Origin of the sequence: Bacillus sp. FJAT-42315 (genome assembly GCF_002797375.1) — a bacterium.
Lineage (GTDB): Bacteria > Bacillota > Bacilli > Bacillales > Domibacillaceae > Bacillus_CE.
Genome location: NZ_KZ454941.1, coordinates 1,113,470 through 1,171,140, shown reverse-complemented (window position 1 = coordinate 1,171,140; position 57,671 = coordinate 1,113,470). Strand labels below are relative to the sequence as shown.

The window sequence follows — 57,671 nt, the reverse complement described above, 5'->3', positions numbered from 1 at the left end:
TAGCATCGAGCGCAAAGAAAATATCCGGTTGGATCATTTCCGCCGCGGTCTGGGCTCCTCTAAGGCCCACTTCTTCCTGAACAGTCGCTCCTGAATAGAGCATATTTGGCAGCTTCTCATCCTTTAATTCTTTTAACAATTCAATCGCCAATCCGCAACCGTAGCGATTATCCCATGCTTTAGCGAGAATTTTCTTCTCATTTGCCATCGGGGTAAAAGCAGAAACAGGCACAATTTGCTGACCAGGTTTAATGCCAATTTTCTTCGCATCTTCACGATTATCTGCCCCGATATCAATCAGCATATTTTTAATTGCCATTGGCTTTTGGCGTAATGCCTCGCTTAATAAATGCGGCGGAATCGAGCCAACAACACCAATCACTGGACCATGATCCGTAATAATTTCCACACGTTGAGCAAGCAATACTTGACTCCACCAGCCTCCGAGCGTTTGAAAACGAATCATCCCATTCTCAGTAATATCAGTGACCATGAAGCCAACTTCGTCCATATGTCCCGCAACCATCACGGTTGGACCGGCTTCATTCCCTTTTCTCAATCCAAAAATACTTCCAAGACCATCTTGAATGATTTCATCCGCATAAGGCGTTAACATTTTTCGCATAAACGCTCGTACTTGATGCTCATTTCCAGAAGCACCAGGTAGCTCTGTTAAAGTTTTAAACAGCTCCATCGTTTCTTGATTCATCATTGACTCCCCTTTGAAATAAAGTGAACCTTCAATCATTGGGGGGCTTCATCCCCCAATGATTGTTAGTTGAACGGATCGGGCATTTATGGGCTGTTGATCCCCACCTACATGTCTGCGCTTCTTCTACCATGTTGAAGGTGGGGGTCTTACAGCCCGTTAATGCGGGATAGATTCCCCAGTAAAAAGAGGCTTATCCTTTTATCTTACAGAAAAATTCCCTTTCCCGCTACTTAATGGATAGAAGCATCGCTCTGTAATTATTTCTTTTTTCAAAAAAAACAGTATTTTCATTGCAGAAATTTCAATTAATTTGCGATTTGCTGTATAATAATTAGTAATCTATTAAAATAGGAGTGAAATTGATGAAGTTTAGTTGGAGCACATTCATTTTAGGAGCGGCGGCTGGAGCAGCTGGCGCACTTCTTGTACAACAAAATGTAACAAACACAGCTTCTGCTTCTGCAGAAAAAGCATTGAAAGAAGTAAAGGAAGCATTTAAAGGCGAAGGTACAATTGACGGCTCTTGGGTGAAAATGAAGCCTGAGCCAATGAGAAAAGCAGGTATGGACAAAATGGTCTATAAAGGCGGCGTTTCCCGTACCATTGACCAAAATCGTGAGCAATTTGAGTTTGTTGCAGACTCTCGCACAGGCACGATTATGGATGTTTATAAAACAAACTAATAGGAAAGAGGCGATCCTTTTTAGAGAATCGCCTCTTTTTTTATATTAAACTACTACTTTCTCTCTTTTCACACAATCGATTAGTTCTCCATTCTCATTCCACTTGATGGCACGATAAAGCGCATCATGATAAAAAATAAACCAAGCGCCTTTTTCCATTCCTTCTGGCAAATATTTTTGTTTCATTGCAATGGAGTCCATTGGATAATCATCAAACGCCATTACCCATAGCACATTTTGATGCGCATGAGTCGGCATTAAATCTGCCATATGAATCAATGTTTCCCCGCCGTGTTCAATGATAATGATCGAATGACCATCACTATGACCGCCAGAGTGAATCATTTTCACCCCTGGAATGACCTCTAATTCTTCTTGAAACGTTTCGATTTGGTCAGTAATCGCTTCCCAATTCTCTTTCCAATACGTGTTTTTCGAGCGGATGTTTGGCTGCCTCATTTCTTGCCATTCCGTTTCCGAAGTATAAATGACCGCATTCGGAAAGGCAGGTGTCAGCTCCCCATCGACTACCTTCGTTAACCCTAACACATGATCAAAATGCATATGTGTCATTAGAACGATATCAATATCTTCAGGCGTCAATCCTAACTGGTTCAATGACTCCTCTACTTGAGACTCCTCAGCCACACCATAATTTCTTTTTTGCTTGTCCGATAGCCGGTCATTCCCGATTCCTGCTTCAATTAAAATGTTCTTTCCCTCTAGCTGAAAAAAAATCGGATCCGTTCTTAGCTCGATTTGATTTTTTTCATTGACAGGGTATTTACGAGACCACAACGGCTTCGGCACAACGCCAAACATCGTTCCCCCATCTAAATTCGTCGCTCCCCCATTCAACCATGTCAATGTCAGTTCCCCAACTTTCATTGTTTCCATTTCCAATTCCTCCCCTTTGTTCGACTACCACTTAATTGTAACACTTTTTCGACAATTGTACTAATGAGTCTGTTTTACCTAAACGAGACAAAAAATGCCCGAACCTCTCGCTTATAGCAAAAAATTCGAGCACTTGCTTCTATATAATTAGCGATATTTCACTTCTGAACGATAAATCCTTTGACCTTTTGCCGAAAATTTCTCTTCATATTCGGTCATAATATTGCCTTCGAAATCACTGTTATGAAGATCTAAGCTAACATACGTTAACAACAGTCCGTAGCCAGAAAAGCTTTTCAGCGAGTATTCAAACAGTCCTTGGTTATCAGTTTTGAAATGAACCTCACCATGATCAGACATGATGTCTTCATATAACTTTAAAAATGTTTTATACGTTAATCGACGCTTTTCATGGCGTGCTTTCGGCCACGGATCAGAAAAATTCAAATAGACACGAGCGACATCACCTTTTGCAAAATAATCCGCCAAATTTTTAGCATCGACATTCATCAGCCTCAAGTTTGGTAACTCCGCTTCAATTAAATGGTCTAACGCGGAGACAATCACGCTTTCATATAGCTCAATGCCGATAAAATTAATATCTGGATTCGCTTTCGCCATTCCTGTAATAAATTGACCTTTTCCCGTCCCTACTTCAATATAGATCGGGTTATTATTTCCAAATACTTCTGCCCACTGTCCTTTATGCTCCTCTGGATGAGCAACGACATACTGTGGATGAGCGTCCAGTTTCTCACGCGCCCATGGTTTATGTCTTAATCGCATAGTCACACCTCATTCACTTTTTTCACACCATAACATGACACAACTAACAATCAGTAGGGAATCCCCCCCCACTGATTGAAGTTTCATTTTATTTAAAACAATGAAGGATTTTTCACACCAGGAATTTTTTTAAATCCGCTAAACTCTTTTCCATTTCTAGTAAGCGGTTCGTTTCTTTATCCCACTGAATAGATAATAGCATTTGTGCGATCACATACCACTTCATCCTCAATTGCAAATGTGGCGTAAACGTCAACCCATATTCTGAAAGCCATGCTTGCCATTCACTTTTATCGATATATTTATATAACAACATACTAAGATCAATCGCCGGGTCGCCGATCATCGCCCCATCCCAATCAATTAAAAACAGCTCGTTCTCATTCGACAACAACCAGTTGTTATGATTGACATCTCCGTGACAAACGACGTAATGATTATGATGGATCTTTGTCATATTGTCTCGCAAAAATTGCAAACCATATAAGACGTCTTGATATTTCAACATGTCTTCATCTAACCGTATGTCAATCTCCTTCATAATCATTTCAGGAGAAGAAGGCTTTAGTCCAATTCTCTCAAGCATTGACAGCAGTGGCTGCGAAGAATGGATTTTACACATAAGCTGGGCCACTCGATTGTTCACCATTTCATGCGGCTTTAATTCCCGGCCTTCAAGCCAATGTTGAGCTGAGACGACATCTCCATTTTCTAACCGTTTCGTCCAGATGAGCTTTGGAACAATGCCCTCAGCAGACAATACGGCCAAAAAAGGGGAAGAGTTCTTCTTTAAAAATAATTGTTGTCCACCGCACCTGGCAAAGTAAGCCTTTCCTGTGACTCCACCAGCAGGAGTGATTTCCCATTCTTGTCCAAATAAATGTTCCAACTGCATTCACCTTCATTTTCGTTTAGCTGTCCGTATAATATGAACAAAAAAGACAGCTATCGAACGTCTAAGCAATAGCTATCTTTTCTTGATAAGCCCGTTACCGTCACCTGGCCATCATTATAGTTAGATTACATTTTACCACGAAATCATCGATTCGGCTATGGGGCGAATGGAAAGAAAAACGATGAATATTTCGATCATCTTATCTTGTGTGAATTGCTCTTAATCCATACTATATATTGATATAGTGCAATTATTTTACTTGCACACACACGACGACGCTAATCGGCTCCAACTCTAAACACTCACTCGCTTCTCGCAAAACGTCCACGCCTGCCGCTTCACCCTCGACGATGATCTGCCAAGGAGCTGGACGGCTCGGCAATGTCACTTTGCCCTTAGATGATGAAGGGTGAAAAATGAGCAAAATTTCTTCCCACTCTCCATATTCCGCTACATTGCTTAATAACAACACTAACGAACCTCCATCTGAAGCTCCTTTAATTAAATGACGACGAATCGCTTGTGCACTGTTCAACCGAAAGGCACCATGATACTTTCTAATTTGAATCAGCCCTTTAACAAATTCAATCGTAGACTTATTTTCATATTGGCGATTCCAATCTAATTGATTAATCGTATCTGAACTTGTATAGCTGTTTTCAACCCCAAACTTTGTGCGGAAAAATTCTTGTCCGCTATGCAAAAAGGGAATGCCCTGTGACAGCAACACCATCGCTGTCGCAAGACGTTGCCGCTTTTTATTGAACTCTACTTCACCAGGGAAACACGCTTCTAGCTTATCCCAAAGCGTGTAGTTATCATGAGATTCGACGTAATTAACAGATTGGCTCGGTTCAAGAAATATCCCCTGTCTATTGCCGAAACCGATGCTACCACCAACGACTTGAAAGGCTTCATGATGCAGACTTTCCCGCCCAAGTACAAAGCCATGATCATATAAATTAAAGGTGCTGCCTTTAATCGTATCGCGAAACCAATCGTTAAATTGAGCAATATCGGGAAGATGGGCTTGATTGGCGATATTTGCTTTTAATTCTTTTGCAAGTGCCGTGTTCAGCTGCCAGCCTTCTCCGAGTAAAATACAGCCTGGCTTTAGACGATCAACCATCTTCCTTGCTTCGTTCATCGTTTCAATATCGAGAATCCCCATTAAATCAAAACGGAAGCCATCGACATTATATGTTGTGAGCCAATATTGAAGCGAGTCAAGAATAAATTTCCGCGCCATCTTCCGCTCAGAGGCAAAATCATTACCGACTCCGGTTCCATTCGATGGACGTCCAAACTCATCTTGTCGAAAGAAATATCCTGGAACGATTCGCTCAAAAGACGAGGTTTCACGAATATACACATGGTTATACACCACATCCATAATGACCCGAATCCCTTCTTCATGAAGCGATTCGATCATTTGCTTCAATTCAATCACTCGCGTATACGGATCTTGCGGATTAGAACTATAGCTTCCTTCTGGCACATTAAAATAGAGCGGATTATAGCCCCAGTTATAATTTGCATGTGGCTGTGTATCCGATACACCGAAGAAATCATTAAAAGGCAGCAACTCTAAATGCGTAATACCTAACTCCTTTAAATAATCGACACCTGTTGGTTGACCGAAACGGCCGCGCGTCTGCCTTTCCAAAAACGAGCTATACTTCCCCTTATGTTGCATCCCGCTATCTAGATGCATCGAAAAGTCACGAATCGATGCTTCATAAATAATGGCATCTAGCGGTGAAGAGAAAGGTGGTAGTAGATGTGTCGTAACGGCCACTTTTTCTTCATCTAACACGCATGACCACTCACTATGTAATGAAACGGCCTTTGCGTATGGATCGCCTGCTTCTTTCCATTGATTGTTGACGCGTAAATGATATTGATAATAAGCGCCTGCTACATCACCAGAAATAAGTGCCTCATATACACCGCGTTCGCGACGGAACATTTTCACATACAAAACGTCCTCACTATCAGTAGGTCGATATTTGACAAACACTTCTGTTGCTGTCGGTGCCCACAAACGAAAATGAGTCGCTTCTTTCGTATAAGAAGCTCCTAAATCCGAACCGTCATAATAAAAAAGGTCATCAAACTCACTTGTACGGATCACTTCACCAATTTGCAGATCCGTCCGCATTAATCGCTCATCTAACACAATATGAGGCCGACCAAACTCCGGTACGATCGGCGTGTAACAAGCGTACTTCACACTACCCTCTATCTGTACTTTATCGATGATCTTAAGCTCTACCATGTCTGCACCCTGCTCAAGAAAAAAACGCTCAGACTGCCCATTATAATAATAAGTTGGAACAATCATCGTAATCACATTCAATTGATCTAAATAGGCCTCAAAAGGTCGGTTCGCCATCGTTTACACCTCTTTTATTCGCTATCTTCTTCCTTGAAAATAAAGCCATCATCCTCTTCCCACTCCGGACGTCGAAAACTTGTCGTTTGTCCGACATCCAGCAAGCTTTTCGCTGCTTTTAACTGCATATTTTTCAACGGAGACCTCATATGGCGAAGTCTAGTAAACCACTCCTCAAACCTCCGCTCATCGATCACATCTAGATCATAAGGTCCATTAGGATAATCGACAAATCCATTACGAGAAATAATCGCCTTACGAATAGGAAAGTCGACGTCGTATTGAAGGAATAACTGCTTCATCACAACTTCCATTCGGTTTAAAGAAAGAACAGGGCTCAATACTTTCGCTTCCTTTTCCCCATATCTCTTCATCCAAAATCTCTCTGCTGAACCGATATAAACAGCTTGATCCTCTGCCTCTAAGAAAGTTAAACACCAAGCTTCCGTCGGTGTAAGCAAAATAATATCTAATTCCATTGGAGCATTTTTCAATCGAAGAATCGGTTGATAGAGTAGCATAAATGAATCTGGAAACCGCTGCAAAAAGAACTTCAAACGCTCATCATGAAAGTATTTAAAATCAATATATGATTTTTCACGAATGGTCGAGCTTGCCCATTTCACTTGAAAACGAAAAAGCTGGTCTAAAAAACTTTTCTTTAGCTCATCAACATGCTGTACATCATACAACTTTTCCATATCAAACAAGGACTCTTCTTCCTGTCTTTGAACGTCAGCTTCTTCTATTTCCTCTACCTCTTTTTGCCGCTTTAACATCGATTTAATTTTATATAGCATGCCCGCTTGAGCAACATCTTCTTCAACTTCCTCCATCACGTCATACTCTGTGTCTTCTAAGCGACTTCGTTCCCATTGTTCCCTTGTTTTTTCCCATTGTTGTTTTTTTAAACGGACGAAGTGGGAAGGATACTTGTATAAATCAATTTCATATCTTGAAATATAATCTTGTAGCTTAATTAACTGCGCCATTGGTCATGATTCCTTTCATTCAGTGACTAAAAAAGTATCGTATTCTTCATATTTAGGACTGCGATCAAGATGCGTTTTATATAGCACCACTTCCTCACTAAAAAATTGCATAGCAGATGGGGCTAACTGGGGAACATAAGCCTCTTCCCCTCGCCATTTTCTTGCCAATGTAATATGGGGACGAAATGGTCGGCTCTCTAATTGAAAACCAGCTTCACGACAAGCGCTACTAACCGCTTGCTGCAATTGATGGAGTTTCGGTTCTTGCTTCACTCCTGCCCAAAAAATACGCGGCTGCTCTTGTTTACCAAATGTACCAAACGAATCAATCGTCAAAGAAAAGGGTGAGAATGTTCGTAGTACTTCCGCCATATTCTCCCTTGCCTTTTCTAGTTTTTCTTCTTCTGCCTCTCCTAAAAAAGCTAACGTCAAATGCAAATCCTGCTCATGAACCGCACGAGCAAAGGGAAGATTATGCTCATGAAATACTTGATGCAATTGCTTCTTAACTGACTCTGGTAAAGCGAGTGCAAAGAAATAATGATGACCCATACTTATACTCCTTTATCGTACATTTTACTCATATTTTAACAAAGAATCTGTGTTTGCGACAGATTTCGAAGCGGAATAAAGTGACGATCCTCTCTATAATTCAATAAAAACAAATTGGATTTGTATGATTAATATGTTATTAATAAAAGTAAACGACTGTAGAAAGGAAGAGGCTAAAATGAAAATTGTTCAAAATATTGCTGAATTAATTGGAGATACCCCTCTTGTTAAATTGAATCGACTCAACCCAGAGAACGGCGCTGATGTGTATATGAAGCTAGAGTTTTTCAATCCGAGTAAAAGCGTGAAAGACCGAGCAGCTTTCAATATGATCGTGGAAGCAGAAAAAGCAGGTGTCTTAAAACCAGACTCAACGATCATCGAACCAACGAGCGGAAATACAGGCATCGGTTTAGCAATGAATGCCGCCGCTAGAGGCTACAAAGCGATTCTCGTGATGCCAGATACGATGACAAAGGAACGGATCAATTTACTGAAAGCATACGGTGCCGACGTTGTACTTACTCCTGGACATGAAAAAATGCCCGGCGCGATCAAAAAAGCTGAAGAGCTAGCGAAGGAAATTCCGAACAGCTTCATTCCGATGCAATTTGATAATGCCGCCAATCCAAACGCCCATCGAAACACAACTGCCCTTGAGATTGTCGAGAGTGTTCAACAAATCGGCAAAAAGCTCGGTGCCTTTGTCGCTACAGCTGGCACGGGTGGTACGATTACTGGTACAGGTGAAGTGTTAAAAGAGCATTATCCGAACTTGCTCGTACATGTCGTGGAACCAGCTGGCTCTCCTGTCCTTTCCGGTGGGCAACCCGGTAAACATAAGCTTGTCGGCACGAGCCCTGGATTTATCCCAAACATACTAAATGAAGATGTGTACGACTATATTTATCAAATTAAAGACGAAGATGCGTACGACATTACGCGTCGACTCGCTCGCGAAGAAGGTATTCTCGTTGGGCCATCCTCAGGTGCTGCTTGCTATGCTGCTATTCAAACAGCCAAAACATTAACTAAGGATGAAATCGTCATTTGCATCGCCTGCGATACGGGTGAGCGCTATTTATCGAGCGACCTTTTTGAATAAGGTACTTTCTCCCAAAAAAAGCATGCAGAAACCCTCTGCATGCTTTTCACTTTATTTCTCCACTGCTAGCTCCCAAATGGCTTGCGCATAAATAGCCGTCGCTTTCAGTAAATCTTCTATAAACATATGTTCATCTTTTTGATGAGCGACATCCGCTCGACCCGGAAACAGCGCCCCGTAAGCCACACCTGTTTTTAACGAGCGTGCATACGTCCCTCCACCAATTGATAATAATTCAGCTTTCTCACCTGTTTGCTCTTCGTACACTTTCGCAAGTGTTTGAATAAACGGATGATCTTGCTCGACATGATGAGGGTCGCTATTGGAAAAGTTCTCAATCGCGATGTTTTCTTGTTGCAAACGCTCCGTTAATTCCGCTTTTTTCTCTGTAAGCGGGAATGTGACCGGATAGCGCATATTTAAACCTAAACGACCGCCCGTTTGTTCATCATACGAAAGCTTGCCCACATTAATGGTTAAGTCACCCGTAATATCATCTTGATAATGAACTTCCAATGCCTTCCCGCGCGAATCCTGGAAGAATGAGTTGCTCGTCCATTGGAAAAAGTGAGCAGACTTTTCATCTAGCACTCGATTCGCCAAAAATTCCACTAAATATAAACCGGCACTTTTTCCAAGGTCAGGCTCCATCCCATGAGCAGAGATGCCCTTCATTTCCAATACAAGCAATCCACGATCAATATAATATTGCCCCTCTAAGCCATTGTCTTTCGCAAAGTCACTATAGCTTTGTAACAGCGCCGTTTGCCCATGATTGACCGTTAACACCGCTTTCGCATAATCAGGCACCATGTTGTAACGCCGACCGGATTCAAACGAATGAACAAATAAATTCTCCGGTTGTTGAGCAGTTGAGACGACCGGTGAAAACACAAGATCAAAATCAGCAATCCCTTTTTCAGCAAAAATAATCGGAAAATCAGCATCTGGGGCAAAACCAATCGCTGGCATTTCCTCCGTAGCAAAATAGCGATCTACACAACGCCAATCGCTCTCTTCATCCGTTCCAATAATCATGCGCACTCGTTTGTTGAACGCTTGTCCGAGCTCCTTCACGATTTTCATCGCATAATAAGCAGCCATCGTCGGCCCTTTATCATCGATCGCCCCACGACCAAAGATTTTGCCGTCTCTAATTTCTCCACCAAATGGATCGGTTGTCCAATCATCACCTTCTGGAACGACATCAACATGACATAGAATCCCGAGCAGCTCTTCCCCGGCACCAAATTCTAAATGCCCTGCAAGGTTATCGACATTTTTCCCCGTAAATTCATCTTTTTCACCAAGCGCCAGCATAAAATCAAGCGCCTCTTTCACTTGCTGTCCAAGCGGAGCATCGGCCGTTGCTCCTTCCTCATCTAACACGCTTTTGATCGCAATTAACGATTGCAAATCCCGAAGCAAATCATCCTTTCGCTTCTCCACTTCTAACTTCCAATCAATCGCCGTCATCACTAAATACTCCCTTCAAAAAACAAATATATTCCTATTCTACCCCTGATCCCCTAGAAAAGAAATCATTTGAGAATAACAAAATGGTTTCATGTATTATTAAAAATGGGTAAAGATCATGTAAATAATCATTAAATCAATCATTTTTCTAGAAAATCTGAATAAAATGAGGTAAACTGTAAGTGTCAGACATCTTAAACTATTTTGTAAAGGAGCTGTCTGTGGCAAAAGAATTACATATTTTTTGAGAAGCATCAACTTCTCTGTTAACCGTCGTCTGTTGGATTGCCTCTGGAAAAAAGATGAGGGAGTGGTTTTTTGAAACCTTCAACGAATCGGATGCTAAATCGAATTAAATCAGTCTATATGTTTATTAAAGAAAACGGGACTGTTTCAACTCAGGAAATAGTAGATGAATTTGGCATCACTCCTCGCACCATTCAACGTGATTTGAATGTGTTAGCCTACAACGACTTAGTAGTTAGTCCAAGTCGTGGCAAGTGGACAACAACGGAAAAGAAAGTTCGAATCAGCTCTTAAAAAAATGAATATTGTACATGTCAATCCCCCGCCTAATCGACGGGGGATTCTTTATCCCGCATTAACGGGCTGTAAGACTCCCACCCAACAGGGCAGAAAAAGCGCAGACATGTAGAAGGAAGATCAACAGCCCGTAAATGCCCGATTAGTTCAACTAACAATCAGTAGGGGAAAGAACCCCCCACTGATTGAAGTTTCACTTTATCTATCTACTAACAGCTTGATTTCTTCTTCTGTTAATTCTCGGTACTCTCCAAGTTCTAGCTCTTCATCAAGCACGAGCGGCCCCATAGAAATACGCTGCAAATAAACAACCTTTTTGCCAACCGCTTCAAACATCCGTTTCACTTGATGAAACTTCCCTTCTGTAATCGTCAGTTCAATATCCGACCGAAGACCACTTTTTAAAATCACTAACTCTCCCGGCTGTGTTTCATAGCCATCATCCAACGTGACTCCATGACGAAAGGCTTCGACATCACTCTCGGTCACTTCGCCATCAATGACCGCAAAATACGTTTTCGGCACATGCTTTTTCGGTGAGAGTAATTGATGGGCAAGCTGTCCGTCATTCGTAATTAACAACAAACCTTCCGTATCTTTATCAAGCCTACCGACTGGAAACGGTTCGAATATGATGTGCTCTGGATCTAATAAATCAATCACCGTTTCATCGCGCATATCCTCTGTCGCTGAAATGACTCCTGGCGGCTTATTCATCATTAAATAAATAAATTCCCGATAATGAACCTCTTCCCCATGAATAACGATCTGATCGTTGTTAGGGTCAACATGCTGCTTAGCGTCTTTCACCAACTCCCCATTCACCGTCACAGCACCGGATTTCAAGATTTTCTTCACATCTTTCCGACTACCATAACCAAGATTCGCTAAAATTTTATCGACTCTCATGACCTTCCTCCATTCCTTCCAATACATTTATCATATGTAGCTTTCTCTACTCTAGTAAAGAAGACTTTACTTTTTCACTCGTGATAGCATCAGAACGGTCGTAATAATGCAAAGCGTTCCGACCCATTCACCGATGCCGAAATCAACATGCAATACGACGACGGATAAAAACACCGCAGATAACGGCTCCACACAAGCGAGCAAGCTCGTTTCTGATGGCTTTAAATAATGCAAGCTCTCTGAATATAAGTAAAAAGCTATCAACGTGCCAAAAATAATGACAAAAAGCACTCCAGCCACTGTCGGCACATTAAGCATCCCTTCATATTCCCATGGCGAATGCACAAAGCTAAACCCAAGCCCACCAAGCGTCATCGCCCAACCGATCACCACGACAGCTCCCCATCTTTTCAACAGCTCAATCGGATAAACGGTGTAAAAGGCAAGGGCAACCGCTGAGCTAAGTCCCCAAAACACGGAGAGGCTTGAAATCGTTAACGCAAACGGATTACCACCTGTGACAAGAAAGAACGTTCCTAGCACTGATAATAAAACAGCCACTATCTCCTTCGTCGATGGCTTTGACTTCGAACGAAAGGTGATGTAAAGCACCACCAATACCGGCGCCAAATATTGCAGCACCGTCGCTGTCGCCGCATTGCCGCTTTCAATCGCCGCAAAGAATGTATACTGCACGCCGATCATGCCGATGATACTCAATAAAAGCAGTGGCAGTCTACTAAATCGATCTTTCCAAATAGCGAACACTAAGCCCGGCTCTTTCATCGCAGCTAAGCAAAGCAAGATCAAGCCAGAAAATAACAGTCGTACCGTCACGAGCCATTCTACACTAACTCCTTGCTGTTGAAACAAAAATTGGGCGACCACTCCTGATCCTCCCCAAAAAATCGCGCTAGAAAGCACCATGATCATGCCTTTTGAACGTGCGCTAAAAGCCATTGCTCTCCCCTCCCCAATGAAAAGAAGAGGCAGCCCCCCTTTGGATGAGCGCCTCTTCTTATTTCTAAGCTCTAGATCGTTGTAATTTTTTCTTTAATCGATCAAGTTTGGAACCAAGTAACACATCTGTCAGTCCCGTTCGAAGACTTAAAACAAAATAAATAGCTGCTCCAATGACTGCACATATTCCAATTAAAATAGTTGCCTGTACTTTACTTGTCAGATCAAACAACGGGGAAACAAGCGAATACACACCCAAAACTACTATCGCCATAATCAAATTAAATAGCAGTATTTGAGCAACCTTTCTTGCAATCGAGCGCAATGAATAGTGGGCATAATATTTAATGACTAGTAAGTTAATAATGATAGATGCCCCGTATCCAATCGCAGTCGCATAAATGGCTCCCTCCGCTTGAAATAGTTTAATGAGTGGGATATTCAAAGAAAACTTCAATAAAATCCCAACCAATAAACTAAACACGGTAAAGCGCTGCTCGTTAATTCCTTGCAAAATCGCTGCTGTCACTGTGAACAGCGCAAATAGAATCGCTACAGGTGCATAGGTACGTAAAATCTCTGCTCCGATCTCGCTACGTTCATAGAATACAGCATAGAAAGGTTCAGCTAGTAACATAATGCCGACAATCGCTGGAACTGTTAAAAACAACAGCACTTGGAAAGTTTGGTCCAATTGTTTTTTCACATGTTTTAAATCCCCAGAAACAAACGAAGTCGTAATATGCGGAATGAGTGACATCGAAAATGCTGTCGCAAGAGATACTGGAATAATCACGATTTTTTGTGTACTAAAGTTTAATATTCCAAATAATACATCCGATACTTTCGCTTGGCCAATCGCTGCCATCGCCCGGTTAAAGGTGACCGTATCAATTAATTGATACAGCGGAATAGCAATCCCAACAAATACAAACGGAATAGCGTACAAAATGATTTCCCGGTAAATATTCACAAGTGATACTTGTACCTCACCTTTATCTTGCTCAAGCAATTCATCCAAATATTTTTTCCGACTTCTCCAATACCCAAATAGGACGAGTAAACCAAATGCCGCACCGATAAAGGCCGCAAAGGTAGCAACACCAACAGCTGTGACGACATCTCCATTCAATACATTTAATACAACATAAGCCCCTACAAGCAGGAAAATAATGCGAGCAATTTGCTCCACTACCGTGGACACAGCGGATGGTCCCATCGACTGATGCCCTTGGAAAAAACCGCGCATTAAGCTCATAAAAGGAACGATGATTAAGGCAAAGCTGACCGCACGTATCACATACGTCACATCTTGTAAGGAATATAATTGCTCTTTATTTAACACGACTAACTTAGCAAAAAATGGCGCAAATAGATACATGATCGCAAAAGCAACAATCCCAGTGATCGACATCATCAACAGACCCGACTTAAACAACCGACGCCCAACGGCATATTCCCCTAACGAATTATACTTTGCAATAAATTTCGACACCGCTAGCGGAACACCAGCCGTCGCAATACTAATAAAGATCGTATAAGGAACGTATCCATACTGATAAAGTGCAACCGACTCTTCTCCAATAATCGAATAAAACGGGATGACATAAAATAATCCTAGAAATTTAGAAATAAACGTCCCGAGCGTTAAAATAAATGTTCCTCTAATTAACTTTGACGACATACCAATCACTTTCTCCGTTCATCAAATAAAATATAAATACAAAAATAAGTTTACCTCTTTCAATAGTATCTGACAATTTTTTAATGAAAAATGATATCATTTAAATGAATCGACAATATTTTTAACTTCTCTTATTTTGTTTATATTATTTTACAATTCATGAAAATTGCACTATATTCATATCGTTGAGAATGTGTAAAGAGAGGTATGCTATTCTGTTTTATGTTTTTTTAGGTAAGGAGGTGGAGATACATACAGCTCTTAAGTTGTATGTAAATGTTAAATATGAAGCAAATTAGAGAGATATTATGGTTAAATGATCCCTTTTCTTACCAAATACTTTCATCCCTTTCGTTAGCTGATGAAGTGGTCACGATCGTTGACTCTTCTGAATTAGATGATCAAGAAGCGATTAAACAAGCTCTTGCTATTTGTTATGCCTATGAGGCTACATCAATGGAACTGCCATCCGATCAGCAATGGATTCAATTAGCCAAGACGAACGATATAGAACTGATTGCCTTTGTTTCTTCTGTTCAAGAGGAATTGGACGCACTTGCTAACGGCGCGACAATAACCATTACGATCAATGAACCGACATTAATGATCAAAAAGCTAAACAAGGTCATTGACATAAGACGAGCGTTACGGTCGCAGATGCTCGACGCTACTACTGCTGCTTATTCGCGCTCGATGCTACCGTTTATTATTCAGCAATGTTTATCAGATGAACGACAAAAAAACTATCTATTTTCTGTCGTTTTCTGTCAAGTAGATCATTTAACAGCCGAGTCGGAGCAAGCATTTGTCCAGTTTTTCCAACAGCAGCTACGCAAGAAAGATTTAATCATTCGCTGGAGTCATGGGCAATTTATTTTCATTTTATTTAATTTGAAACAGGAAATGCTCTCAAGCGTCTTTGATCGAATTTTGTCACCATACGAGAAAAACTTTTCTGCTAGAATGATCGGATCAGAAATGGTGTCTCCAGCCGATTCACTAGAAGCATTTGTAGAAAAACTACAGCTAGAGCTAGCAAGCATTGAGGTAAGCGATGAACCAACAGTTAGCTTTCAACCATTTGTACACATACTAAGCGAAGATGAAAAAGAAACGTACCGCATAGCCATCGTTCAAAATGATGCCTTTACGAAAAGCTTGCTCATTAAATATGTTGAACGGTTAGCTAGTAAACGATATAAGTTTGAGCTTCAGACATTTGATAACGGGCAACAGTTTTTCCAGTCTGCTTGGAGTCGCAGTTATGACCCTTATTTACTTATTATTGATACAAAAACAGCGCAAATAGGCGCCGTTGAATTCGTAAAGAAACTGAGAGCATCTTATCCGAAACATCAATATGCCGTTTTCTCGTTAACGAATCGGATCAATGACATCGAGTTGGTTGAATTGTTGGCATACGATATTTCTGATCATATCGTCAAGCCGTTTTCAATCGATGAACTTTTGACGAAATTAAAACGAATCATTGAAGGAGAGCGATGATCATGGTGTCTATACCTCTTCATACATTGCTTTACACCATTGTGATCTTGTTATTCGCACTCCTTATCTTTTTTAGTTCTCTTATTCGCATCAAACAACAACGTTTGAAAACGTCACAAAAACAAGTGATTTGGATCAAGGAACATGAGGAGTATTTATTTAACCTTCTCTCTACTGGAGAATGGCGGATACGAGCAAATTTGTCCAAACAGTTTATTTATGAAGCGATTGAACAATTTTTCTTAAACTTTTTAAAGACTGTGAATGATCCCGAATCGCAACGGCACATTCAACAATGGGTAGAAACTCATTTCGCCGAACGATATCGCAAGCAATTGAATAATCGCTCGATGGCGATTCGGTTAAATACACTGTATCGGATTGAAAGATTTCATTGTACTAGCTTTCAAGCGCCTTTATATCATCGTTATTTGTTAAATCAAATGACTACGGAAGAAAAAATACTCACCTTACAAATCTTATCGAAATTTCAAGATGAGCGAGTGATTGAGCTTCTTAATAAAGAAGGAGTAGAATACCCTGATTTTTACTATTCCGATATTTTAACAAGACTTTCTACCAATATTGTTACTAACAAAGTAATTGACTGTTTTCAAGATTTAACGCCACCGCTTCAGTATGCTGCTATTGAGTATATTGGTGCTCAAGGCTGGAATGAATATGAACCTTTGTTACTAAAACTGATTGACCATAATAATCAAGAAATGAATATTCGGGCGATGAAGGCGCTCTATCAGCTTCATTATGTATCCGATATGACCTCATTGCTTCCTCATTTTGAAACCGACCATTGGCCTAAAAAAATGTGGCTAGCAAAGCTTAGTATGCTCCATCATCATGAGACATGCATTCCCTATTTAAAACAATGGTTAGCTGATTCATCATGGTATGTGCGCCGGGCTGCGGCTAACGCTTTATTAAGCTATCCAACAGGAGAATTTGAATTAAGACAAATTGCTCAATTTAGTGAAGATGCCTATGCAAGAGATGCAGCGAAAGAGCGTTTAGAGAGGGGGATTGGTTTTTAATGTACATGGTTTTACAATCGCTTCGTACAGTAGTGGAAATTTTTTCGCAAGTAATTTTCTTCTATACGATCGCTATTATTTTGATCATGATGATCTTAATGGTCTTTGCGATTAAACAAATACGAAAAACACACCTTCTCGATTTCGAAGAGCCGTATAATGAACATTTACGCTCTGAATTCACGAAACCGATTTCGATTTTAGTACCCGGAAAAAACGAGGAAACAGGGATCGTCAATACGGTTCGATCATTGCTAGCGATCGATTATCCAGAATTTGAAATTATCGTCATTAATGATGGTTCGACCGATTCCACCTTGCAAACGATGGTAGATGCATTTGACCTGCAGCCGATCACAAGCTATTATCGCAAACGCTTAGCTTCTAAACCGGTAAAACAAGTTTATCAATCAAGGATCTACCCCCATTTATTTTTAATGGATAAGGAGTCCGGCGGGAAAGCGGATGCGTTAAATGCGGGAATGAATCTCGCGCAATATCCGTTCTTCTGCTCGTTAGATGCTGACTCGATTGTTGAACGGACGGCCTTTATTAAAATTATGAAGCCAATTATTGATTCTGACGATGACATTGTGGCCAGCGGCGGTAGTGTCCGAATTGCGAACGACTGCGTCATCGAACGTGGAGAATTAAAAAGTGTCGCATTGAGTAAGAATAAAGTCGTTGTCCATCAAGTTATTGAGTATTTACGCGATTTCTTATTTGGTCGAATCGGCTTTGGCTCTCGTAATCTACTATTAATTGTGTCCGGAGCCTTTGGCGTGTTTTCAAAAGAGTACTGTATTACCATCGGAGGCTACCGAACAAATACGGTCGGCGAAGATATGGATTTAGTCGTTCGCCTTCATCGATACATTAAGGAAAATAAATTAAATAAAAAAATCGCTTATATACCAGAGCCTGTTTGCTGGACAGAAGCTCCAGAAACGCTCGATGTATTACGGCGCCAGCGAAATCGCTGGTATCGCGGACTATTTGAAAGCCTCTGGCATAACAAACGAATGTTTTTCAATCCTCGCTACGGCAAAATCGGATTAATCAGTTTTCCTTATTATTTATTTATCGAGTTGCTAGGGCCTCTTATCGAAATGCTTGGATATATCATTATCCTACTAGGCCCCTTTTTAGGCGGAGTGCACATCTTGTACTCTTTAGCTCTCTTCTTCTGTATTTTATTACTAGGTTCGATGCTATCAATGTTTTCGATTTTGTTAGAAGAATGGAGTTTTCGCAGGTATGAAAAACTAGAGGACTTTATTCGTTTATTTCTCTCTAGCCTGCTCGAGTCCTTTTGGTATCGACCGTTAATGACCTTCTTTCGTGTCGAAGGCTTCTTTCAAATCATCTTTAAAAAGAAAGCTTGGGGAGACATGAAACGTAAAGGAGTGTCCCAATCATAAATTACTGTATACAAATAAGGAGATGAAACGATGAAACGAATTCTCATATTAATCGCAGTTCTCTTACTCATCCTCTCTCCTAGAATCCTTTGGAGTATGAAAACGGCGACTCCTTTAGACATAGCCGTTATCGATAAAACAGTACCAAAGACGGATTACCGAGAGCATAATGGGTTATTTTGGATTTTAGATAATGAGAAAATTTTTAATGATCGAGAAGACACGTACGATATTGGTCATGACTATTTCGGATACGATCCATATGATCAAAAACCATTTCCGCCATTTAATGAATCTGGTCCATTTGACCTTATTTATATCGCCGATACGTATGGTGTCTATAGCAATGATTTAAAAGATGCACCGGACGGAGAACGTTCTAAACATATATATGGCGGAATGGACTTATTAGAGTGGAATCAAATCATGAATAGCCGTGATCAACAATCTACTTTAATCGCTGAGTTCAATTCTTTCGCTACTCCGACCGATTCAACCACTCGATCGGTCATGGAAGAAAACTTAAATGTCGAGTGGACAGGTTGGACCGGAAGATATTTCTCGGATTTAAATAGCGAAGAAATTCCGCCATGGCTGATCCGCAATTATGAACAACAATACAAAAAGAAGTGGAACTTTGAGGGATCAGGTATTGCTTTTGTTCACTTATCCGATCAAGTTGTCGTCCTCGGCGATCAAGAGAAGCGACCGTTTGTACAGTTTCAATTAACGAAAGAAGGCGCGACACACTACGAACATGTTAACGACTCTCACTATATGTATTGGTTTGATATCGTTCGTCCGCAAGAAGGAACGGTCGTTGAAGCAGAGTACGACCTACATTTGTCTCAAAAAGAAAAGAAACAGCTCAAAGATGCTCAAATCCCAACGAGCTTTCCAGCGATCATTCATCATGAACAGGAAAAAACATATTATTTTGCTGGAGACTATGCTGATTTTCCGAAACAATCACTTGCAAAGTGGACAGGGTCCTCTTATTTATTTTGGCTATTTTCCGATGATGAAAGTCAGTTTTATTGGCGGTCTTATGTGCCTTTAATGCGCCACATTTTAACAGATATTGCTGAAGAGAAAGCGGAGTGAGAACAATGAAAAAAGTAAAAAACAAACAAAAATATCTTCATTTTTCCATGTGGTTCATTCTGCTAAGTACCTTTGGTGTCGGGGGTGGCATTTTATTCTTATTATTTGCTGTCGTCCCCATTGAACAATGGTATGTCGATCGCGGATGGTCACAATATAAAATCGATAACATCATGAAATATTACGTTATCGGCTGGGTCGTATTTGGATTCTTCGTTTCATTTCTTTATTACCGCTATATCGTGAAAGTAAAGCGCTATAAATGGGCGTATACGTTAGTCATTAGCTCGATCTTACTGTGTTGTGTGTCTTTTTACTATTTTATGAATACCGGTAGCGGCGTCATTCAAGGTTCGCAAGGAGAAGTGGAAAAAGGAGAACGCTTTACATTTGGCCCTTATCCAGAAGAAAACGATTTGGCCTCCTTAAAAGAGGAAGGGTATGACGGGGTAATTACCCTATTAAACCCTACCCTCCCAATCGAAAAGCCGTTGCTCGATAAAGAAAAAAAGAATGCGAAAAACGTCGATATTGAACTGCATTCCATTCCGATGCTCCCATGGGTTGGGAATAATAGCGACTCTATTAAAACAGTGAAGCAGCTCATTAAACAAGATGACAAAAAGTATTATGTTCACTGTTATTTAGGAAAGCACCGTGTCGATGTCATCAAGCAAGTCATCAATCAAGAGTTAGACGCAACGTATAAAGTTAATTTTATGCAGCCGACGACTTTCGAGCGTGGAAATCTATATCATGCAAACAATCAAAATATCCTTTTTGGCCCCTTCCCTACCGATGAAGAGTGGTTTACCCGCATTAAACGGGCGGAAGTAAAAGAAGTCGTCTCTTTGTTACGGCCGGATCAAACAAAATGGCTCGATCAAGAAAAACACGTAACGAAAGAAATGCAAATTCAATTTACCCATAGTCCGATCAGCAAAAATCCGTCCGCACAAGAAATTAAAAAAATAGGTGATGACCTGTTATCACGTAAGCAAAAAGTCTTCGTGCATAATTTTAACGATCCAGTGCCGATCGAAAAGCTACATGCGTATGTGAGCTGGGGGAAATTTCTTTCTACTGCTCCAAATCATGAGCGGATGCGCACAATTGGCGCACGTGTCATCGTTGGCTTCTCTCCTACAACTAGTGAACGAAACGCACTAGCGACGAGCGGGATTGAATCATTCGTTTCCGTTGACCCGAAAGCCAACGTAACCGAACTGTACAAGCAAGCACTAACAGTTAGCCAAAGCAAACAATTAACATATATTAGCGTTTCTGACCAAGCCACAATGAACCGCTTAGAAAAAATGGTTACAGGGCTTTTACTAGGTTCCGTTAATGGTAGAGAGACGTTGAAGAATCAAACACTAACCAATGGAGCAACCATCTTTTTAGATCGCAATATGATCATCGGACCGATCTTGTCGAAGGAAGAATATAATTCCTTTGCTTTAAGTAATGGAGTAGCTCAACTCATTTTCCTCTATTCACCTAGCGTAATGTCGGAAGCAGATATGCAAGAAGTACAAAGCATCGCCAAACAACATTCGATCCCATTGCAGATCATCCCGATGTACCCAGGCTATGAAGAACAACTAGTCCCTGCATTAAACAGCGAAAACGGCCTGAACTACATCATGACAGCACCAGACCTCATCCCACACGTCAACGAATTTCTCGGGCATTTTTGACACTAAAGCGGAAGGCGATTGCTCAGCGACGGATGGACGGAGAGAAGCACATAGCTTCTCTCTTTTGCTTTTATTGACAAGATGAAAGCCTATCCACTACTATGAAAAGAATGGTTTGATTAAAAAGAAGGTGTAAAAAAATGACGTATGATGTAATTGTAATCGGAGGAGGGCCCGCTGGTTTAATGGCAGCGATTGCTGCTGGCGAACAAGGGGCGCGCGTACTGTTATTAGATAAAGGCAGTAAATTAGGGAAAAAACTCGCCATTTCTGGAGGTGGCCGTTGCAATGTGACGAATCGATTGCCGGTGGATGAAATTATTAAGCACATTCCTGGCAACGGACGTTTTTTATATAGTGCATTTTCAATTTTTAACAATGAGGATATTATCCGCTTTTTTGAGGATCTCGGTATCCAGTTAAAAGAAGAGGATCATGGACGAATGTTTCCGATAACGGATAAAGCCCAATCGGTCGTGGATGCCTTGCTTCGCCGGATTGATGAATTGAATGTCACAGTTCGTGTGAATACAGCAATTGCGAATGTATTGTACGAAAACGGACGAACAGCTGGTGTCGAGTTACGAGATGGGCAAACAATCTTGAGTCAAGCGGTCGTTGTCGCGGCTGGTGGTTGTTCAGTTCCACAAACGGGGTCTACCGGTGATGCCTACCCTTGGGCTAAACAAGCAGGACATACCATTACCGAGCTCTATCCAACGGAAGTGCCTGTCACGTCTAATGAAGCTTTTATTAAAGAGAAAACACTTCAAGGTTTGTCGTTAAGAAATATCGCTCTCAGCGTACTCAATCCAAAGGGAAAAGCGATCATTACCCATCAAATGGATATGATCTTCACCCATTTTGGTGTGTCCGGCCCTGCCGTTTTACGCTGTAGTCAATTTGTTGTCAAAGCATTGAAAAAATCGCCCGAAGTCGTAATGACGATCGATAGCTTGCCAGAAAAAAATGAAGAGCAGCTGTTTCAAGAGATTCACCGTTTAATGAAGGAGAATCCGAAAAAAGCGGTCAAAAATTGTTTAAAAGGAATTGTTCCTGAACGATATTTATTGTTTTTATTGAAGCAGACTGACATCGAAGAAGAAATGGTTTGTAATGGCATCTCAACTGAGAAAATTCGCCAATTGGCTCATCTTTGCAAAGACTTCCGCTTCACTGTTAATGGAACCCTTCCACTTGAAAAGGCATTCGTAACAGGTGGTGGCGTGTCGATTAAAGAAATCGAACCAAAAACGATGGCGTCGAAAAAAACGGCTGGACTTTATTTTTGTGGAGAAGTATTAGATATCCACGGATATACAGGTGGCTACAATATTACTTCTGCTCTTGTGACCGGAAGACTAGCTGGTACAAATGCGGGACAACAATAAAAGCAGGAAAGAGAATCGTCTCTTTCCTGCTTTTTCGCTGTTTAAGAAAAACGATGACTTTTCACGGTTCGCTTTAAAATAATCGTTTTTTGTGATTCCTCCGTATGCCCGTTCACTTGCGATTTTGCTCGCTTTGGTCTCGTCCAGTTATGATGAAACAATTGTGAGTGTGGATCTAACCCGTCTTTATGACTCATACCCTCACCTCAAAGGAATGGATTGTCGATATTCCACAATGAATATCTTTTATAGAATGTGTCAAATGACGGGTAAGTATACTTCATGGCGTGGACGATTCTTCAGCTCCCTAACTGATTCGAGCAAACTCGCACCCGAACCTTCAACTAACTCCCAACAAAAACAGCCTCCCAAGTATCATTGGGAGACTGCTTCAACTACATTATTTTGTTTTTCCTGTCCATTCGAGCATTCCACCGACCATATTGCGGACTTTGAAGCCTTGGTCGCGCAAATAGTAGCAGACATTTTCGCTGCGGCGTCCAGAGCGGCAAACGAAAATATACTCTTTGTCTTTATCAAATTCATCGAGGCGCTCAGGGATTGTTCCCATGACGATATGCTTCGCTTCTGGAATCATGCCAGCAGCTACTTCTTCATCTTCACGAACATCGATGATTTCTAGCTGTTCCCCGTTTTCTAACTTTTGTTTCAGTTCTTCTGGAGTAATGATTTCGATTGGTTCCATGTGAAACATCCTTTCTTTAGTTAGCTACGATATTAACAAGTTTGCCTGGTACAGCAATGACTTTGCGTACCGTTTTGCCTTCGATTTGTTCTTTGACTTTTTCATCGTTCATCGCGATTTGTTCCATTTCCTCACGAGTGGCTTCTTTAGAAATCATTAGTTTTGTTTTTAATTTACCATTCACTTGAACAACGATTTCTACTTCATCATCAACTAATTTCGTTTCGTCAAATGTTGGCCAAGGTTGATAGCTAATCGTTTCATTGTGACCTAGTTTTTCCCACAGTTCTTCTGTCATATGCGGTGCAATTGGAGAAAGTAATTGGACTAAACCTTCAATAAATGATTTTGGCAACGTGTCCGCTTTGTACGCTTCGTTCACGAACACCATCATTTGTGAAATCGCTGTGTTAAAGCGAAGGTGCTCATAATCTTCTGTTACCTTCTTCACTGTTTGATGATACACTTTTTCTAATTCTGTGCCTGCATCGGTAATTTTTTCGCTTAATTCGCCATTTTCTTGAACGATTAAACGCCATACACGATCTAGGAAGCGACGTGCACCGTCAACACCCGTTGTTGACCAAGCGATTGATGCATCTAAAGGTCCCATGAACATTTCGTATAAACGAAGCGTATCTGCTCCATGACTACCTACGATTTCGTCAGGGTTGACGACGTTTCCTTTAGATTTACTCATTTTTTCATTATTTTCGCCTAAGATCATTCCTTGGTTAAATAGCTTTTGGAATGGCTCTTTCGTGTGTACCACGCCTAAATCGTATAATACTTTATGCCAGAAACGAGCGTACAATAAGTGAAGAACAGCATGCTCTGCCCCACCGATATAAATATCAACTGGTAGCCATTGTTTTAATTTGTCTGGGTCAGCTAACGCTTCGCTATTGCTCGGATCGATGAAGCGTAAATAGTACCAGCAGCTTCCCGCCCATTGCGGCATTGTATTTGTTTCACGACGACCTTTTTTACCTGTGACCGGATCAACAACATTTACCCATTCGTCAATATTCGCTAATGGTGATTCACCTGTGCCGCTCGGTTTAATTTCTGTTGTGACTGGCAATACAAGCGGTAGCTCTTCTTCAGGAACAGCACTCATTGTACCGTCTTCCCAATGGATGATCGGAATCGGCTCGCCCCAATAACGTTGACGGCTAAATAACCAGTCACGCAGGCGATACGTTACTTTCTTCGTACCAAGGTCTTTTTCCTCTAACCAAGCGATCATTTTCGCAATCGCATCTTCTTTATTTAAGCCATTTAAAAAGTCAGAGTTAATATGCTCGCCATCACCTGTGTATGCTTCTTGTTCAATATCTCCACCAGCGACAACTGCTTTGATCGGTAACTCGAATTTTTTCGCGAATTCATAGTCGCGTTCGTCATGCGCAGGAACCGCCATAATCGCACCTGTTCCGTAGCTCATTAACACATAATCAGCGATCCAGATCGGCATTTTCTCACCGTTTGCTGGGTTGATCGCATACGCTCCTGTGAATACACCTGTTTTATGCTTCGCTAAATCGGTACGCTCTAAATCACTTTTCGATTTAATTTCATCAATATAATTAGCGACCGCTTGTTGCTGCTCAGCTACTGTAATCTTTTCAACAAATGGATGTTCAGGAGCCAACACTGCGTATGTAGCGCCGAAAAGAGTGTCTGGACGCGTTGTGAACACTGTAAATGTTTCTTCATGACCATCAATCGAAAACGTTACTTCCGCTCCTTCTGAACGACCGATCCAGTTACGTTGCATATCTTTAATGCTTTCCGGCCAGTCAAGCTCTTCTAAGTCTTCTAGTAAACGATCAGCATACTCGGTAATTTTTAAAATCCATTGCTTCATCGGGCGACGTTCAACCGGATGATCGCCACGCTCACTTTTTCCGTCAATGACTTCTTCGTTCGCTAATACCGTTCCAAGAGCTGGACACCAGTTCACAGCGACTTCATCAACGTAAGCTAATCCTTTTTTATAAAGCTGCAAGAAAATCCATTGCGTCCACTTATAGTATTCAGGATCTGTCGTATTGATTTCGCGATCCCAATCGTAAGAAAAGCCTAATGACTTAATTTGACGACGAAAGTTATTAATGTTTTGCTCCGTAAATTCCGCTGGATCATTTCCTGTATCTAGCGCATACTGCTCAGCTGGTAAACCGAAAGCATCCCAGCCCATCGGATGAAGGACATTGTAGCCATTCATGCGTTTATAGCGTGATAAAATATCCGTTGCTGTGTAGCCTTCTGGATGACCAACGTGCAAGCCTGCTCCTGATGGATAAGGAAACATATCTAGCGCATAAAACTTCGGCTTCTCTTTATCTTCTGTTGTTTTAAATGTTTTGTTTTCTTCCCAAACCTTTTGCCATTTCTTCTCAATAAGCTGATGATCAAAACTCATCTGTGTAACATCCTCCTTGTTGAAACTGTATACAAATTAAAAAAACTCCCGCCCCTAAAATTGGGACGAGAGTATACTTCCCGCGGTACCACCCAGATTAGCGCCCACTTCGGCACTCGGCTTATGTCCATAACGCAGATCGGCGGCAGATGCTACTATCCTTTCACACCCGCGACTCAAAAGGCGAGTTCATGGACCCTCTGGCTAGCTTGCACCACCCGCTAGCTCTCTTCATTCAGAAGAACCCCACTACTACTCCTTGTCATCGTCTTTTTTGATATGATTTATCAACATCTATTCTAGACAAAAATTCTGACAGTTGCAAGCTTAATAAGAGGACATCGAAGCGGATGGCGCTTCTTTTTTCAGCGGTCGATCATATACGAGCGCTAATACGAAAGCGATTATTAATAAAGCGATTAATATCATAAACAAGGCAGTCATGCCGTATACATCGACCATGACTCCGCCAAGAACAGGACCAAACATCCGCCCCGCCGTCGCCATACTATTGACGATCCCTTGATAAAAACCTTCTCTTCCTTTCGGCGAAAGCTGATCGGCAATCGTCGGCACAGCCGGCCAAACGAGCATTTCTCCAATAGTCAAAATGAGCATGGCAGCCATAAATCCTTTAAAATCTTCGGCAAAGGCTGTGACACCAAAGGACGCCATAAAAATAACGATCCCAACAACGATTTGCTTTTTCATATTGTCTTGCAATGGTCGAAGCAAGTAATTGACGAGTGGTTGTCCAAGTACAATTAACGCTCCGTTAACCGTCCATAATAAACTATATTGCTTTAAACTAATATTCACTTCTTGCGTATAACTTGCAATCGTAGACTGCCATTGCACATATCCGATCCAGCAAAGCATGTAAGCGACACAAAGAATAAATAAGGCTGTTAGTTTACTACGGCTTTTCACTGCACTATGCTCAGCCAGCACATTCGTCTGCGCCCCTTTAACTGAAGTCATACGGCGATAACTAAAGGCGGCTAACAGCAAGAAGGCCGCAAACATCGCCAAATTAGCGATGAAAATATAATTAAACGAATAGGAAGCAACAAATCCGCCAAGTGCTGATCCGATCGCTACACCAGCGTTTTGTGCGACATACACTGCATTAAACGCCCGTCGTCCACCTTCTGGCCATACTGCACCAGCTAACGCATACATAGCCGGAAAAATAATCCCTGCTCCAAGACCGACCATCGTTAAAAAGATGACATAATGTGGCCAACCATGCCACAGTGTCATCCCTATCATAGCAATAACATTAATGAAGGTTCCTAAAAGAATCGAACGATACCCACCGAACCGATCGAAAAGCGCCCCACCAAGAAGATTTCCTACAACTGAAGCCGCCGCATTTAACATTAATACAACGCCCGCCACCGATAATGATTTCCCGAGATGCTCATGAATATAAATCGTGTTCAACGGCCATAAAAAAGAGGCCCCGGTCACGTTGATCACCATTCCAATGACTAACAACCAAACTGCTTTTGGCATTTTTGCTCCCCCTTTCCTTTGACAAACTATTTCGTGTACCTAAGTTATTTTAGGGGTTTTATTTTCCTCTTTCAACAACTTTCCTAAACTTAAAATTCTGACTTATTCCCGCTGTTTTTTCTACATGAATTTCGTGATAGACTTTGAAAAGAAAAGCGGAGCCGACTGTTCTAGAGCGACAAGCAAATGATAGAATGACGAAATGGCGTTCTTCAGCCATGCAGTCAGGCTGGCATTTGACCTCGAGCTCCAAGGAGGCGGAACTGGACACCGAAATACGGAAAGCGAAATATCCGAACAGGAGGAAAACGAACATGAATGCCAACTCATTTCCTTATGCTAGTGATAATAAACGCTATCATACATGGAATTATCATTTACGCCATACATTCGGCCATAAAGTGTTTAAAGTCGCACTAGACGGCGGTTTTGACTGTCCTAATCGTGACGGCACCGTTGCCTTTGGCGGCTGTACCTTTTGCAGCGCGGCGGGCTCCGGTGACTTTGCTGGAAATCGGGCCGATGATTTAGAAAAACAGTTTCATGACATTAAAGAAAAAATGCATCATAAATGGAAAGACGGCAAATATATGGCCTACTTTCAAGCGTATACCAATACTCATGCGCCAGTTGATGTGCTACGAGAGAAATATGAATCGGTACTTAAGGAAGAGGATGTCGTTGCTTTATCGATTGCGACACGACCAGATTGCTTACCAGATGATGTCGTTGAATATTTAGCGGAACTGAATGAACGCACCTACCTCTGGGTCGAACTCGGTTTGCAAACCGTTCATGAAAAAACGGCCCAAATCATTAATCGCGCTCATGATTTTGATACGTATGTAAAAGGCGTTGAAAAACTACGGAAGCATAATATCCGTATCTGTTCTCACATTATTAACGGTTTGCCGCTTGAAACGCCGGAAATGATGATGGAAACAGCTAAAGTCGTTAGCAAGCTTGATGTGCAAGGGATTAAAATTCATTTACTGCATTTACTAAAAGGCACACCTATGGTCAAGCAATATGAAAAAGGATTATTGGAATTTTTATCATTTGAAGATTATGTCCAGCTCGTCTGCGATCAGTTAGAAATTTTACCGCCGGAAATGATTATTCATCGAATCACAGGAGATGGACCGATTGATTTAATGGTGGGTCCGATGTGGAGTGCGAATAAATGGGCGGTATTGAATGCGATTGACGCAGAATTGAAGCGGCGCAGTAGTTGGCAGGGGAAGTTTTACCGAGGAGGAGCATCTAATGAATCTTGATGGAATACTACCATTTGCAAGAAAACTATTAGAAAAAACCGTCACAGACGGCAGCATCGCGATTGATGCGACGCTTGGCAACGGTAACGACACGTTATTTCTTGCCAAGCTTGTTGGCGATAACGGACATGTATTTGGTTTTGACGTACAAGAACTCGCCTTAACTAATACGAAGGCTCGATTAGAAGAACATCAGTTAAGTGACCGAGCTACACTTTTTAATTGTGGGCATGAACACGTAGCCGCTTCCATTCCGGAAAAATGGCATGGCCATATTAGCGGGGCAATCTTTAACCTTGGTTATTTGCCAAAAGGGGATAAAACGATTGTGACAAAGCCCAATACAACCATTGCGGCGATGGAACAAATTTTTTCCATATTGCATGTGGGGGGAATTATCGTTCTTGTCATCTATCATGGACATGAAGAAGGAGCGATAGAAAAAGAAGAACTACTAAAGTATGTAGCTACTCTAGATCAGCAGCAAGCCCATGTACTGCAATATCAGTTTATCAACCAAGCGAACCAACCGCCGTTTATTGTCGCGATTGAGAAAAGATAAAAGAAAGGCTGTCTGAAAAAGGACAGCCTTTCTTTGACCTTGCTGGCACTTTCTTCGACTTTCTCAGCTTTTCTTTGACCTCGCTGATGCTTTCTTCTATCCTCTCTTCATAAACAACTGCGGAAATGCTCGTTGCACGCGTCGATATGTCCGGCCATTTAAATAAAAGAAAAAACTGGTTCCTCCACTTTTACGAATCATTTTTTTCGACATCGAGCGGATGTTCTTTTGTTGAAATGCTTTGTTATCCGATAAATAAACACCTAGTAGCCCACGATTAATGAGTTGATGAAAGCGAGCATGCGGAAGCCGCTGCGCTCGTTTGTCGGCCTCCTCTATAAAGTGAATCATCCGTTCAAGCAATTGTTGTTCATCTGGATAGTAAAAGCAAAAATTCAAATCGCCACCTTCAACATCTTCTGCCTGATCGATTAAATAATCTAATAAAATGTGAAGACCTTGAATGTAAGGAAAATAGCTATCTCTAACAAGTTGTGCCTGCTCGGGTTGAAACTCCTCATTAAGACTGTATGAAAGTAAACAAAAAACTCCTAACGTAGAGCCCGCACAAGCCGAAAATTCATACCACTCCATTTCCGGCAATGAAGCTTGATGCTGCTGAAACCATTCTTTCAACCGTTCTTCTCGCTCTTCTTGTCGAACATGCTTATGTATTTGCAAATCGCAATAGTAACGGCATAATTCTTGGAAATAAGGAGCGATTGCTTCATATGGAGCAATCGTTGAAATGACCGACTGACATGTTTGAACGAGCTGCCACAAATAGCCGCCGTCCTCGCGATCTTCCCGAAAGCGGTAGTACTCTCTCATAGGTGCGCCGATCGTAAGCGAATCTTCCATCGCCTCATGAAGAGCCTCAAAATCTCGCGGATCTAGAGAGGTACTCCGGTCACAAAGGTTGTCTAAATAATCACTAATCGTTTGGTACGCCACAATAAAACGTACGGCTTCTTCTTTGTTCTTCCCTGATAACAATGCTAGCACCGACCCACCTTCACAATGAAACGTTTTGTGTTCAATGCTAGCAAGCGCCTGTTGTCTCAACTCACTATTCGGAATGTTTTCCGCTTGTGCCCTCCAAAAGGTTAATTGCTCATGAACAATCGGAAACACTTCTTTATAAATGCTATGCATTAATCGTAGTGGTGTCACAGGTATAGCCATTCCTTCACCTCATTTGTCAATGACATATCCTAAAAGACGAAGCTGATTCTCCACAAATCCCTTGACATAATGAAACACATCTTCCCGTTCCAGTTCGTTAAAAACGTCGTGATACAGTCCAAACCATTCTTTATAATGCATATCAGATAGATCCATTTGGTGGAACCACTTTCTTGTCACTTTGCGATCGACTATCCGATCCTCTCCTGCCTGCATGACAAGCAGCGGAACGTCCGGCATCTCATTTCCTTTTAACGAAGCTACTTTGATCGCTTGTAGCAATTCACGATACCACCGAACCGATACTTTATTAAGCAACAGCGAATCTTCCTTATCTGCTTCAATCACCTGTTGATTCCGAGTTAACATATCGGCTGTCACTCCATAAGAAAACTTAAACGATGGAGCGAATGAATTCAGACTATGCGACATCATATTAATCATTTTAGCTGGTGTATAAACCATTCCTAAATAAGGAGAAGAGACGATCACACCTGCCACTTCAAAATCCCACTCTTGCAACAAACGAATCGAAATTAATCCGCCCATCCCATGTCCGAGCAAGAATACAGGAAGATCGAACTGATAAGCCGCTTCCACCCATTCCTTCACTGCTGTTAAATAATCATTAAATGTTGAAATATGCCCTCGTTGGGCACGTGAAGTAATTCCTTGACCAGGAAGATCCCCCATCACAACATGAAATCCAGCCTTACGCCACATTTCAATTAACCAGCCATAACGACCGTGATGCTCTAGTGCACCATGAACGATGACAATGACTCCTCTAGGCTGTTGTTCCGTTTCCCATTTCCACATATGTGCACCTCCGACTTACCTTTCCTACAACAAAAGAATTTCTTTTTCTTTATTATACAAATGTTTATCTTTTAGTTAAAATGAAAAGCAAGTATTTCAAATTTGTTAATAGTCAGAAAGGAGCTTGTATTTATGATTTATCCATACAAAGAAAAAACACCGAACATCGCAAATTCCGCTTATATCGCCGACTATGCGACCATTTCTGGTGATGTAACAATCGGAGAAGAATCAAGCGTCTGGTTTAATACGGTCATCCGTGGCGATGTTGCACCTACTATTATTGGCAATAAAACGAATATTCAAGATAACTCTGTTTTACATCAAAGTCCAAATAACCCGCTGATTATTGAAGATGAAGTGACTGTTGGTCATCAAGTCATTCTTCATAGCTGTAAAATTAGAAAAAAAGCATTGATCGGCATGGGTTCGATCATTTTAGACAATGCCGAAATCGGCGAGGGAGCATTTATCGGTGCAGGGAGCCTCGTCCCACCTGGAAAGGTCATCCCACCGAATACGATGGCATTTGGACGCCCAGCTAAAGTAGTGAGGGAAATTAATGAGGACGATCGCAAAGATATGGAACGCATCGTGCGTGAATACGCTGAAAAAGCTCAATACTACAAGAGTATACAGGAAAAATAAAAACAAGCCTTCCCAACAAAGGAAGGCTTGCTTCTATTAATTATTTGCTTGTTGCTTTAAAGCAGCTGCTTTATCTGTTTGCTCCCAAGGAAGCTCAATGTCTGTACGGCCGAAATGACCATAAGCTGCTGTTTGTTTGTAAATTGGACGACGAAGATCCAACATTTTAATGATTCCTGCCGGACGAAGATCAAAGTTAGAGCGAACAAGCTCCACTAATACATCTTCAGATACTTTACCTGTGCCGAAAGTGTCAACCGCGATGGAAACAGGCTGAGCAACACCAATCGCATAAGCAAGCTGTACTTCACATTTATCCGCAAGACCAGATGCAACGATGTTTTTCGCCACATAACGAGCTGCATATGCCGCAGAACGGTCTACTTTTGTAGGATCCTTACCAGAGAAAGCACCGCCGCCATGACGAGCATAGCCGCCGTACGTATCAACGATAATTTTACGACCTGTTAAACCAGCATCCCCTTGAGGACCACCGATGACAAAACGGCCAGTTGGGTTGATGAAGAATTTCGTTTCCGCATCAATTAATTCAGCAGGAACAACTGGGTTAATGACGTGTTCACGAATGTCACGTTGAATTTGCTCAAGCGTTACTTCTGGATGATGTTGCGTAGAAATAACGATCGTGTCAATACGAACAGGTTTGTCATTTTCATCATATTCTACTGTTACTTGCGTTTTTCCATCCGGACGTAAATAATTAAGCGTTTCATCTTTACGTACTTCTGTTAAACGACGAGATAATTTATGCGCTAAAGAAATTGGAAGCGGCATTAACTCTTCTGTTTCATTACAAGCAAACCCGAACATTAATCCTTGGTCGCCTGCACCGATCGCTTCAATTTCCTCATCACTCATTTGTCCTTCACGCGCTTCAAGTGCTTGGTCAACACCTGCGGCGATATCAGCAGATTGCTCATCAATAGAAGTCAATACGCCACATGTATCCGCATCGAAACCATATTTCGCACGGTCGTAACCGATCTCTCTTACTGTTTCGCGAACAAGTTTATTAATATCTACATAAGAAGATGTTGTAATTTCCCCCGCTACTAATACAAGGCCGGTTGTTACAGAAGTTTCCGCAGCTACACGAGCATTAGGATCCTGTGATAAAATCTCATCCAGAATCGCATCAGAAATCTGATCGCAAATCTTATCTGGATGTCCTTCAGTTACTGACTCTGAAGTAAAAAGACGACGCTTTTTTGTCATGAAACTTCCTCCTTAAACGGATCAAAATTGATCTTTATTTTCACGGTACTCATTTCCCTAAGTTTATCCTTTTAAAAATAAAAAAACCTCTCCCATTCATAAAGAGAGGAAAGGTTGGTTGATTCAACATAGGCCTTTCACTCTTATCGCCCAAGGTTTGGACCTTGCACAGGTTTAAGCACCTTTGTCTTAAATAGGTGAGACACCTATTTAAACTGGTTGCCGGGCTTCATCGGGCCTGTCCCTCCGCCAGCTCAGGATAAGAGTATCCGTTCAAGGATAAATCTTACGAAATTCGACGGATAATGTCAATCATATTTTTATCCACCTATCTGCTTTTTTCCGTTTTCTTTCATATTTATATTTATAAAAAAATTTTTGGGAAAAATAAAAAATAAAATTAACGAAAAAAAATTAGCTATATAGTATAGACTATTAATTCAAATGTGCTATACTGTTTTGTGAGTAAACGAGTAGATAAATACATTTCAAATTTTTATAAAGGATGGTTATTAATTTATGAACTCTGTAAGCGTTTCAAGCAAAATTGTGGAACTTCTAAACGGTTCAAATATAACAATGCAACCTTCTGTACCTACGCTTGTTGAAAAGGTACTTACTCGTAAAGAGGGCGTGTTAACTGCGTCAGGTGCTGTACGTGCAGAAACAGGTAAATATACAGGACGTTCTCCTAAAGATAAATTTATCGTTGAAGAAGCTTCTGTAAAGGATAAGATCGATTGGGGTTCAGTTAACCAACCGATTTCTGAAGAAGTCTTTGATCAATTATACACAAAAGTGATCGATTATTTAAAACAAAAAGACGAACTTTTTGTTTTTAAAGGATTTGCAGGAGCTGATACGACTCACCGTCTTCCAATCCAAGTTATCAATGAATACGCTTGGCATAACCTATTTGCCCATCAATTATTCATCCGTCCAACAGCAGAAGAGTTGAAAGACCATCAAGCAGGCTTCACAATCGTCTCTGCTCCAAACTTTAAAGCAGATCCAGCAGTGGACGGCACAAAATCTGAAACATTCATTATCGTTTCTTTCGAGCGCCGTATCGTGTTAATCGGTGGAACAGAATACGCAGGTGAAATGAAGAAGTCAATCTTCTCTATCATGAACTACCTACTTCCTGAAAATGATGTTTTCCCTATGCACTGTTCGGCAAACGTTGGGTACGAAGGTGACGTTGCTTTATTCTTCGGTCTTTCTGGAACAGGTAAAACAACATTATCTGCAGATCCAAATCGTCGTTTAATCGGTGATGATGAGCACGGTTGGTCTGCAAACGGCGTCTTTAACGTTGAAGGTGGATGCTATGCGAAATGTATCGGTCTTTCTCGTGAAAAAGAACCACAAATTTTCGATGCAATCCGCTTCGGTTCTGTATTAGAAAATGTTGTGTTAGACGAAGACACTCGCCTTCCTGATTACGATGATAACTCTTTAACAGAAAATACACGTGCCGCTTACCCATTACAAGCGATCGACAACATCGTTGATCCAAGTGTAGCTGGCCATCCAAATACAATTATTTTCTTAACAGCTGATGCATTCGGAGTTTTACCTCCAATTAGTAAATTAACAAAAGAGCAAGCAATGTACCACTTCCTAAGCGGTTACACATCTAAGCTTGCAGGAACAGAGCGCGGAATCACTTCTCCGGAAGCAACATTCTCAACATGTTTCGGTTCTCCTTTCCTACCATTAGAAGCAACTCGCTATGCGGAAATGCTAGGTGAGAAAATCGACGAACATAACGCTCAAGTATTCTTAGTCAACACTGGTTGGACTGGTGGAGAATACGGCGTTGGAAGCCGTATGAAACTTGCTTACACTCGTGCGATGGTGCAAGCAGCTCTTGAAGGCGAATTAAACAATGTAGAAACATACACAACGAAAACATTTGGTTTACAAATTCCTCTTCATGTTCCTGGTGTACCTGATGATGTACTCATCCCACGTAAAGCATGGGCAGATCAAGAAGCCTTCATGAAGAAAGCAGCTGAGCTTGCTGGCAAGTTCCGTGAAAACTTCAAAAAATTCTCTAACGTTCCAAGCGAAATCGCAGAACTTGGTGGACCACAAATCTAATATCAAAAAAGGAAGGCCTCGACGGTCTTCCTTTTTTGATATTAGAGAAAGCCAAACGAAAAGCGGCTTAGTTTCCCTTAGCCGCCTTCGGTTTAGTTCGTTGAATTTAATGAGATCAGTTTGTATGTAAGAATGGTGCTTTCTTGTTGCCACTCTACTTTTTCAATGATAGCGGTTCCACTAATTTCGCTATCTCTTGTTTTATAAACGTGGATCGGAATATCAATCGGATATAAGCGATATCCCGATTTCTTTAACGAGAAACTATTTTCTTCTATCCGTTTCTCTTTCCCTTTTGTGACGATCATCGTATTTAATTCCATTGGCATACCCATTTTTTCTCCTCCTCCATATGAGCACTGTTTTTCATCCAATCACAAAGCTGCTGAACAACTTGTCGGTTCACAGCCGGCGGAAAGTAATGATCATATTGATCAAAATACCATGTTTCCAACGGCTTTTCCAGTTGTTTTAACCCTCGTTCTAATTGATAAGCATGTTCAATGTTGACATTCTGATCTTTCTTCCCATGAATAATCAAAACAGGGGCCGTTATTTTATCTAAATCATGCAGTGGAGTTCGCCATTGATAAAGCTCCTCATGCTTATAAGGACTTCCGCCGATCACACGCTTCATCATGCGGCGCATATCTTTTCTTTCTTCATAGGTAAGAATCATATCAGAAACGCCTCCCCATGTCACAACAGATGCCGCCTCTTTCTCAATCGCCGTCAATAATGCCATGACTCCTCCTCGTGAAAAACCAAACAGATGAACCCTTCCCGTCACTTGAGGATGTGCCTGCAATAAGTCAAATGCTGAAAATGCATCTTCTCTGTCTTCTCCTGCAAAATCTTCCTGCCCTTCTCCCCCTCGATTTCCTCGATAAAAAGGGGCGAACACAATGAAGCCTTCTGATGCAAATTGGGTAATTCTTGCGGGGCGTACCATGCCAACATTCTTAATGCCACCTCGCAAATAAAGAAAACCATCAAAGCTTCTTTCTGCTTTTGGTTCCGCTAACAACCCCTTTACCTTCAGCCCGCTTGACACATATGTCACCATCCATAAACGCACACTCGGATGAGGGGATGGAAAACGGATCTTCTCGACGATAGACGTCATTGGATCACCGCATGTAAATAGTCTAGCGTTCGCTCGACAACTTCATCTTTCATTAAAAAGCTAAACTCACGATTCATTCGCTTTTGGCGTAAATCTTCATGAAACAGCACCGGCCCATCTGTTTCTAAATAATCGCCCTTCTTTTCTATATACCCGATTTGAGCGAAAAAAATCGCTTTCACAAATGGGTTTTCCGGATGCTGAACATAATATTCTCCCACAAATGTCATCTCGTCAATGACCCCTCCTGTTTCTTCATACACCTCTCTTTTAGCGGCTTCCTCTAGCGTTTCCCCAAGCTCTACTTTCCCGCCAGGACACTCTAATCCTCGTTTCGGATGTCTTGTTAATAACCACTGACCATTGTGTCGGCAAAACACAAGTACATGCTTAGCAGATAATGAAAAGCTGTCAGATTGAAAAGAAAGCGTCACCTGACAGCCATTTTGATCGGCGAATTCGAACATCATTCTCCCCTACCTCTATCCCATTCCTCGCATAAGACTGATAGTGACAGCCATGCTTAGAAGCTTTTCTTTTTATTATACCGTATTTCACATTCCCCACATATCTTTTATATGCGTCTTCGCTTCCTCATCGCCAAGCTCATAAATCATTTCATAAACCTTTTTCAAATTATCGTCATAGCGATCGTTCGGTCGGTCAAAATGATATTGAACGTACGGTACATGAGCGCGAAAAAAACCTTCCCATTCCACCGCATAATTAGCATCAAACAACTCCCTTAGCTGAATAATCTCTGCATCTGTGGCATATATTCTAAAATTCCATGGAGAAGCTGTTGCTGTTCTCATAATTTCTCCATTGGCCAATTGGATATAATAAGCTGTTTTTTCCTCTTTCATCATTGTCACCTCCTGTTCTTATCATTCCCTGGCTGTTATAAATCATGATTGTGAAAAAAATATGTCCATTCTCTTACAATAGACTGGTTTATTTACTGCAGTTAGGGTATAAAAGAAATAAGGGGATCAAGAGAAATCACTATAAAACAAAGGAGCGAGTACGTATGAAGCTAGTCGATGAATTGTATGAAATTTACCGTGGGAGGCTCCAAGGTTCAGATGAAGACCTCGATATGATTACTCTTGCTGTCGTAGAACAGCTATCTAATAAAGAAATATTCTCGATCATTAAAGAAATGAACGAAGAGGAATTGCAATATTTCTTTCGCGTCTACTTGTTTGAAGCATTGAGAGAGAAATTTAATAACGATGCAATAGAAGAAGGTTGGCAAGAGAAAAATTTTTATCACTAATACATACTAGCAGCATTTAGCCAGCATACAAAAAGGATGCCCTTAGAAAGAGGACATCCTTTTTTGTCCCGCATTAACGGGCAGTAAGATCCTACATCAAAATTCAGTGAAAGCAAAGAAGTTAGGCGGGGGATCAACTGCCCGTAAAAGCCCGATTGGTTCAACTAATAATCAGTGGGGGGATGGAGAAAACCCCCACTAATTAAAGTTTCACTTTATATCAGCCTTTAATATCAATCGCTGCTCCTTTAAACGGGTGAGGCGCTGCTTGGACTTTCGGTAACGTCTCCATCATTTGGATCGCTTGAGCCGTTTGGGTCGCCATTTGGCTTTTTAATAAGTTCAAACTTAATGTTTGTTGTAGCTCAGCCACTTGCTTGCCCATCATTGCAGATAATTCCATCTCTCTTCCTCCTATTCTCGGTGCTTATTTTCCTAAGAAGGACTTTAGCATCCATGCGTGCTTTTCTAATCCTTGGTGAATAGCAAGAAGCATATCACCTGTCGTTTCATCATCCACTTCGCCTGCTAAGTCCATCGCTGCTTTCAGCTCAGCGATGATCGTTGTAAAATCATTGACTACTGATTGTACCATTTGCTCTGCTGTTTCTTTTCCTTCTGCTTCGCCAATAGTCGCCATTTCCAACGATTCTTTTAGCGTCGCAACCGGCTCTCCGCCAAGAGCTAACAAACGTTCTGCTAGTTCATCAATATGAAGAGATGCTTCCGTGTATAGTTCTTCAAACTTATCATGTAAAGCAAAAAATTGTGGCCCCTTCACAAACCAATGATAGTTATGTAATTTTGTGTAAAGTACCGTCCAGTTAGCAATTTGTTGGTTCACACTTTGAACTAATTTTTCTGACATAAAACATTCTCCTCCTCAATTGTGATTCTTTTGTTTTATTCCCACTCTTTTTCATTTTAAAACATCATCTCTACTTTGTCCAAAGAACTGACACAAGCAAAGGACATACACCGACATAAGAAAACATGGTAAAATACGTGTAGGAGGGATCACAAATGACTACTGTATTAATTATTTCTATCGTCATCGTCATTGCCGTACTTATTTTCACGATTATGTCTATTAGCAAAGGCTATCAATATAAACATACGATTGATCCAATCGAAAACAACCCACATTTACAGCAAAATGAATCCGAAAAAAACAAGGAATAACCAACGATGAAAATACTATTTATGGGTCTCATTCGCTTTTACCAAAAGTTCATTTCACCCTTAAAGCCACCAACGTGCCGCTTTTATCCCACATGCTCTCATTATGGCTTAGAAGCGGTTCAACGATTCGGTGCGATCAAGGGTGGGTATTTAACGATTGTTCGTATTTTTAAATGTCACCCATTTCACCCCGGGGGCTTTGATTTCGTCCCTGAAACGTGGAAAGATCGAAAAAAGAAGAACTAACACATGATTATCGTGTCAGTTCTTCTTTTCGTATCGTGACTTCTTTTAGCCGTTTTTTATTTATTTGATAACCGATTCCTGCCTCAGGCGATAAAGGAATCCGACCGTTCACTACTTCAATTTCCGGCTCAATGATGTCCTCACTCCAATAATGATTAGAAGAAGATAAGTCTCCTGGAATCGAAAAGCCTTCGAGTGAAGCGAGAGCGACATTGTGAGCACGAGATATGCCAAACTCAATCATACCACCCGCCCAAACAGGTATGCCTCGCTGTAGACAAAGATCATGAATCTTCTTCGCTTCTTCCAATCCACCGACACGCCCGATTTTAATATTAATCACCCCACAGCTTCCAACCTCTAGGGCATTTTCCGCATCGCGAATCGAACGAATACTTTCATCAAGACAAATCGGTGTCTTAATCACTTTTTGCAGCTTAGCATGTTGGACGAGATCATCCACCGCTAACGGCTGTTCAATCATCAATAGCTGAAACTCATCTAACGCTTTTAACCGCTCGATATCTTGCAAGGAATAAGCAGAATTAGCATCGGCCATCAGAGGAATGGTTGGAAACTCACGGCGAATGCTTCGTAGTAGCTTTCGATCATTTTGCGGGTTAATCTTCACCTTAATGCGCTCGTATCCTTGCGTAACGAGCTTATCCATTCGCCGTAGCGTTTCGGTGACTGATGAGCCTGCCGCTACTGCACCAGCACGTATTTCTTTTCTAACACTACCTAGTGACATGGCAAGCGGTTGGCCTAGGCGCTTACTATATAAATCCCAAATCGCCGTTTCCACACCTGCTTTCGCCATCGGATTGCCCCTCACGACGTCAAACCATTGATTGACCTCAGAAGGATGATTGATTTTGCGATCGAGTACAAGCGGCGCTAATATATCCTTGATCATATGATAACTCGTTTGTACCGTTTCCTCTGTATACCACGGCGTCGAAAAAGCAACCGCCTCTCCGTAGCCAGTTACTCCATCAACATCTATCGCTTCTACAATGATACTGCGTCGCTTTTTCACCGTTTCTAAATGAGTGACGAACGGCGATTTCAGCTCCATTTCAATAACATGAACAATCAAGCGTTCAAGCTTCATTTTTTCTGCCTCTTTTCATACACTACTTTTAGCTCGCGCCGCATTAATTTTTTCGCGGCATTTCGCGGCAATTGATCGACGCTGAAAATAGCAGACGGACATTTATATTTAGCTAGTCGTTGCTTGCAAAACGCTTGAATCTCGACCGTATCAAGCGGCTCCTTCCCGACAATAAAAGCAACAGGCACTTGCCCCCAGTGATCATCAGCAACACCGACAACCCCAGCTTCAGCGATCGCTGGATGAGCAAGTAGCACCGATTCAATTTCTGCCGGATACACATTTTCTCCTCCAGAAATGATTAAGTCGGAGCGGCGATCTAATACGTATAAAAAGCCTTCTTCATCCAAATAACCGATATCACCTGTGTGAAACCAACCATCTGAAAAAGAGTCTTGATTTGCTTCCTCTCGTCGCAAATAGCCATTCGTCACATTCGGTCCTTTAACAAGAATTTCTCCCTCCTTTTCCTCACCAGCGATTTTCAACTGACATGGAAAAAGCGGCTTCCCGGCAGAACCGAGCTTCGATAAGCTATACTCTGGCGGAAGTGTCACGATTTGTGAAGATGTTTCTGTCATACCATACGTTTGGTACACAGGGATATCTTTTGCTACACAAGCTTCTAATAAAGGTTTAGGGGCTGGACCACCACCTAGTAACATACAGCGAAAGGATGGATGATAAGACCCTTCTAATTTATCGAGCATCCGCTTCAGCATCGCGGAGACGACAGAAATAATAGTTCCTTCTCCTTTTTGCAACGCTTCATTCACCTTTTCCTCATCAAACTGCTCATATAATCGAATCGCCATCCCATAGACGACGCTACGAATTAAAATGGAATACCCACTAATATGAAAAAGAGGGACAGTACAAATCCAACAATCTTGTTCATGAATCCCTAAATTCAATGCCGATCCTGTGGCACTCCACCAATGGTTTCCATAAGTCTGCAACACGCCTTTCGGTTGGCCTGTCGTTCCAGATGTATACATGACAGAACATACTTCCTCAAGATCAAATGTTTCACGACCTTGTCGCTTTGACAGCTGCTCACGGCTCACCATCTCAATAGTATGTATCCCTTCAAACGCTTCAATAAGCGACCGGAAAGCTGAATCGTATACTACATACTTCGCCTGTGCGTCCTCTAGCTGCCACGCCAATTCCGCACTCGTTAAACGATGATTCAATAAAACAGCGATCGCTCCTATTTGCTGTAGCGCATGAATCAAAAACACCGCTTTCTCTGTATTCTTTACAAGCACACCCACATAATCGCCGTGCTGAATCTGTTGTTGCTGTAAAAAGGCCGTCTCTATTTGGACCTCCTCATACAATTGTGAAAACGTCCAGCTCCTCTCACCGAAATAAAGAGCCGGACGATCAGGCGTTAAAAAAGCTCTCTGTTTTAACCAATTAGGCATACTCTGTGACACGCTTTTTCCGCTCCTTCCTTCCCCCTACTGGCGGACAAAAAAGCTTGATGGAAAACCATCAAGCTTTTGGACTTTGCCACATCCGCAAGCCGGAGGGCTATATTTATTTATAGGTATTGACTAGCTTCGCCTCCTAGACACTCGAGTCAAATGCCAGCCTGACTGCATGGCTGAAGAACGCCATTTCATCATTCTGTCATTTGCTTTTCGGGGCTGAACAAGGCGCTTCCGCTTTTCTTGGCTAGCTCCAAGCCCCAGCGACTAGTGGACTTCCACGATCCTCCTTGCGATAAGTCAACATCGATTCACTATCGTTCATCGTGTTTCCTTTATCTCGTGCAGGTCATTCCAGTCCATACGTCGCTAAATGGGGCTTTCCGCTTTTCTTTATTAAGGGAATCTTGGGAATTGGCCGAAGTCTGGTTTGCGTTTTTCTTTGAAGGCGTCTCTTCCTTCTTTTGCTTCTTCTGTTGTGTAGTATAGAAGCGTTGCGTCACCAGCTAGTTGTTGTAGACCTGCAAGGCCATCTGTATCTGCGTTCATCGCTGCTTTGATGAAACGTAGAGCAGTCGGGCTCTTCTCAAGCATTTCTTGCGCCCATTGAACTGTCTCTGCTTCTAATTGTTCTAAAGGTACAACCGTGTTAACTAAGCCCATATCCAATGCTTCTTGTGCATTGTATTGGCGGCATAGGTACCAAATCTCTCTCGCTTTTTTATGTCCAACAAGGCGAGCTAAGTAGCCAGAGCCATAACCTGCGTCGAAGCTTCCAACATTCGGTCCAGTTTGTCCGAACACTGCGTTATCTGCTGCAATCGTTAAATCACACACGACATGAAGAACATGACCGCCACCAATCGCATAACCAGCAACCATCGCAATGACCGGTTTTGGAATCACACGAATTAAGCGCTGTAAATCTAGTACGTTTAAGCGAGGAATTTGGTCGTCACCAACGTAACCACCATGTCCACGCACTTTTTGATCTCCACCAGAACAGAATGCTTTTTCGCCTGCTCCTGTTAAGACGATGACACCTACTTTTTCATCGTCGCGCGCGTACGCAAACGCATCGATTAATTCCATTACCGTTTTCGGACGGAACGCGTTGTGCACCTCCGGACGATTGATCGTAATTTTTGCAATTCCATTATACGTTTCATATAAAATATCTTCATATTGACGTTCATTAACCCATTCAAAAGCCATTAAAATTGCCTCCTTTATGTATAAATCAAAAATCCTCTTATTATTGTACCAAATTCTTCGCCATCTTCCACATGAATTGCATGACCTTTGCCAACAATTTCTCTCCATGTTGATCGCGAAAGCCTTTGACTCATCTCATAAGCGATGTTCGTAAATTTTTCATCTAATGTACCAGTGATGAGGAGAACTGGCATAGAGAGCTCAGAAAGCTGATCCCACCAAGACGGTTGCGAGCCAGTACCCATTCCTTTTAACGAGCCAGAAAGCCCAATGACATCATTTTGAAGCCTTTGCTCGCGAATCGCTTCTTGCTTCGTTAACGAAAGGTTTTTCTGTGTCGCAAATAGCGGGATATTTGTCCACCTATCGACAAACTTCTCGATTCCTTCTGTTTCGATTTTCATCGCTAGCTGTTCATCCGCTAGCCGACGTGCCGCTCGCTCCTCTTCTGTCTTCAGCCCTGGCGATGCACTTTCTAGCACAAGGCTTTGAACAGCCTCTGGAAAAAGAACCGCCAGCGTTAATGCGAGTCTACCTCCCATCGAATAGCCTAACAGATGAAAACGTTCAAATGAAAGCTTCTCCATTAACTCCTTCAAGTCCCGAGCAACGAGCTGAATATCATACCTGCTTGGATCGTCAGGACAACTACTTTCTCCATGCCCTAACAGATCAACGACTACGCACTGATAATCTTTTTTTAATAAAGTAACTGTATCTGCCCATGTTGTATGATCTCCTGTAAACCCATGTAAAAGAAGGAGCGGCTCGCCACTTCCGATGACATCATAACGATAGCGGCAATCATGAATCATGAGCTCCATTGTTGATCACCAACAAGCCATTCATTTATTTCCTGGGAAACATTCGCCCATAACTCACGATGAGCGACAACATTTTTTGCGCGATCGGTCACCGCTTCAATGATAAATAACCCATCTGCTTCCTCGGCGGTTTTCATCGCCTCATGTAGCATCTCCCTATCTGTCACCTTTGCATAACCGCCCCCATACAGCTTGGCAGCATGGGCAAAGTCAAGATCCGCTGGCGTGCCAAATAATTGTTCAAAATGCTTCGGCTCGGACGCTTGTGGTAAGTAAGAGAAAATCCCACCACCATTATTATTAATAACAATGACCGTCATTTTAATCTGATTCATCTTAGCAGCTAACAAACCATTTAAATCATGGAAAAAGGATAAATCACCTAAAATTAAATGCGTGGATGCATTAGCCGCTGCGACTCCGAGCGCACTAGAAACAAGGCCGTCAATGCCATTGGCTCCACGATTGGCATAAAGTTGAATATTTTTCGGTTGATTAAAAAAGAACGAATCTAAATCCCGAATTGGCATGCTGTTGCCGACAAATAGCGAGGACTCATCAGGCAAGTTTTGTAACACTTGATAAAAGAGCTTTCCTTCATCTAGCTCAGTATGCTGCTCTACCTCTTTCATTTGCGCTCTCGCTCGGTCGTTGATTTGCTTCCATTTCATTAACCATTCACAATTGGACTTCTTCTTTATAGTCTCACTAACTCTCAAGCAAAAATCTTTTTCATCAGAAGCAATCATATGAGAAGAGGCTGTGATTGGGTCTCTCCAGCCAGCACCTCCATCAATGACGAGATGCTCTTTATTCACATGCATTTTCAAATATTGAGTTAACGCTTTCGACACAGGCATCGCCCCGAAGCGAAGTACAACATCAAAAGCGGCCGCCTGTTTGATGGAATCATTTCGTAAAAAGGCGTCGTAGCTATCCATCACTACTGATTCAGCTGACTGGCCACTGCGAAGTCCTGACAATGGATCAGCTAAAATTGGATAGCCTAGCTTTTCAGCAAACTCGATCACCGCTTGCTTAAACCCTTCAGCATTCAGCGCTCCGCATACAATGAGCCCTTTTTCTTTCCCGCTTAGAAAATGAGCGAGTTGTTCGATATTTTGTTGACACAACGTCCGCTTCCCTTCTGTTAATAAAAGCGGTGCTTGCTCTACAAACTCTTTCTCCCCAAATGCTCCATCATAGGTCGGAATGAGCGGCTCCCTGAAAGGAAAATTCAAATGAACCGGTCCAGCTGGCGCTTGTGAAGCAATATAAACCGATTTGGCAGCAGACGAGCGAACGTAACGAAGCATATTATCATCGGCATCAGGCAATGCCATTTCAGCAAACCATTTCACATTTGTGCCATACAACTGATTTTGATCAATCGCCTGGGGTGCACCGATATCTCTTAGCTCATGCGGTCGATCTGACGTTAACACAATTAACGGCACGCGCGCATTTTTCGCCTCTACGATCGCCGGATAATAATTAGCTGCCGCAGTACCTGACGTACAAAGTAAAGCGACTGGTTTATTAGAAGCCTTCGCAAGCCCTAATGCAAAAAAGGCAGCCGAACGCTCATCAATTTGAATATAGACTTTTATATCAGGATGCTCAGCCAATAAAAGGGCCATAGGAGTAGACCGCGAACCCGGACTAATCACGGCGCTGTCTACTCCTGCTTTTGCTAGACCATCAATAAAATGGGCATTATATAACGTTAAATCTTTTTGATGATCATACATCAGTCGTTCCTCCTATTGCCCGTAGCATCGGTCGGAATTTGATACCCGTTTCAATGAATTCGCTTTCCGCTTGTGAATCGGCTACAACCCCACAACCAGCATAAAGAATCGCTTGTTGTTTATTTAACAAGCCTGAACGAATCGCCACAGCAAATTCACCATTTTTGCGGTAATCCATCCAACCGACAGGAGCTCCATAAAAGCCACGGTCCATGATTTCTAATCGGCGAATTTCTTGTAATGCTTTATCATTCGGTAATCCCCCAAGTGCCGGCGTCGGATGAAGTTTTTCCACAAATGGTAAAATCGATCCTTGTTCCGTATAACCAATAACTGGCGTATATAAATGCTGAATATCGCGAACCTTCATTAAAGTAGGCGTTGTCGGAACATCGAGTTCATGACATAAATGCGACATTTCTTTACGAATCATTTGCACGACATAATCATGCTCCACTCGATTTTTGCTGTCACTCAGAAGATCAGCTCCAAGTTGCTGATCTTCTGCTTCGTCCCGCCCTCGCTTAATCGATCCTGCTAAACAGGTGGATAGCGCGACTTGATCGCGTTTACGTACTAATCGTTCGGGCGAAGCTCCTAAGAAACAGCTTTCCATCGCTTCTAACGAGAAGACAAAGCTCTCTGGCTGTTGATCAAGTAAGCGTTCTAATACAAGATCTGGCGTAATATCCGACTGAAAATGAGCCGTCAGCTTTCTAGCTAGCACGACTTTTTTCAACTCAGGGTCGGCTGTAATGCTTCGTACTACTTCATCGATAGACCGCTTCCATTCCTCTGGATCATGTTCATCCATTTTAACAAGATCCACGGTTCTTTGTAGCAAAGGAAGCGCTTCATGCAATAGATGCGTTTTCTTTCGCTCCATCTTATCAATGAGCTCATCTGAGTCGTACGACGTACATATCATATTCGTCGTCAAGTAGCTTTCTCCATGATAAGTTGTCAGCATAAATTCTGGCACATAAAAGAAAGCGGGAGAAAAATTAGACCATTCCTCTTCCTGTGATCTTTCTGGATCAAAGGAAAAACCGCCAAATAGAAGTGGACCTGTTCCGTAAGCATCAAAAGGATTGTGAATCGATGCACATTCAGTCAGATCATCCCACTTCTGCTCTACCTCTTTATAACGCAGCTCATTTCTTTTCTCACTGCGAATCGTATGAATATTCCCTAACCCAACAATTGTCAATTCTCCATCTCGATCTTTCCAGAAAAATCGTTCCCCAGTATAAGTAGCTCGTCCATTTTGATAAAAAGCTAATGGATCAATGGAATCCACTTTCTCCACATAACTAAAGAGTAATGACTGGAGATGATTTAACTTGTTATTCATCTCATGGATAAACACTTCTTTTATCGGATGGCTCTTTATAGTAGACAATGAAATCTCCTCCATTGCACATACAGCAGTATGAATCGTTGTCAAACTTATTTAAAGATACACCTCTTGAACTCTTTATGTCAACGATTCCACCGTGTTTTGTCTTATTCTACCCTTATTATAATGCTTTGCTTCGATTGTTCCTATTATTTGTTTGTTTTGAACTCTCTAAATAAGCCCTTGAACCTGCTTAGAAGTGTGAAAAGTGATTGACACTTATCCTTTCCTTTTCTACACTTATAAATGACGAACAGAAGAAGAATTGTTCGTTATTAACTAAAGGGAGAGAATGAACAATGGAAGTCAATACATCCCCTTCCATTAAGCCGGACAAAGGCTGGAAAATTTGGTGGCAGCTTACGAGACCGCATACGTTAACAGCCGCATTTGTTCCTGTGTTTCTTGGAACAGCTTTGGCTGTCGCTGACACGTCGCTTCGGATCGATTTATTTTTAGCGATGCTCATTGCATGCCTACTGATTCAGGCAGCTACAAATATGTTTAACGAGTATTTCGATTACGTCAGAGGCCTCGACACGGAACAATCTGTGGGCATTGGGGGCGCGATTGTCCGAAATGGTGTACAGCCTCGTACCGTGCTTACGATCGGGTTTTCTTTTTTCGGTATCGCACTGTTGCTCGGAATTTATATTTGCGCGAATACAACATGGTGGATTGCTGTCATTGGGATTATTTGTATGGCTGCTGGCTATTTTTATACAGGTGGACCCATTCCAATTGCCTACACACCATTTGGCGAACTAACAGCCGGCTTTTTTATGGGTGTTGTCATTATTTTGCTATCTTTTTACATTCAAACAGGCTTTATTTCCACAGCTAGCCTTCTTATTTCTGTCCCGATCTCGATCTTAGTTGGATCGATTTTGTTAGCCAACAACATTCGTGATTTAGATGGAGATAAAGAAAATGGTCGAAAAACGCTCGCCATTTTAGTCGGACGAAAACGTGCCATTCAAGTACTAGCCGGAATGTTCATCGTTTCATTTGCTTGGGTAGCAGCTCTTGTCGTGTTTGAGGTTGGGTCACCGTGGCTCCTTCTCACTTTTTTAAGCATTCCGAAAGCGGTAAGAGCGACGAAAGGCTTCATCGGCAAAACATTACCGATTCAAATGATGCCTGCAATGAAAGCAACGGCTCAAACAAATACGATCTTTGGCTTCTTGCTATCAATCGGCATTTGTTTAGGCTATCTTTTATAATTATAAAAAACGGTGAGTTCCCACTTTACATGGAGACTCACCGTTTTTATTTTTAGCGTTTAACGAGCACTTGGCTGCCGCGACTATGAATGTCCCAAATGTCTGATGCATACTCTCGAATCGTCCGATCACTGGAGAAATATCCTGACTGACTAATGTTACGTGCTGTCATTTGGAACCAGCGATTTCGATCCTTTTCATACAATTGCCCCGCTTCTTGCTGTTTATCGCGGTACGCCGCAAAATCTTTCAATACAAAATATTGATCATTTTCCATCAGCAACGAATCATAAATCATCTCAAACTGATCCTCTTCATCAAAGAAGCCGTTCACTAGCTGATCCATCACTTGACGAATGTGATCATCATGATGATAATAATCCATCGAACGATAGCCGCCTTCACGTTCAAACTTCATCACTTCTTCTGCTTTCAAACCGAAAATGAAAATATTCTCTTTGCCTACCTGCTCTAAAATTTCGATATTAGCCCCATCAAGCGTGCCCATCGTCAGTGCACCATTCATCATAAATTTCATATTTCCTGTCCCTGACGCTTCCTTACTGGCCGTCGAGATTTGCTCGCTAATATCCGCGGCTGGAATAATATCCTCCGCTAACGATACGCGGTAATTTTCTAAAAAGACGACTTTAATTCGGCCCTTTACGATCGGATCATTGTTGACCATATTTGCCACAGAATGAATGAGCTTAATAACTTTCTTTGCATAGTAATAACCAGGTGAAGCTTTCGCCCCGAACACAAACGTCCGAGGATACATATCAAAAGAAGCATCCTCCCGCATACGGTTATATAAATATAAAATATGCAACACATTCAATAATTGTCGTTTATATGCATGAAGCCTTTTCACCTGAATGTCAAAGATCGATTGTGGATCGACCGTAACCCCATTTTGCTCTAAAATCCGCTTCGCCAAAATTTCTTTTCGTTTCAGCTTCACATCCGCTAAGCTCTTTAAAAACGCTGCATCCTGTTCATAAGGATGAAGAAGAGATAACTTTTCCGGCTGCTTCATCCACTCATCGCCAATCGTTTCCGTAATGAGATGAGTTAATTCTGGATTGGACTTTATTAGCCAACGACGATGGGTCATTCCATTCGTTTTATTATTAAATTTCTCCGGTTGAAATTGATAAAATAAGTTCATTTCTCGATTCTTTAAAATCTCTGTATGGATTTTCGCGACCCCATTAACACTATGGCTTCCAGCAATCGCTAAATGCGCCATTTTCACTTGCCCGTGAGCGATAATCGCCATCTGTTCAATACGATCCCAATCTCCTGGATACAGCTCCCATAAGCTTTTACAGAAACGCTCATTAATCTCATCGACAATCATAAAGATTCGCGGCAGAAGCGGCTGGAAAATTCGAATCGGCCATTGCTCCAACGCTTCGGATAACGTCGTATGATTCGTATAACAAAACGTATTCGTCGTAATTTGCCACGCTTCCTCCCAGCTCATACCATGGTCATCGAGCAACACGCGCATGAATTCTGGAATCGCCAACACAGGATGCGTGTCATTAATATGAATCGACACATGCTCATGAAAATCGTGCAAGTCTTTATATTGCTCTAAATAATCTTGAATAATCGAGCGAATACTCGCTGAAACGAGAAAATATTGTTGCTTTAAACGTAAAATTTTCCCCTCATCGTTCGTATCATCTGGATATAAAAACTCAGAGATCGCTTCTGTTTCTTTTTTATATTTTAATATGTCTTGATTTGGCATATATCGAGACGGCTCAGCACTCCAAAGTCTAAGTGTATTAACCGTATCCGTTTCATAGCCAATCACTGGCATATCATAAGGAACCGCGCTCACATATTCAGCATCTACATGACGGAAAGTAAGCACTCCATCCTTTTCATACGTTTCAACTTTTCCCCAAAATGGGATTTCTACGGCCATATCGATTTTTCTTACTTCCCATACATGACCATAGCGCAACCAATGCTCCGGCAATTCTAACTGAAAGCCATCGACAATCCTTTGCTCAAATAATCCATGTTTATAGCGAATTCCACAGCCGTGTCCTGGTAGATCAAGTGACGCTAATGAATCAAGGAAGCAAGCCGCTAAGCGACCAAGCCCACCATTTCCTAATGCTGCGTCATACTCAATTTCCTCAAGCTCGTCTAAAGAAATATCTAAATCCTTCAAGCCTGCTTCCACGACATCATAAATGCCAAGGTTTAATAAATTTTGTCCTAATAGACGTCCAAGCAAAAATTCAATCGACAAATAATATACCTTCTTTTGCTTCGCTTTGCCGTATTGTTCATTCGTTTGAATCCAATTGGAGCTAATATATTCTCGTACCATGTTTCCTAGTGTTTGAAATTGATCAGACAACGTTGAATCTTGAAAGCTCTTTCCATACGCTCTTTCAATTCGCTTCAAAAAATTGGCTTTAAATTCTTCTTTATTAGAAAACATGACTTTCCCTCCTAGATGATAAGTCAGAATATAGTTTGCTATATTGTTTCGCTGATTGTGACCAGCTATAATCACAAGTCATCGCTTGCTTCACAAGGCTCTCCCAAACGTCTTTCTCCTGATACATACCAATCGCTCGCTTAAAGGTAAACAACATGTCATGGGCATTAAAATTAGTAAAAGAAAAGCCATTCCCTTCACCCGTTTGTTCACTGTAGGAAAGAACAGAATCATTCAGCCCTCCCGTTTCACGCACAAGTGGCACCGCTCCATACTTCATCGCAATCATCTGTCCAAGCCCGCAAGGCTCAAACTTCGAAGGCATCAAAAACAAATCGGAACCCGCATAAACCTTATGAGCTAACTCCTCATCAAATCCGATATAGGAGCGCACCTTTTGTGGATATCTCCACTCCATCTCTTTAAAAAACCATTCAAACTCATCTTCACCTGTACCGAGAACAATGAATTGCACATCTTCCTCGATCATTTCGTGAAACACTCGCGTCACAAGTTCTAACCCTTTTTGTCTTGTAAAGCGAGAAACTAGCGAAACAATTGGCGTATCAGCTTTTTCCTCTAATCCAAACATTCGTTGAAGCAATTGTTTGTTCTCTTTCTTTCCATTCAAGTGATCAAGGTCAAAAGGTATGATTAAAGGATCGGTCGCCGGATGATAAATGGAATCATCAATCCCATTTAATATCCCAACGAGGGCATCTTGCCTTTCTTGTAACACGCCATCCAAGCGTTCGCCAAAATAAGGAGTTAAAATTTCATTCTTATATGTAGGGCTAACGGTCGTGATCACATCGGCGGAAATTAGTCCACCTTTCATGAAATTGATGCAATCATAAAACTCTAGCTGGCGGCTATTGAAATACTGGCTATGTAAATTTAATAAATCCGTCAGCACACTTTGTGGGAAAATCCCTTGATACAATAAATTGTGAATCGTAAATACCGTTCGAATGAACTCATAGCCTGGACGATGTTGATGCTCGACTCGCAACATAAAAGGAATCATTGCCGTATGCCAATCGTGGCAATGAATCACATCCGGATAAAAGTCGAGGTGTGACAAGCTATCTAACACCGCTCTAGTGAAGTAAGAGAACCTTTCCCCATCATCGCCAAACCCATACATTTTGTCACGATTAAAGTAATACTCGTTATCGATGAAATAATAAACGATTCCATCTTTTTCAAGCTGTTCAACACCGCAATATTGGTTTCTCCAACCGACGGGCACAATATACTCAGCCACTTTTTTCATTTGTGCTCGGTACTCGAAAGGAATGGTCCCATATTTAGGGAGCATGACGCGAATATCCATTCCCTGCTTTTTTAACTCTTTCGGTAGAGAGCCGGCGACATCGGCCAGCCCTCCTGATTTAACGAAAGGTACACACTCTGATACAACAAATAGTAGTTTCACGAATTCATCAACACTCCTTGTACGGACCCTTTACGAATTACAATTGGCTCCTCTGGTGTACCTATAAGTTTAACCCCATCACCAATCACTGCATCTTTGTCAATAATGACATGAGCTAACTCACAATTTTCGCCAACCTTACTTTTTTGCATAATAATACAATTTTTCACCGTTGTATTTTTACCGATAAATACAGCACGCGAGATGACACTTTGTTCGATTTCTCCTTCAATGACGGTTCCATTAGCAATCATCGAATTTTTCACTAAAGAAGTATCCGTGTACTTCGTTGGTGGCTCATCCTTTACTTTCGTATAAATCGGCTGAAACTTATTAAAAAGCTGACACCAATTTTCCTTTTGCAACAGTTCCATACTGATCGTGTAGAAATCTTGGATCGATTGAATTTGCTCGCAATAACCATCCATCTCATATTGGCAAATATGATATGAATGATTGGCGTCGTTGACAATGTCTTGTATGCACGTATACCCAGTTTCTTTTCTAGTCTCAATCAATTCAATCAGCAATGGAACGGAGACAACATAAAGCTCAATCGGCCGACCTTGATTATGAATTTGTAAAATATCGCAGCCATCTGCTTCTAATTTTTTTAAAATAGGAGAAAAATCCATATTAAATACTGTATAACAATTACTAATGAGCGCATATTTTTGCGTGCTCCGTTTAAAATAATCGATATGTTGAGCGAAATGGCAAAACAATCCGCTCTTCTCTCCTTCGCTCTCTAGCTTAGGAGAAGGAAAGAAAAACAATCCGTCTCGTTTTCTATTTAAATCCCAATCTTTTCCTGAACCTAAATGATCCATTAATGAGCGATATTGGTGTTTAGGAAAGATCGCTACACTTTGAATACCTGAGTTCACCATATTCGATAAAATAAAATCAATCAGCCGATAGCGTCCAGCGAAAGGAACAGCTGCTAGCGATCGGTGAAGCAGTAAATCCTCCATTGATTCCGGCTGTGTAGTTGCATCAATAACACCAAGCATAGATCTATTCATTCCATTTCCTCCATTTCAACAAAGCTATTGCTTTTGTCCTATTAATTGAGCAAGATACTCTTCTGTGATTAGAAGAATGTCCTCTGTATGGTTATAAATCTCTACATTATCAGGTATTTCTAAATTACTATTAACAATCGCTCGTTCAATTACACAATTTCTTCCCACACGAGCATTTGGCATAATCACTGCATCTTTAATCACCGCCTGCTCCTCTACTTGCACACCTTGGAATAGAACGGAGTGGGTCACCTCCCCTTCAATGACACAGCCTTCATTAACGAGTGAATTTTTGACGACCGCCTGTTCACCGATAAATTGCGGCGGTTGGTTCGGGTTCACAGAGTAAATGCGCCATGAATGGTCTAATAAGTCTAATTCTTCTCCTCTATCTAACAGATCCATATTCGCTTCCCACAAGCTTTGAATCGTTCCAACATCCTTCCAATATCCGCTAAAAGGATAGGCAAATAACTTGAGCTTCTCTCTTAACATTAACGGGATCACATCTTTTCCAAAGTCGTTCGTTGACTCTGGATTCGCTTCATCGATTTCTAAATAGGTCTTCAACGTCGACCATTTAAAAATATAAATCCCCATTGAAGCTAAATTGCTATTCGGCTTCTCGGGCTTTTCGTCAAAATCTGTAATTTCCATTGCTTCATTTGTGCTCATAATGCCAAAGCGACTCGCCTCATCCCAAGGTACTTCAATAACAGAAATTGTCACATCTGCTTCCTTCTCGATATGGAAATTGAGCATTTTACTATAATTCATTTTATAAATATGATCTCCTGACAAAATCAAAACATGTTCTGGATCATACTGTTTTAAATAGTTTAAATTTTGATAGATCGCATTAGCTGTTCCTGAATACCACTTTAATCCTGCTGTTTCTGAATAAGGTGGTAATACCGTCACACCACCATTTTTCCTATCTAAATCCCATGCGCTTCCAATTCCGATGTAAGAATTGAGAACGAGCGGTTGATACTGAGTCAACACGCCAACTGTATGAATACCAGAATTTGCACAATTACTCAGCGGAAAATCAATGATGCGATATTTTCCTCCGTATGGAACAGCTGGTTTAGCTAAGCCTGTCGTCAATTCCTTTAATCTACTTCCTTGCCCTCCCGCTAATAGCATTGCTACACATTTTTCTTTCGCCATTTTATTCCCTCCTGATTTATATTTTAGGCTGAATATACACAACACCAAAAGGCGGTATCGTCATATGTACATAAGCTGGCTGCCCGTGAAAATCGCCTTTCTTTGCTTTTAAAGGAGCCGGATTAATCTGCCCTGATCCCCCATATTCTTTTCTGTCACTATTTAAGATCTCTTCATACAAACCAACTTCTGGAACTCCTATTCGATAATTTTCATATCCATATTCTCCAAAATTACAAATAGCAATCACTGGAGACCCATCCTTACTTCTACGAATAAATGAGTACACACTTTGTTGCGCATTATGAACATCAATCCATTGAAAACCACGAGGGTCATGATCTAACTCAAATAATGATTCAGCCCTCTTATATAAATGAATCAGGTTGATAAAATATTCCTGAAACTTCTGATGCATCTCATATTCAATCAAATGCCAATCAATTTCTTCAAGGTCTTTCCATTCTGAAAATGGCGCTAGCTCATTTCCCATAAACAAGAGCTTTTTACCAGGGTGAGCGATAAGAAACCCCATTAATAAGCGTAGCTGGGCAAATTTTTGCCAATAGTCACCTGGCATTTTATTTAATAACGATTTCTTTCCATGCACCACTTCATCGTGCGAAAAAGGCAGGATGAAATTTTCTGAGTAGGTATACATAAGTGAAAAGGAAATTAAATGATGATGATCCGAGCGTTGATGCCAATGCGTTTCCATGTACTTCAACACATCGTTCATCCATCCCATATTCCACTTATAATTAAATCCAAGTCCCCCCATATGTACGGGTGCCGTCACCTGCGGCCAGTCAGTTGAATCCTCGGCAATCATTAATACGTCAGGATCAAACTGAAATACCGCCTTATTCAGCTTCTTTAAAAACTTAAGTCCAAAAGGATTGACCTCTAGATGATCTCTGTTTGGCCAGTAAATAATATTGGCTACTGCATCCACTCGAAATCCATCGATATGAAAATAATCCAGCCAAAACAGCGCATTAGAGATCAGAAAGCTTTGGACCTCCGCCTTTCCTAAATCAAAATTGGCAGTACCCCAAATGTAATTTTCTCGATCCCAGCTTTTTTCATACTCATAATTATAGCTTCCATCTAATCTATGAAGCCCATGAGCATCCTTGCAAAAATGACCTGGTACCCAATCTAAAATGACACCAAGCTCATGCACATGACACTGATCGACAAAGTACATAAAGTCTTTAGGCTCTCCATAGCGACTCGTCGCCGCAAAGTACCCTGTTCCTTGATATCCCCATGATCGATCATATGGATGTTCTGTTACCGGCATCACTTCAATATGAGTAAACCCCAATTCTTTTACATAAGGAATCACTTGATCCGCCAATTCTCGATAAGAATAAAGAGTGCCATCCGCTTTCCTTTTCCAAGTTCCTAAGTGCAGCTCATAAATGCAGACAGGCTTTTCATAAATAGAAGACTGCTTTTTATTTTTTTGCCACAATTGATCCTGCCATTTATACCCTTCAAGCGAATATACAATGCTAGCTGTTCCTGGTCTTTCTTCGGCAAAGAAAGCATAGGGATCCGCCTTCAAATGTACTTCTCCCGTTTCTGTAAGCATTTCATATTTATACAGTTCACCTTCTAGATTTTTTTGAACCTGTATATACCAAATCCCTTCATTATTTATTTTTTGTAAGGAATACCCTTCCCCGTTCCAATTATTAAAACTACCAACAAGTCGTACTTGCTGAGCATAAGGAGCCCATACACAAAAAGATGTGTATATGTCGTTGTCAATCCTAGACAAATGAGCACCAAAAATGTCGTAGGCTTGAAATAAGTTGCCTTCATGAAATAAATGAATATCAAAATCGGTTGGATAAGCTGCTGTCATAATTCCCATCCTTTAAATTGAAATAATAAAATAGAGAAATCCTAGTATGGGGCTTATTTGAAGAGTTGTATTATGGAGTACCTTTTGAGAATACATTCTCTTTATTTAAAAGTTCTTTATCCTTTGAATAAATCCTTCTTAAAGAATTGTTAATTCATCGACAATTCTTAACAATAAATTAACATAAGCATCCCAAAGTGTAATTTTCCGTATTAGGACAACTATTCCTGTTAAGTCTATTCAAATAATCAATAATCTGAGACATCTTGAAGATAAACTCCGAAAAGTTTTTAGAGCTTGAGCCTATTTTTATTAAAAGTGTCGATCAGAAGGGATTTATTAGTAAACACAAAAAAAAGCTAATTCAATTGAATTAGCTTTTTTATGATGACCCGTACGGGATTCGAACCCGTGTTACCGCCGTGAAAGGGCGGTGTCTTAACCGCTTGACCAACGGGCCAGTATGGCGGAGAAGGAGGGATTTGAACCCTCGCGCCGGTTACCCGACCTACACCCTTAGCAGGGGCGCCTCTTCAGCCTCTTGAGTACTTCCCCAAAATATGGCTCCGCAGGCAAGATTCGAACTTGCGACCGATCGGTTAACAGCCGATAGCTCTACCACTGAGCTACTGCGGAATAAAATGGGCCTGAATGGACTTGAACCATCGACCTCACGCTTATCAGGCGTGCGCTCTAACCAGCTGAGCTACAGGCCCATAAATTCACAATGGAGCGGGTGATGGGAATCGAACCCACGACATCAGCTTGGAAGGCTGAGGTTTTACCATTAAACTACACCCGCATTGATAAGTGGTGGCTCAGGACGGAATCGAACCGCCGACACATGGATTTTCAGTCCATTGCTCTACCAACTGAGCTACTGAGCCAAGATTATTATGTATAAATGGCGGTCCGGACGGGACTCGAACCCGCGACCTCCTGCGTGACAGGCAGGCATTCTAACCAACTGAACTACCGGACCATATATTGCGGGGACAGGATTTGAACCTGCGACCTTCGGGTTATGAGCCCGACGAGCTACCAGACTGCTCCACCCCGCGACGATATGAATAAAAATTTATGAAATATGGCGGAGGAAGAGGGATTCGAACCCCCGCGCGGTTTAACCCGCCTGTCGGTTTTCAAGACCGATCCCTTCAGCCAGACTTGGGTATTCCTCCATATTTTATACAAGTGGTGGACCTTGCAGGACTCGAACCTGCGACCGGACGGTTATGAGCCGTCTGCTCTAACCAACTGAGCTAAAGGTCCTTTTAAGTAGCGGCGGAGGGGATCGAACCCCCGACCTCACGGGTATGAACCGTACGCTCTAGCCAGCTGAGCTACACCGCCATGTATTATATATTAAATTGGTGGAGCCTAGCGGGATCGAACCGCTGACCTCCTGCGTGCAAAGCAGGCGCTCTCCCAGCTGAGCTAAGGCCCCGTGTTACTATTTTTAGAACTTTTAAATGATCGGGAAGACAGGATTCGAACCTGCGACCCCTTGGTCCCAAACCAAGTGCTCTACCAAGCTGAGCTACTTCCCGAAAAAATATGTATTAATGGCGCGCCCGAGAGGAGTCGAACCCCTAACCTTTTGATCCGTAGTCAAACGCTCTATCCAATTGAGCTACGGGCGCATAAAA

52 protein-coding genes, 14 tRNA genes, 1 riboswitch and 1 other annotated feature (1 of these 68 cut by a window edge) are annotated in these 57,671 nt (G+C 41.6%); of the genes, 17 read left to right on the top strand and 49 right to left on the bottom strand.

From position 1 onward, the window contains the following. On the bottom strand, nucleotides 1–709 hold the 5' portion of the coding sequence (locus tag CEF22_RS05555; RefSeq protein ID WP_100403923.1) for a M42 family metallopeptidase. The gene continues 365 nt to the left of window position 1, outside the view; only the first 709 of its 1,074 coding nucleotides appear in the window; it begins with the start codon at nucleotides 707–709; its stop codon lies beyond the left edge, outside the window. Between the two features lie 365 nt (nucleotides 710–1,074). Between CEF22_RS05555 and CEF22_RS05550 the strand changes: the two genes are divergently transcribed. Beyond that, nucleotides 1,075–1,395 carry a PepSY domain-containing protein gene (locus CEF22_RS05550; protein WP_095481014.1) on the top strand — a complete coding sequence of 107 codons (321 nt, stop codon included), beginning with the start codon at nucleotides 1,075–1,077 and terminating at the stop codon, nucleotides 1,393–1,395. Nucleotides 1,396–1,440: 45 nt separating this feature from the next. Here CEF22_RS05550 and CEF22_RS05545 read toward each other — a convergent pair whose 3' ends face one another. The 6 genes from CEF22_RS05545 to thpR form a co-directional block, all read right to left on the bottom strand. After that, nucleotides 1,441–2,292 carry a YtnP family quorum-quenching lactonase gene (locus CEF22_RS05545; RefSeq protein WP_100402074.1) on the bottom strand — a complete coding sequence of 284 codons (852 nt, stop codon included), beginning with the start codon at nucleotides 2,290–2,292 and terminating at the stop codon, nucleotides 1,441–1,443. Nucleotides 2,293–2,439: 147 nt separating this feature from the next. Further along, nucleotides 2,440–3,078 (bottom strand): tRNA (guanosine(46)-N7)-methyltransferase TrmB, encoded by a 639-nt coding sequence (trmB, locus tag CEF22_RS05540; RefSeq protein WP_095481016.1) that lies wholly within the window; start codon nucleotides 3,076–3,078, stop codon nucleotides 2,440–2,442. A 112-nt stretch (nucleotides 3,079–3,190) separates the two neighbouring features. Next, complete coding sequence (locus CEF22_RS05535) at nucleotides 3,191–3,967, bottom strand: phosphotransferase family protein (protein WP_100402073.1); 777 nt, start codon at nucleotides 3,965–3,967, stop codon at nucleotides 3,191–3,193. 256 nt (nucleotides 3,968–4,223) lie between these two features. Beyond that, entirely contained in the window at nucleotides 4,224–6,368 is a 2,145-nt protein-coding gene (gene pulA, locus CEF22_RS05530) for a type I pullulanase (RefSeq protein WP_100402072.1), read from the bottom strand. Between the two features lie 14 nt (nucleotides 6,369–6,382). Further along, nucleotides 6,383–7,360 (bottom strand): NERD domain-containing protein, encoded by a 978-nt coding sequence (locus tag CEF22_RS05525; RefSeq protein ID WP_100402071.1) that lies wholly within the window; start codon nucleotides 7,358–7,360, stop codon nucleotides 6,383–6,385. 15 nt (nucleotides 7,361–7,375) lie between these two features. After that, nucleotides 7,376–7,912 carry an RNA 2',3'-cyclic phosphodiesterase gene (gene thpR / locus CEF22_RS05520; protein WP_100402070.1) on the bottom strand — a complete coding sequence of 179 codons (537 nt, stop codon included), beginning with the start codon at nucleotides 7,910–7,912 and terminating at the stop codon, nucleotides 7,376–7,378. A 178-nt stretch (nucleotides 7,913–8,090) separates the two neighbouring features. Between thpR and cysK the strand changes: the two genes are divergently transcribed. Beyond that, nucleotides 8,091–9,017, top strand: coding sequence for a cysteine synthase A (cysK, locus tag CEF22_RS05515; protein ID WP_100402069.1), 927 nt, complete (start codon nucleotides 8,091–8,093; stop codon nucleotides 9,015–9,017). Nucleotides 9,018–9,068: 51 nt separating this feature from the next. On the opposite strand, the gene pepV is transcribed toward cysK, so the two are convergent. After that, entirely contained in the window at nucleotides 9,069–10,493 is a 1,425-nt protein-coding gene (gene pepV, locus CEF22_RS05510; RefSeq protein ID WP_100402068.1) for a dipeptidase PepV, read from the bottom strand. Between the two features lie 318 nt (nucleotides 10,494–10,811). On the opposite strand from pepV, the gene CEF22_RS05505 reads away from it, so the two are divergent. Next, entirely contained in the window at nucleotides 10,812–11,033 is a 222-nt protein-coding gene (locus CEF22_RS05505) for a DeoR family transcriptional regulator (RefSeq protein WP_094834295.1), read from the top strand. Between the two features lie 201 nt (nucleotides 11,034–11,234). On the opposite strand, the gene CEF22_RS05500 is transcribed toward CEF22_RS05505, so the two are convergent. The 3 genes from CEF22_RS05500 to CEF22_RS05490 form a co-directional block, all read right to left on the bottom strand. After that, complete coding sequence (locus CEF22_RS05500; RefSeq protein ID WP_100402067.1) at nucleotides 11,235–11,945, bottom strand: pseudouridine synthase; 711 nt, start codon at nucleotides 11,943–11,945, stop codon at nucleotides 11,235–11,237. Nucleotides 11,946–12,011: 66 nt separating this feature from the next. Beyond that, nucleotides 12,012–12,905, bottom strand: a complete 894-nt coding sequence (locus CEF22_RS05495) for a DMT family transporter (protein ID WP_100402066.1) — start codon at nucleotides 12,903–12,905, stop codon at nucleotides 12,012–12,014. Nucleotides 12,906–12,969: 64 nt separating this feature from the next. Then, the gene (locus CEF22_RS05490; RefSeq protein ID WP_100402065.1) at nucleotides 12,970–14,589 is read right to left on the bottom strand and encodes a putative polysaccharide biosynthesis protein; all 1,620 of its coding nucleotides are present in this window, start codon (nucleotides 14,587–14,589) and stop codon (nucleotides 12,970–12,972) included. A gap of 276 nt (nucleotides 14,590–14,865) precedes the next feature. Here CEF22_RS05490 and CEF22_RS05485 point away from each other — a divergent pair, with 276 nt between their 5' ends. The 6 genes from CEF22_RS05485 to CEF22_RS05460 all read left to right on the top strand — a co-directional run bounded on the left by CEF22_RS05485 (nucleotide 14,866) and on the right by CEF22_RS05460 (nucleotide 22,760). Beyond that, complete coding sequence (locus CEF22_RS05485; protein WP_100402064.1) at nucleotides 14,866–16,095, top strand: response regulator; 1,230 nt, start codon at nucleotides 14,866–14,868, stop codon at nucleotides 16,093–16,095. Between the two features lie 2 nt (nucleotides 16,096–16,097). Next, the gene (locus tag CEF22_RS05480; protein WP_100402063.1) at nucleotides 16,098–17,144 is read left to right on the top strand and encodes a HEAT repeat domain-containing protein; all 1,047 of its coding nucleotides are present in this window, start codon (nucleotides 16,098–16,100) and stop codon (nucleotides 17,142–17,144) included. Then, a complete protein-coding gene (locus CEF22_RS05475) occupies nucleotides 17,144–18,565 on the top strand; it encodes a glycosyltransferase family 2 protein (protein ID WP_232726070.1) in 1,422 nt (473 codons plus the stop codon). Before CEF22_RS05480 ends, CEF22_RS05475 begins: the two co-directional genes overlap by 1 nt. Before the next feature lie 30 nt (nucleotides 18,566–18,595). Continuing rightward, nucleotides 18,596–19,669 (top strand): hypothetical protein, encoded by a 1,074-nt coding sequence (locus tag CEF22_RS05470; protein WP_100402062.1) that lies wholly within the window; start codon nucleotides 18,596–18,598, stop codon nucleotides 19,667–19,669. Nucleotides 19,670–19,674: 5 nt separating this feature from the next. Beyond that, nucleotides 19,675–21,369 carry a protein-tyrosine phosphatase family protein gene (locus CEF22_RS05465; protein WP_157843175.1) on the top strand — a complete coding sequence of 565 codons (1,695 nt, stop codon included), beginning with the start codon at nucleotides 19,675–19,677 and terminating at the stop codon, nucleotides 21,367–21,369. 140 nt (nucleotides 21,370–21,509) lie between these two features. Then, nucleotides 21,510–22,760, top strand: coding sequence for a BaiN/RdsA family NAD(P)/FAD-dependent oxidoreductase (locus CEF22_RS05460; RefSeq protein WP_100402060.1), 1,251 nt, complete (start codon nucleotides 21,510–21,512; stop codon nucleotides 22,758–22,760). 41 nt (nucleotides 22,761–22,801) lie between these two features. On the opposite strand, the gene CEF22_RS05455 is transcribed toward CEF22_RS05460, so the two are convergent. From CEF22_RS05455 to CEF22_RS05440, 4 genes are all read right to left on the bottom strand, one after another. Continuing rightward, nucleotides 22,802–22,957, bottom strand: a complete 156-nt coding sequence (locus CEF22_RS05455; RefSeq protein WP_094835982.1) for a YpzG family protein — start codon at nucleotides 22,955–22,957, stop codon at nucleotides 22,802–22,804. A gap of 203 nt (nucleotides 22,958–23,160) precedes the next feature. After that, entirely contained in the window at nucleotides 23,161–23,466 is a 306-nt protein-coding gene (locus tag CEF22_RS05450) for a rhodanese-like domain-containing protein (protein ID WP_100402059.1), read from the bottom strand. Between the two features lie 16 nt (nucleotides 23,467–23,482). Further along, nucleotides 23,483–25,894, bottom strand: coding sequence for a leucine--tRNA ligase (gene leuS / locus CEF22_RS05445; protein ID WP_100402058.1), 2,412 nt, complete (start codon nucleotides 25,892–25,894; stop codon nucleotides 23,483–23,485). Nucleotides 25,895–25,952: 58 nt separating this feature from the next. Beyond that, nucleotides 25,953–26,169: a binding site (T-box leader), on the bottom strand. Nucleotides 26,170–26,221: 52 nt separating this feature from the next. Beyond that, nucleotides 26,222–27,412, bottom strand: a complete 1,191-nt coding sequence (locus tag CEF22_RS05440; protein WP_100402057.1) for an MDR family MFS transporter — start codon at nucleotides 27,410–27,412, stop codon at nucleotides 26,222–26,224. Nucleotides 27,413–27,726: 314 nt separating this feature from the next. Between CEF22_RS05440 and CEF22_RS05430 the strand changes: the two genes are divergently transcribed. Together CEF22_RS05430 and CEF22_RS05425 are read left to right on the top strand one after the other, a co-directional pair. Next, nucleotides 27,727–28,689 carry a tRNA modification radical SAM protein MnmL/YtqA gene (locus CEF22_RS05430; RefSeq protein ID WP_100402055.1) on the top strand — a complete coding sequence of 321 codons (963 nt, stop codon included), beginning with the start codon at nucleotides 27,727–27,729 and terminating at the stop codon, nucleotides 28,687–28,689. After that, a complete protein-coding gene (locus CEF22_RS05425; RefSeq protein WP_100402054.1) occupies nucleotides 28,679–29,251 on the top strand; it encodes a tRNA 5-(aminomethyl)-2-thiouridylate-methyltransferase MnmM in 573 nt (190 codons plus the stop codon). Before CEF22_RS05430 ends, CEF22_RS05425 begins: the two co-directional genes overlap by 11 nt. A gap of 96 nt (nucleotides 29,252–29,347) precedes the next feature. Here the strand turns inward: CEF22_RS05425 and CEF22_RS05420 are convergent, their stop codons facing one another. Both CEF22_RS05420 and CEF22_RS05415 read right to left on the bottom strand, forming a co-directional pair. Beyond that, on the bottom strand, nucleotides 29,348–30,436 hold the full coding sequence (locus CEF22_RS05420; RefSeq protein WP_100402053.1) for a tetraprenyl-beta-curcumene synthase family protein: 1,089 nt from the start codon (nucleotides 30,434–30,436) through the stop codon (nucleotides 29,348–29,350). A 9-nt stretch (nucleotides 30,437–30,445) separates the two neighbouring features. After that, nucleotides 30,446–31,255 carry an alpha/beta fold hydrolase gene (locus tag CEF22_RS05415; RefSeq protein WP_100402052.1) on the bottom strand — a complete coding sequence of 270 codons (810 nt, stop codon included), beginning with the start codon at nucleotides 31,253–31,255 and terminating at the stop codon, nucleotides 30,446–30,448. Between the two features lie 132 nt (nucleotides 31,256–31,387). On the opposite strand from CEF22_RS05415, the gene CEF22_RS05410 reads away from it, so the two are divergent. Beyond that, nucleotides 31,388–31,903, top strand: coding sequence for a gamma carbonic anhydrase (locus tag CEF22_RS05410; protein WP_094836569.1), 516 nt, complete (start codon nucleotides 31,388–31,390; stop codon nucleotides 31,901–31,903). Between the two features lie 36 nt (nucleotides 31,904–31,939). Here the strand turns inward: CEF22_RS05410 and metK are convergent, their stop codons facing one another. Next, entirely contained in the window at nucleotides 31,940–33,139 is a 1,200-nt protein-coding gene (gene metK / locus CEF22_RS05405; RefSeq protein WP_100402051.1) for a methionine adenosyltransferase, read from the bottom strand. Nucleotides 33,140–33,279: 140 nt separating this feature from the next. Continuing rightward, a riboswitch (SAM riboswitch) is annotated at nucleotides 33,280–33,405 on the bottom strand. Nucleotides 33,406–33,658: 253 nt separating this feature from the next. Here metK and pckA point away from each other — a divergent pair. Further along, nucleotides 33,659–35,245 carry a phosphoenolpyruvate carboxykinase (ATP) gene (gene pckA / locus CEF22_RS05400; RefSeq protein WP_095479731.1) on the top strand — a complete coding sequence of 529 codons (1,587 nt, stop codon included), beginning with the start codon at nucleotides 33,659–33,661 and terminating at the stop codon, nucleotides 35,243–35,245. 92 nt (nucleotides 35,246–35,337) lie between these two features. On the opposite strand, the gene CEF22_RS05395 is transcribed toward pckA, so the two are convergent. The 4 genes from CEF22_RS05395 to CEF22_RS05380 all read right to left on the bottom strand — a co-directional run bounded on the left by CEF22_RS05395 (nucleotide 35,338) and on the right by CEF22_RS05380 (nucleotide 37,240). Continuing rightward, nucleotides 35,338–35,580, bottom strand: coding sequence for a DUF2584 domain-containing protein (locus CEF22_RS05395; RefSeq protein WP_100402050.1), 243 nt, complete (start codon nucleotides 35,578–35,580; stop codon nucleotides 35,338–35,340). After that, the gene (locus tag CEF22_RS05390) at nucleotides 35,559–36,371 is read right to left on the bottom strand and encodes an alpha/beta hydrolase family protein (protein ID WP_100402049.1); all 813 of its coding nucleotides are present in this window, start codon (nucleotides 36,369–36,371) and stop codon (nucleotides 35,559–35,561) included. Before CEF22_RS05390 ends, CEF22_RS05395 begins: the two co-directional genes overlap by 22 nt. After that, a complete protein-coding gene (gene ytkD / locus CEF22_RS05385) occupies nucleotides 36,368–36,841 on the bottom strand; it encodes an RNA deprotection pyrophosphohydrolase (RefSeq protein ID WP_332849163.1) in 474 nt (157 codons plus the stop codon). The genes CEF22_RS05390 and ytkD overlap by 4 nt, the downstream gene beginning before the upstream one ends. Nucleotides 36,842–36,925: 84 nt before the next feature. After that, nucleotides 36,926–37,240 (bottom strand): hydrolase, encoded by a 315-nt coding sequence (locus CEF22_RS05380; RefSeq protein WP_095479727.1) that lies wholly within the window; start codon nucleotides 37,238–37,240, stop codon nucleotides 36,926–36,928. Between the two features lie 161 nt (nucleotides 37,241–37,401). On the opposite strand from CEF22_RS05380, the gene CEF22_RS05375 reads away from it, so the two are divergent. Continuing rightward, nucleotides 37,402–37,650, top strand: coding sequence for a DUF6154 family protein (locus tag CEF22_RS05375; RefSeq protein WP_094836576.1), 249 nt, complete (start codon nucleotides 37,402–37,404; stop codon nucleotides 37,648–37,650). Nucleotides 37,651–37,870: 220 nt separating this feature from the next. Here CEF22_RS05375 and CEF22_RS05370 read toward each other — a convergent pair whose 3' ends face one another. Both CEF22_RS05370 and CEF22_RS05365 read right to left on the bottom strand, forming a co-directional pair. Continuing rightward, nucleotides 37,871–38,053, bottom strand: coding sequence for a putative motility protein (locus tag CEF22_RS05370; RefSeq protein ID WP_095479726.1), 183 nt, complete (start codon nucleotides 38,051–38,053; stop codon nucleotides 37,871–37,873). A gap of 24 nt (nucleotides 38,054–38,077) precedes the next feature. Continuing rightward, complete coding sequence (locus CEF22_RS05365; protein ID WP_095479725.1) at nucleotides 38,078–38,518, bottom strand: Dps family protein; 441 nt, start codon at nucleotides 38,516–38,518, stop codon at nucleotides 38,078–38,080. A 155-nt stretch (nucleotides 38,519–38,673) separates the two neighbouring features. Here CEF22_RS05365 and ytzI point away from each other — a divergent pair, with 155 nt between their 5' ends. Together ytzI and yidD are read left to right on the top strand one after the other, a co-directional pair. Then, on the top strand, nucleotides 38,674–38,832 hold the full coding sequence (gene ytzI / locus CEF22_RS05360) for a YtzI protein (protein WP_100402047.1): 159 nt from the start codon (nucleotides 38,674–38,676) through the stop codon (nucleotides 38,830–38,832). A gap of 6 nt (nucleotides 38,833–38,838) precedes the next feature. Next, nucleotides 38,839–39,078, top strand: a complete 240-nt coding sequence (gene yidD / locus CEF22_RS05355) for a membrane protein insertion efficiency factor YidD (RefSeq protein ID WP_100402046.1) — start codon at nucleotides 38,839–38,841, stop codon at nucleotides 39,076–39,078. Nucleotides 39,079–39,085: 7 nt separating this feature from the next. On the opposite strand, the gene menC is transcribed toward yidD, so the two are convergent. The 6 genes from menC to CEF22_RS05325 all read right to left on the bottom strand — a co-directional run bounded on the left by menC (nucleotide 39,086) and on the right by CEF22_RS05325 (nucleotide 46,820). Further along, nucleotides 39,086–40,192, bottom strand: coding sequence for an o-succinylbenzoate synthase (gene menC / locus CEF22_RS05350; RefSeq protein WP_100402045.1), 1,107 nt, complete (start codon nucleotides 40,190–40,192; stop codon nucleotides 39,086–39,088). Then, a complete protein-coding gene (locus tag CEF22_RS05345) occupies nucleotides 40,189–41,622 on the bottom strand; it encodes an o-succinylbenzoate--CoA ligase (protein WP_100402044.1) in 1,434 nt (477 codons plus the stop codon). Before CEF22_RS05345 ends, menC begins: the two co-directional genes overlap by 4 nt. A 402-nt stretch (nucleotides 41,623–42,024) precedes the next feature. Further along, nucleotides 42,025–42,843: a 1,4-dihydroxy-2-naphthoyl-CoA synthase gene (gene menB / locus CEF22_RS05340; protein ID WP_094836583.1), complete on the bottom strand. Its 819-nt coding sequence runs from the start codon at nucleotides 42,841–42,843 to the stop codon at nucleotides 42,025–42,027. Nucleotides 42,844–42,857: 14 nt separating this feature from the next. Further along, nucleotides 42,858–43,667: a 2-succinyl-6-hydroxy-2,4-cyclohexadiene-1-carboxylate synthase gene (menH, locus tag CEF22_RS05335; RefSeq protein WP_100402043.1), complete on the bottom strand. Its 810-nt coding sequence runs from the start codon at nucleotides 43,665–43,667 to the stop codon at nucleotides 42,858–42,860. Then, nucleotides 43,655–45,418 (bottom strand): 2-succinyl-5-enolpyruvyl-6-hydroxy-3-cyclohexene-1-carboxylic-acid synthase, encoded by a 1,764-nt coding sequence (gene menD / locus CEF22_RS05330; protein ID WP_100402042.1) that lies wholly within the window; start codon nucleotides 45,416–45,418, stop codon nucleotides 43,655–43,657. Before menD ends, menH begins: the two co-directional genes overlap by 13 nt. Continuing rightward, nucleotides 45,411–46,820, bottom strand: a complete 1,410-nt coding sequence (locus CEF22_RS05325; RefSeq protein WP_232726069.1) for an isochorismate synthase — start codon at nucleotides 46,818–46,820, stop codon at nucleotides 45,411–45,413. The genes menD and CEF22_RS05325 overlap by 8 nt, the downstream gene beginning before the upstream one ends. 296 nt (nucleotides 46,821–47,116) lie before the next feature. On the opposite strand from CEF22_RS05325, the gene CEF22_RS05320 reads away from it, so the two are divergent. Continuing rightward, nucleotides 47,117–48,040, top strand: coding sequence for a 1,4-dihydroxy-2-naphthoate polyprenyltransferase (locus tag CEF22_RS05320; RefSeq protein WP_100402041.1), 924 nt, complete (start codon nucleotides 47,117–47,119; stop codon nucleotides 48,038–48,040). A 52-nt stretch (nucleotides 48,041–48,092) separates the two neighbouring features. Here CEF22_RS05320 and CEF22_RS05315 read toward each other — a convergent pair whose 3' ends face one another. The 19 genes from CEF22_RS05315 to CEF22_RS05225 form a co-directional block, all read right to left on the bottom strand. Next, nucleotides 48,093–50,510, bottom strand: a complete 2,418-nt coding sequence (locus CEF22_RS05315; protein ID WP_100402040.1) for a glycogen/starch/alpha-glucan phosphorylase — start codon at nucleotides 50,508–50,510, stop codon at nucleotides 48,093–48,095. Beyond that, the gene (glgA, locus tag CEF22_RS05310; protein ID WP_100402039.1) at nucleotides 50,500–51,948 is read right to left on the bottom strand and encodes a glycogen synthase GlgA; all 1,449 of its coding nucleotides are present in this window, start codon (nucleotides 51,946–51,948) and stop codon (nucleotides 50,500–50,502) included. The genes CEF22_RS05315 and glgA overlap by 11 nt, the downstream gene beginning before the upstream one ends. Continuing rightward, complete coding sequence (locus CEF22_RS05305; RefSeq protein ID WP_100402038.1) at nucleotides 51,945–52,973, bottom strand: GlgC family sugar phosphate nucleotidyltransferase; 1,029 nt, start codon at nucleotides 52,971–52,973, stop codon at nucleotides 51,945–51,947. The genes glgA and CEF22_RS05305 overlap by 4 nt, the downstream gene beginning before the upstream one ends. A 24-nt stretch (nucleotides 52,974–52,997) precedes the next feature. Further along, nucleotides 52,998–54,146 (bottom strand): glucose-1-phosphate adenylyltransferase, encoded by a 1,149-nt coding sequence (locus tag CEF22_RS05300; RefSeq protein WP_100402037.1) that lies wholly within the window; start codon nucleotides 54,144–54,146, stop codon nucleotides 52,998–53,000. A 16-nt stretch (nucleotides 54,147–54,162) separates the two neighbouring features. Next, entirely contained in the window at nucleotides 54,163–56,022 is a 1,860-nt protein-coding gene (gene glgB, locus CEF22_RS05295) for a 1,4-alpha-glucan branching protein GlgB (RefSeq protein WP_100402036.1), read from the bottom strand. Between the two features lie 388 nt (nucleotides 56,023–56,410). Further along, nucleotides 56,411–56,482, bottom strand: a tRNA-Glu gene (locus CEF22_RS05290). A gap of 4 nt (nucleotides 56,483–56,486) precedes the next feature. Continuing rightward, nucleotides 56,487–56,577 (bottom strand) — tRNA-Ser (locus CEF22_RS05285). A gap of 6 nt (nucleotides 56,578–56,583) precedes the next feature. After that, nucleotides 56,584–56,658 (bottom strand) — tRNA-Asn (locus tag CEF22_RS05280). A 6-nt stretch (nucleotides 56,659–56,664) separates the two neighbouring features. After that, nucleotides 56,665–56,738: transfer RNA gene (locus CEF22_RS05275), tRNA-Ile, on the bottom strand. A gap of 12 nt (nucleotides 56,739–56,750) precedes the next feature. Next, nucleotides 56,751–56,824 (bottom strand) — tRNA-Gly (locus tag CEF22_RS05270). A gap of 9 nt (nucleotides 56,825–56,833) precedes the next feature. After that, nucleotides 56,834–56,909: transfer RNA gene (locus CEF22_RS05265), tRNA-Phe, on the bottom strand. An 18-nt stretch (nucleotides 56,910–56,927) separates the two neighbouring features. Further along, nucleotides 56,928–57,004: transfer RNA gene (locus tag CEF22_RS05260), tRNA-Asp, on the bottom strand. A gap of 5 nt (nucleotides 57,005–57,009) precedes the next feature. After that, nucleotides 57,010–57,083: transfer RNA gene (locus CEF22_RS05255), tRNA-Met, on the bottom strand. Between the two features lie 27 nt (nucleotides 57,084–57,110). Next, a tRNA-Ser gene (locus CEF22_RS05250) sits at nucleotides 57,111–57,203 on the bottom strand. A 14-nt stretch (nucleotides 57,204–57,217) separates the two neighbouring features. Next, a tRNA-Ile gene (locus tag CEF22_RS05245) sits at nucleotides 57,218–57,294 on the bottom strand. 7 nt (nucleotides 57,295–57,301) lie between these two features. Beyond that, nucleotides 57,302–57,375, bottom strand: a tRNA-Met gene (locus CEF22_RS05240). Between the two features lie 18 nt (nucleotides 57,376–57,393). After that, nucleotides 57,394–57,469 (bottom strand) — tRNA-Ala (locus CEF22_RS05235). 29 nt (nucleotides 57,470–57,498) lie between these two features. After that, a tRNA-Pro gene (locus CEF22_RS05230) sits at nucleotides 57,499–57,572 on the bottom strand. 16 nt (nucleotides 57,573–57,588) lie between these two features. Continuing rightward, nucleotides 57,589–57,665 (bottom strand) — tRNA-Arg (locus CEF22_RS05225). Nucleotides 57,666–57,671: the final 6 nt, after the last annotated feature.

Bases quoted from the DNA above. Each gene is read 5' to 3' on its own strand.
- CEF22_RS05550 (WP_095481014.1), top strand. From the start codon at position 1,075: ATGAAGTTTAGTTGGAGCACATTCATTTTAGGAGCGGCGGCTGGAGCA.
- CEF22_RS05545 (WP_100402074.1), bottom strand. From the start codon at position 2,292: ATGGAAACAATGAAAGTTGGGGAACTGACATTGACATGGTTGAATGGG.
- trmB (WP_095481016.1), bottom strand. From the start codon at position 3,078: ATGCGATTAAGACATAAACCATGGGCGCGTGAGAAACTGGACGCTCAT.
- pulA (WP_100402072.1), bottom strand. From the start codon at position 6,368: ATGGCGAACCGACCTTTTGAGGCCTATTTAGATCAATTGAATGTGATT.
- CEF22_RS05525 (WP_100402071.1), bottom strand. From the start codon at position 7,360: ATGGCGCAGTTAATTAAGCTACAAGATTATATTTCAAGATATGAAATT.
- thpR (WP_100402070.1), bottom strand. From the start codon at position 7,912: ATGGGTCATCATTATTTCTTTGCACTCGCTTTACCAGAGTCAGTTAAG.
- cysK (WP_100402069.1), top strand. From the start codon at position 8,091: ATGAAAATTGTTCAAAATATTGCTGAATTAATTGGAGATACCCCTCTT.
- pepV (WP_100402068.1), bottom strand. From the start codon at position 10,493: ATGACGGCGATTGATTGGAAGTTAGAAGTGGAGAAGCGAAAGGATGAT.
- CEF22_RS05500 (WP_100402067.1), bottom strand. From the start codon at position 11,945: ATGAGAGTCGATAAAATTTTAGCGAATCTTGGTTATGGTAGTCGGAAA.
- CEF22_RS05495 (WP_100402066.1), bottom strand. From the start codon at position 12,905: ATGGCTTTTAGCGCACGTTCAAAAGGCATGATCATGGTGCTTTCTAGC.
- CEF22_RS05490 (WP_100402065.1), bottom strand. From the start codon at position 14,589: ATGTCGTCAAAGTTAATTAGAGGAACATTTATTTTAACGCTCGGGACG.
- CEF22_RS05485 (WP_100402064.1), top strand. From the start codon at position 14,866: ATGTTAAATATGAAGCAAATTAGAGAGATATTATGGTTAAATGATCCC.
- CEF22_RS05480 (WP_100402063.1), top strand. From the start codon at position 16,098: ATGGTGTCTATACCTCTTCATACATTGCTTTACACCATTGTGATCTTG.
- CEF22_RS05475 (WP_232726070.1), top strand. From the start codon at position 17,144: ATGTACATGGTTTTACAATCGCTTCGTACAGTAGTGGAAATTTTTTCG.
- CEF22_RS05470 (WP_100402062.1), top strand. From the start codon at position 18,596: ATGAAACGAATTCTCATATTAATCGCAGTTCTCTTACTCATCCTCTCT.
- CEF22_RS05465 (WP_157843175.1), top strand. From the start codon at position 19,675: ATGAAAAAAGTAAAAAACAAACAAAAATATCTTCATTTTTCCATGTGG.
- CEF22_RS05460 (WP_100402060.1), top strand. From the start codon at position 21,510: ATGACGTATGATGTAATTGTAATCGGAGGAGGGCCCGCTGGTTTAATG.
- CEF22_RS05455 (WP_094835982.1), bottom strand. From the start codon at position 22,957: ATGAGTCATAAAGACGGGTTAGATCCACACTCACAATTGTTTCATCAT.
- CEF22_RS05450 (WP_100402059.1), bottom strand. From the start codon at position 23,466: ATGGAACCAATCGAAATCATTACTCCAGAAGAACTGAAACAAAAGTTA.
- leuS (WP_100402058.1), bottom strand. From the start codon at position 25,894: ATGAGTTTTGATCATCAGCTTATTGAGAAGAAATGGCAAAAGGTTTGG.
- CEF22_RS05440 (WP_100402057.1), bottom strand. From the start codon at position 27,412: ATGCCAAAAGCAGTTTGGTTGTTAGTCATTGGAATGGTGATCAACGTG.
- CEF22_RS05430 (WP_100402055.1), top strand. From the start codon at position 27,727: ATGAATGCCAACTCATTTCCTTATGCTAGTGATAATAAACGCTATCAT.
- CEF22_RS05425 (WP_100402054.1), top strand. From the start codon at position 28,679: ATGAATCTTGATGGAATACTACCATTTGCAAGAAAACTATTAGAAAAA.
- CEF22_RS05420 (WP_100402053.1), bottom strand. From the start codon at position 30,436: ATGGCTATACCTGTGACACCACTACGATTAATGCATAGCATTTATAAA.
- CEF22_RS05415 (WP_100402052.1), bottom strand. From the start codon at position 31,255: ATGTGGAAATGGGAAACGGAACAACAGCCTAGAGGAGTCATTGTCATC.
- CEF22_RS05410 (WP_094836569.1), top strand. From the start codon at position 31,388: ATGATTTATCCATACAAAGAAAAAACACCGAACATCGCAAATTCCGCT.
- metK (WP_100402051.1), bottom strand. From the start codon at position 33,139: ATGACAAAAAAGCGTCGTCTTTTTACTTCAGAGTCAGTAACTGAAGGA.
- pckA (WP_095479731.1), top strand. From the start codon at position 33,659: ATGAACTCTGTAAGCGTTTCAAGCAAAATTGTGGAACTTCTAAACGGT.
- CEF22_RS05395 (WP_100402050.1), bottom strand. From the start codon at position 35,580: ATGGGTATGCCAATGGAATTAAATACGATGATCGTCACAAAAGGGAAA.
- CEF22_RS05390 (WP_100402049.1), bottom strand. From the start codon at position 36,371: ATGACGTCTATCGTCGAGAAGATCCGTTTTCCATCCCCTCATCCGAGT.
- ytkD (WP_332849163.1), bottom strand. From the start codon at position 36,841: ATGATGTTCGAATTCGCCGATCAAAATGGCTGTCAGGTGACGCTTTCT.
- CEF22_RS05380 (WP_095479727.1), bottom strand. From the start codon at position 37,240: ATGATGAAAGAGGAAAAAACAGCTTATTATATCCAATTGGCCAATGGA.
- CEF22_RS05375 (WP_094836576.1), top strand. From the start codon at position 37,402: ATGAAGCTAGTCGATGAATTGTATGAAATTTACCGTGGGAGGCTCCAA.
- CEF22_RS05370 (WP_095479726.1), bottom strand. From the start codon at position 38,053: ATGGAATTATCTGCAATGATGGGCAAGCAAGTGGCTGAGCTACAACAA.
- CEF22_RS05365 (WP_095479725.1), bottom strand. From the start codon at position 38,518: ATGTCAGAAAAATTAGTTCAAAGTGTGAACCAACAAATTGCTAACTGG.
- ytzI (WP_100402047.1), top strand. From the start codon at position 38,674: ATGACTACTGTATTAATTATTTCTATCGTCATCGTCATTGCCGTACTT.
- yidD (WP_100402046.1), top strand. From the start codon at position 38,839: ATGAAAATACTATTTATGGGTCTCATTCGCTTTTACCAAAAGTTCATT.
- menC (WP_100402045.1), bottom strand. From the start codon at position 40,192: ATGAAGCTTGAACGCTTGATTGTTCATGTTATTGAAATGGAGCTGAAA.
- CEF22_RS05345 (WP_100402044.1), bottom strand. From the start codon at position 41,622: ATGCCTAATTGGTTAAAACAGAGAGCTTTTTTAACGCCTGATCGTCCG.
- menB (WP_094836583.1), bottom strand. From the start codon at position 42,843: ATGGCTTTTGAATGGGTTAATGAACGTCAATATGAAGATATTTTATAT.
- menH (WP_100402043.1), bottom strand. From the start codon at position 43,667: ATGGAGCTCATGATTCATGATTGCCGCTATCGTTATGATGTCATCGGA.
- menD (WP_100402042.1), bottom strand. From the start codon at position 45,418: ATGTATGATCATCAAAAAGATTTAACGTTATATAATGCCCATTTTATT.
- CEF22_RS05320 (WP_100402041.1), top strand. From the start codon at position 47,117: ATGGAAGTCAATACATCCCCTTCCATTAAGCCGGACAAAGGCTGGAAA.
- CEF22_RS05315 (WP_100402040.1), bottom strand. From the start codon at position 50,510: ATGTTTTCTAATAAAGAAGAATTTAAAGCCAATTTTTTGAAGCGAATT.
- CEF22_RS05305 (WP_100402038.1), bottom strand. From the start codon at position 52,973: ATGAATAGATCTATGCTTGGTGTTATTGATGCAACTACACAGCCGGAA.
- CEF22_RS05300 (WP_100402037.1), bottom strand. From the start codon at position 54,146: ATGGCGAAAGAAAAATGTGTAGCAATGCTATTAGCGGGAGGGCAAGGA.
- glgB (WP_100402036.1), bottom strand. From the start codon at position 56,022: ATGACAGCAGCTTATCCAACCGATTTTGATATTCATTTATTTCATGAA.